Here is a 56159-nt window from a genome sequence, read left to right as displayed (position 1 = left end):
CGACGATCCCAATGATCCGTTTTCAATGGTGCGGCTGGACGGTGACGAATTGTCGGCCGAGCCATCGCGGCTGGTCGATGAAGCGATGACGGTACCGCTGTTCGGCGGCCGCCGCGCCATCCGCGTGCGTGCAGGCTCGCGCAGTTTTGCTGGCGGTATCGACACGCTGGCAGAGATGTCGCTCAAGGATTGCCGCATCGTGATCGAGGCCGGCGAGCTCCGGCCGGAGTCGCCGCTGCGCAAGGCCTGCGAGCGCGCCAAGACCGCGGTCGCGATCGCTTGCTATCCCGACACCGAACGCGACCTTGCCAAGCTGATCGATGATGAATTGCGGCCCTCCAACCTGCGCATCGCGCCCGACGCCCGCGCCGTGCTGACCGCACTGCTCGGCGGCGACCGGCAGGCCTCGCGCAACGAACTTCGAAAACTCGCGCTCTATGCCCATGGCCAGGGCGAGGTGTCGATCGACGACGTGATGGCGGTAGTCGCTGACGCCTCCGAGCTGAAGCTCGATCCGATCGTCGACGGCGCGTTTGCTGGAAAGCCTGATCTGGTCGAAAGCGAATTCGCCAAAGCGATGATCGCCGGCACCTATCCCGGCGTGATCATTTCGGCAGCCCAACGCCAGGCCGCATGGCTGCACAAATCGGCGCTAGCGGTAGCCGAAGGCACGCCGGTCTCGAATTTGCTGGAGAGCGGGTATCCGCGGCTGCATTTTTCGCGCAAGGGCGCGGTTGAAGTCGCGCTACGGAATTTCAGCGCCGCGCGGCTGGTCGCGATCATCGACCAGCTCGCGACCGCCGCATTCGACATGCGCAAGCAGGCCACGCTGGCGGCTGCGATCGCGCAACGAACGCTGTTGTCGATCGCGGCGAATGCGAAGCGGCGGGGGTAGCATGTCCGGCGAGAAACAAGACGTCGTGACGCTTTGGCGGCCGGTTGGCCCACGCGAGCTGGAATTGATCCAGGAGAGCGGCATGCGCGCTTTTCCGCCGCGGCTTCCGGAACAGCCGATCTTCTATCCTGTGCTGTCGGAAGAGTACGCCGTGAAGATTGCCCGCGATTGGAATGTACCGGCCAGCGGCTCCGGCTATGTCACTCGGTTTGAGGTGCGGCGGAATTTCCTGGACAATTACCGGGTGCAAGCCGCCGGTGGCTCCGCACATCTGGAGTACTGGATTCCCGCAGAGGAAATGATTGCGTTCAACGAGGCCATCGTGGGCGAGATCGAGGTCATCGCTGAATTTCGTTGAGGTGCGTGCGGTGCTTCTCATTCCACCGTCATTGCGAGCGAAGCGAAGCAATCCATGCCTCAACTCGGGGATAGATGGATTGCTTCGTCGCTATCGCTCCTCGCAATGACGTGGAGAAGGCCTCAAATCCCCTTCGCCAGCCGCCGCATCACTTCATCCAGCTGCTCGAGGTTGCGGTAGCTGATCTGGACGCTGCCGCCGGGATCGCGGTGGTTGACGGTGACGGCCAGCCCAAGCGCGTCGCTGACGCGTTTCTCCAACGCGATCGTATCGGGGTCCTTGGTCTTGCCGCCGCTGCGGGCCTTCTGCGGCTTGCGTTCCGGCACGCCCTCTTCATGCGCCAGCGCTTCGGCCTGGCGGACGTTGAGGCCTTCGGCGACGATACGCTTTGCGGAGGCAAGCGGATCCGGTACGCTGATCAACGCGCGGGCGTGACCGGCCGATAGCTCGCCCGTGGAGATGAGGGCCTGCACCTCTGGCGGCAGTTTCGTCAGCCGCATCATGTTGGCGACATGGCTGCGGCTCTTGCCGACTTCCTTGGCGATCTCTTCCTGGCTGCGTTTGAATTCTTCCGCGAGCGCGTGATAGCCCTGCGCCTCTTCCATCGCATTGAGGTCTTCGCGCTGCACGTTTTCGATGATCATGATCTCGAGCGCGTCGCTGTCGCTGACCTCGATCGGCACGATCGGCACTTCATGCAGCCCGGCCAGCTGCGAGGCGCGCCAGCGGCGTTCGCCGGCGATGATCTCATAGCGATCGGTGGCGCCCTTGACCGGACGCACCACGATCGGCTGGATCACGCCATGCTGCTTGACGGAAGCAGCGAGCTCGCCGAGTTCGGCGTCGGCAAACGTCCGGCGCGGGTTGCGCGGATTTGCCTTTAGAAATTCGATCGGCACCTTGCGCTGATTGCGCGGACGTTCGACATGCGCGGCCTCGCCGCCGACATCGCCGATCAGACTTGCAAGACCGCGGCCCAGTCGCGAACGCGCTTCGTCGGCCATCGTCAGCTCCCTTGGATTCACGCAGCATACTCCGAAATTAGAAACTGTTTTTCTTGTAGGATGGGTAGAGCGTAGCGAACCCATCAAGCTCGTCGTGGTGCGATGGGTTTCGCTGCGCTCTACCCATCCTACGATTTCGCGCTAATGCGTTCGCAGCTCACGCTCACGCTGGATCACTTCCGTCGCAAGCTTGAGATACGCATCGCTGCCGACGCATTTGAGATCGTAAACCAGCACCGGCTTGCCATAGGACGGCGCCTCGGAGATGCGCACGTTGCGCGGGATCATGGTGTTGTAGACCTTGGCGCCCATGAACTGCCGCACGTCGGCGACGACCTGGTTGGACAAATTGTTGCGCGAGTCGAACATGGTCAGCACGATGCCGTGGATCGACAGATTCGGATTCAACGTCGAGCGCACCTGCTCCACGGTCTGCAGCAATTGCGACAGACCTTCGAGCGCGAAGAATTCGCATTGCAGCGGCACCAGGATCGCGTCGGATGCCGCCATCGCATTGACGGTGAGAAGGTTGAGCGACGGCGGGCAGTCGATCAGCACATAGGTGTAATCGGATCCGGGCGCTGCATCGTTGTTCAGCGCGGCGATGGCGTCGCGCAGGCGGAAGGCGCGGCCGGGCGTCGTTCCCAGCTCCAGTTCGAGACCCGACAGATCCATGGTGGAAGCGGCGATATGCAGACGCGGCACGGCGGTCACAACGACAGCTTCGCGCAGCGGGGCTTCGCCGATCAGCACATCGTAGGTTGAACAGTTGCGGTCGCGGCGATCGATGCCGAGGCCGGTGGAGGCGTTGCCCTGGGGATCAAGGTCGACGATCAACACGCGTTCGCCAATCGCAGCGAGTGCCGTGCCAAGATTGATCGCGGTGGTAGTCTTGCCGACGCCACCTTTCTGGTTGGCGAGCGACAATATGCGCGGATGGGCTGCCGGAGCAGGCGCTTTATCTTCTTGATATATTTGATCAATCTCGGTCATACCCGGTGCCCATCGCGGAAGTTTTGCGTCGCTCGATGCGGTCGAGTTCGACGATCCAGCCTTGTCCGCCCGTGCGGCTGGAATGAAGTTGCGGCTCAATATTCCAATATTTAGTGGCTTCGGTCAATTCAGCCTCTACATCTTGGCCCTTCAGAAATAACGCTTTTGCGCCCTTTCCTACCAGCGGTTCCGCGAAACCGATGAGCTGATGTAACGGAGCCAGCGCCCGCGCAGTGACGCAATCGACAGGCCCGGCGATTCTATCCACGATATCCCCGATGTCAGCGAGATGCACGGTCCCGGCCGCCGAGGTCACACGAATTGCTTCGCGCAGGAACGCGGCTTTCTTGGCGTTGCGTTCGACCAATTGAATATTGGCGCCCGGTGTTTCCGCCAAAGCGCAGGCCAGCACCACGCCGGGAAAGCCGCCGCCGCTGCCGAGATCGACCCACCTCGTTGCAGTGGGAGCCAAGCTCAGCAGCTGCAGCGAGTCGGCGATATGGCGGGTCCAGAGATGTGGAAGTGTCGACGGCGCCACCAGGTTTGTTTTGGCCTGCCATTCCCGGAGCAGATCGACATAGCGATCCAGCCGCGCCTCTGTTTCACGTGAAACAGGGGTGAGGGCGAGGGCGGCGGCTTTGTCGGAGGTCATTATCAATTTCGGCCGTTTGAGCTTTGGCGATTCGCCTGGGGCCCGTCCCACCCAAAACTGTCATTGCGAGCGAAGCGAAGCAATCCATCTGTCCGCGCAAAAGGAAGAATGGATTTCGTCGCAAGGGCTCCTCGCAACGACGATTGCAGCCGGCTTCGAGCGGACCTCCCCGTTTCACGTGAAACGTTTTAAGCCGTCGCCTTCGAGGTCTTCCGCCGGGCTTCACGCCGAAGATAAGCCGCCAGGATACCAAGCGCGGCCGGCGTCAAGCCATCCAGCCGCCCCGCCTGCCCCACGCTTCGCGGCCGCGCCGCCTCGAGCTTTGAGCGCGCTTCATTGGAGAGGCCGGGCACATCGGAATAACCGATGTCGGTCAGAACCAGGCCCTCATCGCGCCGGAAGGCGTCGACGTCAGCGGTCTGGCGCTTCAGATAGACGTCATATTTGGCATCGATCTCGAGGTGGACTGCGATCGATGGGTCAATGGCTGATAGCTCGGGCCAGATACCCTGCAGCGCGGACCATTCAATCTCCGGATAGGCAAGGAGCTCAAATGCCGAGCGGCGGTGACCGTCCCGGTTCAGCGCCAGGCCGTGCTTGCCGGCTTCAGTGGGAGTGATCGTCAAGGACTTCGCCAGCGACTTCGCGGCTTCGAGCGCCGCCATCTTGGCCCCGTGGCGCTGCGAACGCGCCTGCCCTACGCAACCCAGTGCGATCCCCTTGTCGGTCAGCCGCTGGTCGGCATTGTCGGCCCGCAGCGTCAGGCGATACTCCGCCCGCGAGGTGAACATACGATAGGGTTCTGATATCCCGCGGGTAACGAGATCATCGATCATCACGCCGACATAGCCGTCGGCGCGGTCGAAAACGATCGCCTCGCCGCCGCTGGCGGACAGTGCCGCATTCAGCCCCGCGACAATTCCCTGTGCGGCGGCCTCTTCATACCCGGTGGTGCCGTTGATCTGCCCGGCCAGAAACAGTCCCGGCAACCGCTTGGCCTGGAGTGTCGGCTCCAACTCCCGCGGGTCGACATGGTCGTATTCGATGGCATAGCCGGGCCGGACCATCTTGACCCGCTCGAGACCGGGAATGGTCGAAAGGATCGCGAGCTGCACCTCTTCCGGAAGCGAGGTCGAGATGCCGTTGGGATAGACGGTGGTGTCTTCCAGGCCTTCCGGCTCCAGGAAGATCTGATGGCCGTCGCGGTCGCCGAAGCGGACGATCTTGTCTTCGATCGAGGGGCAATAGCGCGGACCGCTGCTCTTGATCTGGCCGGAATACATCGGCGAGCGATGAACATTGGCCCGGATCACCTCATGGGTCGCCGGCGTGGTGCGGGTGATCCCGCATTCGATCTGTCGAGCCGTAATGCGGTCGGTCATGACCGAGAACGGCTCCGGCGGATCGTCGCCGGGCTGCATTTCGACGGCGGACCAGTCGATGGTCGTGCCATCCAGCCGCGGCGGCGTACCAGTCTTGAGACGGCCAAGCATAAAGCCGGCACGTTCGAACGAAGCGGAAAGCCTCATCGCCGGCGCCTCGCCGACCCGCCCGGCCGGCCAGTTCTTTTCGCCGAGATGGATCAGACCACGGAGGAAGGTCCCGGTGGTGATGACGACGGCACCACAGCTCAGTTCGCGGCCATCGCCCAGACGAATGCCGGTGACGCGACCGTTGGAAACGATCAGTTCGTCCGCCTCGCCTTCGATCACGCTCAAATTGGCGGTCTCGATGATCGCCGCCTGCATCGCGGCCGCATACAGTTCGCGGTCGGCCTGGGCCCGCGGTCCCCGAACAGCGGGACCTTTGCGACGGTTCAGCATCCGAAACTGGATGCCCCCGGCATCAGCGACCCGGCCCATCAGACCATCGAGGGCATCGACTTCACGAACCAGATGCCCCTTGCCCAGACCACCGATGGCGGGATTGCAGGACATCGCGCCGACGGTCGCAAAGCTGTGGGTCACCAACGCCGTCGTTGCACCCATCCGGGCGGCCGCGCTCGCGGCCTCGCAGCCGGCATGGCCGCCGCCGATGACGATGACGTCCAAGGAATCGGAGCGCGAAATCATGGCGGAGTTCTATCGCGGAGTCAGAAATCGCGGAAGCGGGAAGTTGCGGGAAACTGAAAGGAATGGATCTGTTTCACGTGAAACAGCGGGTTCCATTAGCGCCTTGGGTAAGCGTTTCACGTGAAACAGATTAGCCATGAAATGAATGAAATACTATAATAAAGAAACATTACTTTCCTACACAGAATTCCCGGAAGATCACGTCGAGTATGTCCTCGACATCGACGCGCCCCAGTAGCCGCCCAAGCGAATGCGCGGCGACGCGAAGCTCCTCGGCTGCCAGTTCCTCGCCCTCCCCGACCACATCAATGCTGCGCTGCAATGAAATCGCTGTCTGCTGCAGCAACTGCCGCTGCCGGGTCCGGCTGATCAACCCGCCCTCGCTGGCCCCAAAATAATCCTGCGCGAATTGGACCAGGGCCGCGATCAACTCGGGAAGCCCGTCCCCGCCCCTGGCCGAAATCGCAAATTCGCCCCGGTCCGGCACCTCGGCCAATGGCCGACCGGCCGGATCCAGGTCGATCTTGTTGCGCACGCGCCAGACCGGCGCGGTGCCTGCGTGATCAATTCTCGCGCCTACCCGGTCGGCAAGCCACAGCACAAGATCGGCTTCCGCGGCGCGAGCCCGCGCGCGACGCACACCCTCCTGCTCCACCGGATCGTCGGTCTCGCGAATGCCGGCAGTGTCGATGACGGTCACCGGATAACCGTCGAGATCGAGCTGCACTTCGATGACGTCACGCGTGGTGCCGGCGTGTGGCGATACGATCGCCACCTCGCGCCGCGCCAGCTGATTCATCAAGGTCGACTTGCCGACATTCGGGGGACCCGCGATCGCCACCACGAGACCATCGCGCAGGCGTTCACTTTGACCCTGTGCCGCAAGGACTTCTTCGATTTCAATTAAGAGCTTCTTGATCTTCACCAGCGCCGGCGCGATCAATTCCGCGGGCACATCGCCCTCATCCGAAAAATCGATTCCGGCTTCGATCAGCGCTGATGCCTCGATGATGCGCGCGCGCCAGTCGCGCGCTCTGTCGCCGAGCAGGCCCTTGAGCTGGCGCAGCGCCTGGCGCCGTTGCCGGTCGGTGTCGGCGTGAATGAGGTCGTCGAGGCCCTCGGCCTCGGTGAGATCGAGCTTGCCGTTCTCGAACGCGCGCCGCGTGAATTCACCGGGTTCGGCGGGGCGCATATTTTCCTGGGCAGCCAGCGCCGCAAAGATCGAGGCCAGCACTGCCCGCCCACCATGGACGTGAAACTCGGCGACGTCTTCGCCGGTGGCGCTGGCCGGCCCGGGGAACCAGAGTACGACCGCATCGTCCAATGGCAGACCGCCGGCGTCGCGGAGCAGCATGCGGGTCGCCGCCCGCGCCGGCGGGATTCTGCCACCCAGCGCGACCAGCGCCGGACCGGCTCCCGGTCCCGACACGCGCACAATCGCGATCGCGCTCGGCGCACGGCCCGACGACAGCGCAAAAATGGTCTGATCCCGCGGATGCATCGCCTATTTGTGCAGGAGTGCTTGAAAAGGCAACGCAATTTGAGCTGTGGGTCGGCCTCCCGATCAAAACGGGGAACACCCCGCCGAGAGCCAATTTGCTGCATCATTTGCGCAGCAATTTTTGCTGCAAAAATCGATGGCTTGGCCGGGTTTCGTAGCTCACCGCATCTAACCCGAGCAATATCAAATACTTAAGTGCAGTCCGGTTCCAAGAAGCTCACCGAACCATGTGCACCTTTGCTGCAGCAAATTGCTGCAGCAACGCAGGCAATGAAAAGGGCGCCCCTCGACACAAGGCGCCCTTCCCCAACCTCGCCTGATGGATCAGGTGTTCATCGAATCGAAGAATTCCGAGTTGTTCTTGGTGTTGCGGAGCTTGTCGAGCAGGAAGTCGATCGCATCCATGGTGCCCATCGGATTGAGGATTCGGCGCAGCACGTACATTTTCTTGAGCAGCTGCGGATCGGTGATGAGCTCCTCCTTGCGGGTGCCGGAGCGCGAGATGTCGATCGCCGGGAAGGTCCGCTTGTCCGAGACCTTGCGGTCCAGGATCAGTTCGGAGTTACCGGTGCCCTTGAACTCTTCGAAGATGACTTCGTCCATTCGGCTGCCGGTGTCGACCAGCGCGGTCGCGATGATGGTGAGCGAACCGCCCTCCTCGATGTTACGGGCAGCACCGAAGAAGCGCTTCGGCCGCTGCAACGCGTTGGCGTCGACACCGCCGGTCAGCACCTTGCCGGATGACGGCACCACGGTGTTGTAGGCGCGGCCCAGACGCGTGATCGAGTCGAGCAGGATCACGACGTCGCGGCCGTGTTCAACGAGGCGCTTGGCCTTCTCGATCACCATCTCGGCGACCTGAACGTGCCGCACCGCCGGCTCGTCGAAGGTCGATGAGACGACCTCGCCCTTCACCGAACGCTGCATGTCCGTGACTTCTTCCGGACGTTCGTCGATCAGCAGCACGATCAGATAGCATTCAGGATGATTGGCGGTGATCGAGTGCGCGATGTTCTGCATCAGCACCGTCTTGCCGGTGCGCGGCGGCGCCACGATCAGGGCGCGCTGGCCTTTGCCGATCGGGGCGACGATGTCGATAACCCTTGCAGAAAGGTCTTTTCGCGTCGGATCTTCGAGTTCGAGGCGGAAGCGCTGGTCTGGAAACAGCGGCGTCAGATTGTCGAAATTGACCTTGTGCTTGGACTTTTCCGGGTCTTCGAAATTGAGTGTGTTGACCTTGAGCAGCGCGAAATAGCGTTCGCCTTCTTTCGGGCTGCGGATATGGCCCTCGATGGTGTCGCCGGTGCGAAGCCCGAAGCGGCGGATCTGCGAGGGCGAGACGTAGATATCGTCCGGGCCGGGCAGATAGTTCGCATCTGGCGAACGCAGGAAGCCGAAGCCGTCGGAGAGAACCTCAACGACACCCTCGCCGATAATGTCGGTTTCCTGGATCGCGAGCTGCTTGAGGATGGCGAACATCAGCTCCTGCTTGCGCATGGTGCTGGCATTTTCGACCCCGTTCTCTTCCGCGAACGAGACGAGCTCGGCCGGCGTTTTTGCTTTGAGGTCTTGGAGTTTCATTTCCCGCATTGGGGTGGTCCTGTGGAGAATAACTGGAGGAGGGGTGCTAGGCTTATAGGAAAAGCGGACACGAAAAACGGAAGGTCCGCAGGTCTAAGCGAGGAAAGTGCCGGTGAGGCTTCAAACCTGATGCGGTGGCCGGCTCAACGAGGAGACCGGAACGCAACCACATCCGCCTGCGTGGGGTGGGATTTGGGTAATATAGAAAATCGCCCGGCGCTCCGCAAGCAGGCCTGAAGTGCTCCTCGCGCCAAAAACGCCGCCTAGAACGGCTTGACCACGACCAGAATAACGATCCCGACCATCAGAACAGTCGGTACCTCATTGATAATACGATAGAATCTCTGGCTTCGCGCATTCCTGTCGGCGGCGAAATCCTTCACCCAGCGCGAAAAAAAGCCGTGGACGCCCGACAGCACGATCACCAGCGCGAACTTGGCGTGAAACCAGCCGGACATGTACCAATGCCCGCTCCAGGCCAGATACAGCCCGGCCAGCCAGGTGATCATCATCGCCGGATTGATGATCGCCTTCAGCAGCCGGCGTTCCATCACCTTGAAAGTCTCGGATTGCTTCGATCCGACCTCGGCCTCGCAATGATAGACGAACAGCCGCGGCAGGTAGAGCATGCCGGCCATCCAGGAGATGACCGCAATCACATGCAGTGCCTTGATCCACGGGTAGGCCGGGATCGTGATCCATTCGTACATCGTGCGTCGCCTCGTCCTCATCGCCGCTTGGAACGTTCAGACGCTCTCAGCATTGCCTGAAAAGCTTCCGCCAGCGTGGGACGGAGACATATCCTCATGCACCGCTTCTCTAAACTAATATTTTTAGAATCTTAGGTTTGAGTCTAAGTAGCGGTGAATTGGACTCACAACAAACCGTCCCGTAGTTCTCCCGGCTTGTTCACATCCATCACCCTTTCCGCAAGAGAATTGGATCGTTCAAATAACGCCCCTTGCATCAAGCGCTTGCGCCAACTTATCGGCAGCTTATGCAGAGACAAATCCACATATTCTCACTATCGTTCGGATCAGGGATCTGACTTATCCTTTTGGGGGCCCTGTGTAGAAAAAGCCGGGTTATCCCCGAGAGGACGATCCAGGGCCAAATCTCTGGGATAAGGTCCACAGGGATTCACAGAATACACAGGGGTTTTGGTGCCCACGACCGGCAATTATTTTCACCTTCATCTGGTCTCCGATTCGACCGGCGAGACGCTGATCACCGTGGCGCGCGCGGTCGCCGCGCAGTACGCCAACGTCACCGCGGTCGAACATGTCTATCCCTTGGTGCGCAGCCAGAAGCAGCTCGACCGCGTGCTCGATGAGATCGAGGAGGCGCCGGGCATCGTGCTTTTCACGCTGCTGGAAAAGGATCTGGTTGGCCGGCTCGAGACCAAGTGCAAGGACATCAACATCCCGAGCCTGTCGATCATCGGCCCGGTGATGCAATTGTTCGAAGCCTATCTCGGTGCGGCCACCACGGGGCGCGTCGGCGCCCAGCACGTGCTCAATGCCGAATATTTCAAGCGGATCGACGCGCTGAACTACACGATGATCCATGACGACGGCCAGCATGTGGAAGGCCTCGAAGACGCCGACATCGTATTGGTCGGCGTATCCCGTACGTCAAAGACACCGACCTCGATCTATCTCGCCAACCGCGGCATCCGCACCGCGAATGTCCCGCTGGTGCCGGGCATTCCGGCGCCGCATCAGCTGGAAACGCTGAAGAAGCCGCTGGTGGTCAGCCTCCATGCAACGCCGGAGCGCCTGATTCAGGTTCGGCAAAACCGGCTCCTGAGCATGGGCGCGGATTCCGGCAACGACGATTATATCGATCGCCAATCCGTCACCGATGAAGTGGCGTACGCACGGCGGCTCAGTGCCAAGTTCGGCTGGGCGCAGCTCGATGTGACGCGGCGGTCAATCGAGGAAACCGCGGCCGCAATCTTGAAACTTTTCACCGACCGGCAGCGGCAACGGCTTCCGGAATGAAACCAGAGCGTGTTCCAGCGAAGTGGACCCCGGTTCGCGTCAAGAAAACGCGTCAAAACAACGATCAACGGCTATGAGCATCTGGCTTGGAAAAGACCCGCTAGTCCTGGCTTCGCAGAGCCGCGCGCGGCAGCTGCTGCTGGCCAACGCCGGCATCGCCCTTGAAGCTGTTCCGGCCGATATCGATGAGCGCGCCGTGCAGAAGGGCTCCGGGCTAACGGCGCCCGGTGAAATCGCAAAACTGCTGGCGCGGGAAAAGGCGCTGTGGGTCTCGCAGCAAAAACCCGACCGCTACGTCGTTGGCGCAGACCAAACGCTGGCGCTTGGGGACCGGTTGTTCAGCAAGCCCGCCGGGCGTGCCGCAGCTACGGAGCAACTGGGTTTGCTCGCAGGCAAGCGCCACGAATTGCATTCGGCATTTGCTGTTGCCCGTGACGGTAAGATATTGTCCGCACATGTTAGTGTTGCACACATGATCATGCGATCTCTCAGCAAGGGCGAGATCGAGGCCTATCTGGACCAGGCCGGACAAGCGGTGACGACCAGCGTCGGCGCCTATCAGCTGGAAGGGCTCGGGGTGCATTTGTTCGAGCGCATCGAAGGCGATCATTTTACCATCCTCGGCCTGCCGCTGCTGCCGCTGTTCGCATTTTTGCGCAGCGAGCGGTTGCTTGGCGTCTGAGTTTCAAACAATGGCGACCTGAATGCTGATCCTTGGACTGACCGGCTCGATTGGAATGGGAAAATCCACCACCGCAAAATTGTTCGCGGAGGCGGGGGTTCCCGTTTACGACGCCGATGCCGAGGTCCACAAAATCTATGAGGGTGAGGCTGCGCCCGCGATCGAAGCGGCGTTTGCCGGCACCACAGTCGACGGCAAGGTGGATCGGGCGCGGCTCTCCGCCCAGGTGGTGCACAATCCCGTCGCCATGAAGCAGCTCGAGCAGATCGTTCATCCGATGCTCGGCGCGTCGCGAAAAAAATTCTTTGAAGATGCGGAAGCGGCGGGCAAGCCGGTGGTGCTGTTGGATATCCCGCTGCTGTATGAGACTGGCGGCGAGAAGCGCGTCGATGCGGTCGTGGTGGTCACGACCACGCCCGAAATCCAGCGCCAGCGCGTGTTGGCGCGGGGCACGATGGACGAGGCGCGGTTCGACGCCATTCTGGCGCGGCAGCTACCGGACGCCGAAAAACGCAAGCGCGCCGATTTCGTGGTGGATACTTCGGATGGTCTCGACCCCGTACGCGCCCGGATCAAGGACATTCTGGCCGAGGTTGTTAAGATGCCGCAGCGGCGGACCTGATTCGCTGACTTTCCGGGCCCTGAAGTAAATCCATGCGTGAAATCGTTCTCGATACTGAAACCACCGGGCTTGATCCGCTGCGCGGCGACCGGCTGGTCGAGATCGGCTGCATCGAAATCTACAACCGCATGCCGACAGGGCAAACGTTTCACCGCTACATCAATCCCGAGCGCGACATGCCGGCCGAAGCGTTCGCCGTGCACGGCCTCTCCGCCGAGTTCCTGTCCAGCAAGCCGCTGTTCACGGAAGTGGTCGAGGAGTTCCTGGAATTCATCGCCGATGCGCCGCTGGTGATCCACAACGCGTCGTTCGACATCTCCTTCATCAATGCCGAACTCGACCGCATCAAGCGCCAGGTGATTTCGCGCGACCGGCTGGTCGATACGCTGCTGCTGGCGCGCCGCAAGCATCCGGGCGTCTCGAATCGGCTCGACGATCTCTGCTCGCGTTATTCGATCGACAATTCCCGCCGTACCAAGCACGGGGCTCTGCTAGACGCCGAGCTGCTGGCCGAGGTCTATATCGACCTGATCGGAGCACGGCAGTCGCAGCTGATCCTGGCCTCGGAGACCCGCGAGTCGCGGGCGGAGCGGACCGGCGATATGCCGCGCCGGCAGCGCGAGACGCCGCTCGCACCCCGAATCACCGATGCTGACCGCGAGGCGCACCGGGCCTTTGTCGCCACGCTGGGCGACAAGGCGATCTGGAACGAGTTTCTGGGAGCTGCTTGAAACGCTGCAGCGGCGTTTAGCCGCTGAGCGCCCCTGTTAGCTGGGCTTTGCGCCCGAGGCAGCCTGCTCTGCCGCCTGCCGCTCCATGTTCTGGCGATACAGGCCGACGAAATCGACGGGATCGAGCATCAGCGGGGGGAACCCGCCGTCCCGCACCGAGGTGGCAATGATTTCGCGCGCAAACGGGAACAACAGCCGCGGGCATTCGATCATGACCAGCGGGTGCAGGTTTTCCTTCGGCACATTGACGATGCGGAACACCCCCGCATAGGCGAGGTCGAACGAAAACATGAGCTTGCCGGCATTTTCCGCCTTGCCCTCGATCGAAAGCGTCACCTCGAACTCGCTCTCGGAGAGATTATTGGCGCCGACATTGATCTGGATATTGATGGCCGGCTGCTGCTGCTGAGGCGCCAGCGATCCTGGGGCGTTCGGATTCTCGAACGACAGGTCCTTGGTATACTGCGCCAATACGTTGAGCTGGGCAGGGGCCTGCTCTGCGGGCGCGCCGTTACCGTTGGTCATGAAACTCTCCTAAAAACGCTGGCGAGCGGAGCCCGGGTTTCTGTCTGAATTCGCTCGGCGGGCGGAAATGCCTTTGCCGGGCGAGTGGCTATCATAGCCCCGCCTTATTCCACAAGGACGACGGGCTGAAGGCGGGTCCGGCCAACCGCCATTTGTGACAGATATGGCTAATAGCGCGCGGCCGGCCTCCCAGCGAGCCCCTTTGGGGTCATCCTAAATAATTGAATATGCGTGATTTCCGGAAATGATCGGATTTCCCCTCGCGGCCAAAACGCGCTACAATTCACCCGCGCCAAAACGCGCCATTGGCCGGGCAAAGTTTCATGCCTACATGCTGCAGTCTCGATTGAAGATGTAATCTCTGCCGTTCCCGGGGTCATGAGGGAACCCTCGACCGCCGGACCCGTTGCCGGCGTTAGAACCAGAAAGCGAATACGACGTGGATATTTACACTATCATCTTCCTGGCGCTGGCCGTCTTCATCTTCCTGCGCCTGCGCAGCGTCCTCGGACAGCGCACCGGGAGCGAACGGCCGCCCTATGATCGCGCCGCGCCGAACGTGGTGCAGCGTACGCAGGACAACAACGTCGTGCCGATGCCCGGTGCCGTGATCGATCAGACGCCGTTGGCGCCGGCCGCGGACGTTGCGCCGGCGACCGACCGCTGGAAGGGCATCGCGGAAGCCGGCACGCCGCTGGCGCAAGGCCTCGACGCGCTTGTCGCGCAGGATTCCTCATTCGATCCCCGTCACTTCCTCTCCGGCGCCCGCAGCGCCTACGAGATGATCGTGCTGGCGTTTGCCAATGGCGACCGCCGCGCGCTCAAGGATCTGTTGTCGAGCGAGGTCTATGAGAGTTTCGACGCGGTGATCAAGGATCGCGAGAAGCACGAGCAGAAAACCGAAACGCGGTTTGTTTCGATCGACAAGGCCGAACTGGTGGGTGCGGAAGCACGCGACAAGGCGGCGCAGCTGACGGTGCGGTTCGTGTCGCAGATGATCTCGGTCACCCGCGACAAGACCGGTGCCATTGTCGATGGAACGCCGGATAAGGTCGCCGATATCACCGATGTCTGGACATTTGCCCGCGACACGAGTTCCCGCGATCCGAACTGGAAGTTGGTTGGCACCGGAAGCGCCAGCTAGCGAGCACAGCCTTGTAAGGTCTCTTGCAAGGTTGGCGCTGGCTGCGATCGCTATCGCGTTGCCACTGGCTCCCCTGGACGCATCTGCCGCGCGTCGGGCGCGGTCGCATTCACATCCGCCCCCGCATCCGATATCCGAGCGTCACCTTCCTTATCCGCAGCTGGATTTGCCGTTCCAGATCACCAACACCCAATATGCGCCGGTCGCCTGGTCCGACATCACCGGCTGGCGCGAAGACGATCATCTCGCCGCCTACAAGACCTTTCGCGACAGCTGCAAGCCGATAGCAGCGCAAACCAAACCACCATCCGAACCGAAAGCAATTGGTACCTCGCTGCGCGATCCCTGCCGCGTCGCCAGGGGCCTTGAGCTAACCGACGGCGCCAGGGCGAAAGCGTTCTTCGAGGAGCATTTTCTGCCCTTGCGGATATCGCGGCTCGGCGAGCCCGAGGGCTTTGTCACCGGCTATTACGAGCCCATCGTCGACGGCTCGCGGACGGAGAACGAGGTCTACAAAGTGCCGGTCTATCGCCGGCCGTCCAATCTGTTCGTTCGCGGCGTCACGCAGAGCTCGGTCGGTTTGCCCAACGGGGGCAAGGTGTTTCGCAAGATTGGCCGCCGCAAGCTGGTGCCCTATTACGATCGCGCCGAGATCGAGGACGGAGCGATCGAGGGCCGTGGCCTCGAAATCTGCTTTCTGAAGGACCAGACCGATCTGCTGTTCTCGCAGATCCAGGGATCGGCGCGGGTCAGCCTCGATGATGGCTCGACCGTTCGCATCAATTACGATGCGCATAATGGTTATCCCTATACCCCGGTCGGCCGCATCCTGATCGAACGCAACATCATCCCCAGGGATCAGATGTCGATGCAGAAGATCCGGGAGTGGATGACGGCAAACCCCGATGGCGCCAACGAATTGCGACGCCAGAACCGGTCCTACGTGTTTTTCCGCGAGGTAAACCTCTCCGACAAGGACGAAGCGGTCGGCGCCCAGGGTGTGCCGCTGACGCCCGGCCGCTCGATCGCGGTTGATAAGGCGCTGCATGTCTACGGCACGCCATTCTTCATCGAGGGCGAGTTGCCGATCGACACCGAAACGTCCAAGACGCCGTTTCGCCGGCTGATGATCGCGCAGGATACGGGCTCGGCGATCGTCGGACCCGCCCGTGCCGATCTCTATCTCGGCGCCGGGGCCGATGCCGGCAAGGTGGCAGGCCGCTTCCGCCATCCTATGCGTTTTGTCATGCTGTTGCCGAAGAGCCTCGATCCCTCCGCGCGGGGCCGCAAGCTGCCGGTGCCGGACGAACGGCCGTCGGAGAAAATCGCAAAGCTGTTTCCGCAGGTTGATCCAATGAAGGATCCCAAGAACGCTGCTCCCGCCACTCCCGCTGCAACGCCGCCCGCGACCGCACCCACATCCGCCGCGCAGGCCGCCGTGGTAAAACCGGTGCCGTTGCCGGCGGCCCGGCCCGATGTCAAACCGGTTTCCGAACCGCGGCACCGCCACATCCGCCGTTTCCGCCACCACCGTCAATGAAACGCCGGACGTCGAGCTCGATCCCCGAAATACCAATGCCGCCGCGGCGCAAGCGCAGCCTCAGCGAAGAGGAGCGTGCGCTGTGGGAAAGCGTGGCCAAGCAGGTCAAGCCGCTGCGCAAGCGGCACCGCACCGTGAAGCCGCCGGCCGCATCGCCGGAGGCGGAAGCCAGTACCGCTGCCAAGCCTGTTGCGTCACCAAAGGCGACGCCTTCGCCACGAATCATTCCTCCGTCCCGGCCGGAGCCGCCACCGCTGGCGCCGATCGGGCGCCGTGAACGCTCACAGCTTTCGCGTGGCCGGAAAGAGATTGACGCCCGGCTCGATTTGCACGGCATGACGCAGATCCGCGCGCACCGCGTGCTGCTTACCTTCCTGCAGCGCGCACACAGCGATGGCCTCACCTTCGTGCTCATCATCACCGGCAAGGGCAAAGTGGGCGGCTCAGAGGCCGAGCGCGGCGTGTTGCGCCGTCAGGTGCCGCAATGGTTGGGTTTGCCGGAATTCCGCTCGCTGGTGGTCGGCTTCGAGGAGGCCCATATCGGCCACGGCGGCGAGGGCGCGCTGTATGTGCGGGTACGAAGGGTTCGCTAGAACGGCCGTACGATCCCGACGCGCGGGATCAGCGTGACGATCCAGCCGAAGACCATGGTCTTCCGATCATCGGTCGATATCGGCGTCACCTCGCGCGAGGCGGGCAGGGCCTTTACCGCGTGCAGGAGCAGGAACAGGCACACCGCCCAGTTCGAAATCCAGCGCGAATAATCGAACACCATCGCAAACATCACGAGATAGAAGAGGCTGATGACGGCGATCACCGCCTTGACGATGTGGCGATGGCGTTCGACGGATAGCGCAGCGATCAGTTCTGCAAAATATCGCCATAGCGGCGTGTGCAGCCAGATCAGCAGCGCGAAGATCGGAAAGCCGAGCAGATTATGCGGCAGGCGTTGCCAGGTGTCGGCAACTTCCGTCGACAACGGCTGATACCAGATATAGGCAAAACTCAGCAGGTTACTGCGGCTGGGATCGGCCATCCGGCCCTTTAGATAAGCGACGAAATCTGCTTCGGACACCGCCATCGTCCCGTAGAATTGCGCGACGAAGAAAAGGATGCCGGTGGCGGCAAGCGCGGCGAAGCCCGCGATCACGCCGGTGCGGCTCAGCGGTTGCACCAGATAATAACGCAGCACCACGATGGCCGCGATGGTCGGCACATACATCAGGAGATGAATATGGTGAATCAGCACGAGGATCATCGAGAACAGCGTGGCGAGCAGCACATAGAACAGCGAGCGCGCCGGAATCAGTAAGAGGCAGATCGCAAACAGGCATCCGTAGATGTCGAAATGCCCGAGCGTGTGCATGAAATTCTTCAGGAAGAACGGTGAGCCTACCATGAACACGAACAACGGCAGATGCGCGTCGTCGAAACCGAACGTCCGCCTGAACAGTCGCACGAACAGGCCCGCCGTGATGAGCCAGACCGCGCCACTGATCGCGAACACCAGCCACACCGGGATCTTCGAAGTGAACAGCGCCACGATCGCGCCGATCAGCGCGCGCTTGGTGAAGCCGAAATGATAGTCGACCAGCAGATGAATGTAGGGGACGAAGGGCGGCAGCGCGATCTTGTGCAGGAATACCCCGACAAACACGGCGACATTGACGGCAAGCATCAAGCGCCAGGGGGTTTGCCAGACCCGCAAATTTATCGTCATCGTCGTCCCGGCCTTGAGCTCAGATGCGCAGTGTGCATCGGGGGGACCCATACGCCGCGGCCGTCGTTGCCTAGCACAAGGGTTGATGGCTTCGTTCAACAATAGACGACCGGGGTTATGGGTCCCGGCTCAAGGCCGGGACGACAATCTTTGATACTACAAAATAAACCGGCTCAAATCCGCGTTCTTGGCGAGATCGCCGACATGCTTCTGCACGTAGTCGGCATCGACCTTGATGGTCTCGCCGTGGCGGTCCGGGGCGGCAAAGGAAATCTCGTCGAGCACGCGCTCCATCACCGTCTGCAGGCGCCGCGCGCCGATATTCTCCACGGTGGAGTTGACGGCGACCGCGACATCCGCCAGCGCGTCGATCGCTCCGTCGGTGATGTCGAGCGTGACGCCTTCGGTCTGCATCAGCGCGATATATTGCTTGATCAGCGATGCCTCCGGCTCGGTCAGGATGCGGCGCATGTCGTCGCGCGTCAGCGCTTCCAGCTCGACACGGATCGGCAACCGGCCCTGCAACTCGGGCAACAGGTCTGACGGTTTTGCGATATGGAACGCGCCGGACGCGATGAACAGGATATGGTCGGTTTTGACCGCGCCGTGCTTGGTCGAGACGGTGGTGCCTTCGATCAGCGGCAGCAGGTCGCGCTGCACGCCTTCGCGCGAGACATCGCCGCCGGTGCGGCCGTCGCGCACGCAGATCTTGTCGATCTCGTCGAGGAACACGATGCCATTGTTCTCGACCGCGTTGATCGCTTCCAGCACCAGCTGGTCGCTGTCGAGCAGTTTGTCGGATTCTTCGTTCACGAGCGTCTCGTGCGAGTTTTCGACCGTCAGGCGGCGGGTCTTGGTCCGTCCGCCCATCTTGCCGAAGATATCGCCGATCGAAATCGCACCCAGCTGGGCGCCGGGCATGCCCGGAATTTCGAACATCGGCATGCCGCCGGATGACGACGTCTCGATCTCGATTTCCTTGTCGTTGAGTTCGCCGGCGCGCAGCTTCTTGCGGAAGGAATCGCGGGTGGCGGGACTGGAAGCCGGCCCGACCAGTGCGTCGAGCACGCGCTCCTCGGCCGCGAGTTGGGCGCGGGCCTGCACGTCTTTGCGTTTGCGCTCGCGGGTCTGGGAGATCGCGACCTCGACGAGATCACGGATGATCTGCTCGACGTCGCGGCCGACATAACCGACCTCGGTAAACTTCGTGGCTTCGACCTTGATGAAGGGGGCGCCGGCCAATTTCGCCAGCCGTCGCGCGATCTCGGTCTTGCCGACGCCGGTTGGCCCGATCATCAAGATGTTTTTCGGCAGCACCTCCTCGCGCAGATTGCTGGTGAGCTGCAGCCGCCGCCAGCGGTTGCGCAGCGCAATCGAGACGGCGCGCTTGGCGTCGGCCTGGCCGACGATGAAGCGGTCGAGTTCGGAGACGATTTCACGGGGGGAAAAGTCGGTCATTGGCTTTAGCTAGGGTGAAATTTCGTTCGCGGCAAGGCGGCCTAGATAATCGGCGGGCCGGCCTGCCACTGCTTTATCGCTTCAAGGGGGTAGAGCAGCATGATGATGTTCAGCGCCAGATTGTCCCGAATGTGCAGCGCCAACACGATTTCGAACACCAGGGCCAGCGCCACGGTGGCCGCGACCGGGAGTTTTTTCGCCAGCAGGAAGCCGCCGATCATGGCGAAACTGTCGGAGATCGAATTGACGATGGTGTCGCCGTAATAATCCAGCGAGATGGTGGCGGCACGATAGCGGTCGATGATCAAATTTGAATTCTCGACCAGTTCCCAGGCGCCCTCGACCAGCATCGCGAGGATCAGCCGGCCGGGCCAGGCCAGCCGCGGAAACACGAGATGGGCCGCGCCATAAAACAGGAAGCCGTGCAGGATATGCGACAGCGTGTACCAGTCGGCGATGTGCTGCGAATTTTCCGAGCTCTGCACCACGCCGTGCCAGAGTTTGACGTAGCCGCAGGCGCAGATCGGCAGGCGGCCCATCGCATAGAGGATCAAGGCTTGCAGCACCAGGATGACGGCGGCCATCAACAGCCAGCGCCCGGCCGTAACACTGTTGGCGAAGGGAGGCCGTGCGGCGGCGCTGTCTGTAGTCATAGGTTGCGGACCATCAGCAGAGCCTCGCCGTCGGGGGTATCGACCAAGCGATCTCTAACGAATCCCGCCTTCTCATAGGCCCGTATGGCGCGACCATTCGTTGGCTTGGGATCGAGCACGACGCGAGGCGTGTCATTCCTCAGCAGCCCTTCAATGAAGGCGCTGATGAATGCAGACCCGTGGCCCCGCCCCATCATATCGGCTTCGCCGATAAACTGGTCGATCCCCCGTGTGCCGAACGGCTGCTGACCAAAGCCGCTATCCCAGTCGCTCATTCGATAGCATTGCAGATAGCCGAACGGCTGGCCATCCAGCGTCACGATGAATTGCGCCACATCAGGATGATCCAGGTCGCCACTGACGAACTCGAAGGTCTCGGGATCATGCCACCATTCGGCGACATGGGGTTCCAGAAGCCAACGCTGAATCAGCGGCAGATCGGCCGTGGTCATCGGGCGGAAGACATAAGGCGGAGCCATGACCGGCCACTCTCCCTAAAGGGTCTCGATCGTCACGTTGCGGTTGGTGTAGACGCAGATATCGGCGGCAATATCCAGCCCGCGGCGAACGATGGCCTCGGCATCCTTGTCGGTATCAATCAGCGCACGGGCGGCGGCCAGCGCATAATTGCCGCCTGAGCCGATCGCCATCACGCCGGCCTCCGGCTCCAGCACGTCGCCAGTGCCGGTCAGCACTAGCGAGACGTCCTTGTCGGCGACGATCATCATCGCTTCCAGGCGGCGCAGATAGCGGTCGGTGCGCCAGTCCTTGGCGAGTTCGACCGCGGCGCGGGTCAATTGACCCGGATACTGCTCCAGCTTGCTCTCCAGCCGCTCGAACAGGGTGAAAGCATCAGCGGTGGCGCCGGCAAAGCCGCCGATAACGTCGCCCTTGCCGAGTTTGCGGACCTTCTTGGCGTTGGATTTGATCACGGTCTGGCCGATCGAGACCTGGCCGTCGCCGCCGATCACCACCTTGCCGCCCTTGCGGACCGTTAAAATGGTGGTGCCGTGCCAGACCGACGGCTCGTTTGGGGATGCTTGCATGAAATACCTCGTGTCCGACCAGATTTAGGGGTTCGAGCGCACCGTTACAATCGGCCGGATTTGGTCACTATAGGGGGAAGTTGAGCCTTTTAAGCACGATCCCGCAGTGGCGAAGGCGACTTCGGCCTGTTAAAAGGGCCGCGTTTTCGGCCGGGAAGAGGCAAAGGAAAGCACATTTCATGCGCACAGCGACCATCAAGCGCAAGACCAAGGAGACCGACATCGAGGTGGCGGTAAACCTCGATGGCACGGGCGTGTCCAAGGTTTCGACCGGTATCGGCTTCTTCGACCATATGCTCGACCTCCTGGCCCGGCATTCGCGCATCGACATCACAGTCAAGGCGGATGGCGATCTCCATGTCGACCATCACCACACCACCGAGGACGTCGGCATCGCGCTGGGTCAGGCCGTCAAGCAGGCGCTCGGCACCATGGCCGGGATCACCCGCTATGCCTCGATCCACATGCCGATGGATGAGACGCTGACGCGCGTCGTGATCGACATTTCGGGCCGGCCGGTGCTGGTGTTCAAGGCCGATTTTCCGCGCGACAAGATCGGCGAATTCGACACCGAGCTGGTTCGCGAATGGTTCAACGCGTTCACGACCAACGCCGGCGTGACTTTGCACGTCGAAACCATATATGGCGAGAACAGCCATCATATCGCCGAATCCTGCTTCAAGGGTTTGGCCCGGGCGCTTCGGACGGCGGTTGCCATCGACCCAAAAACCGCAGGCGAAGTGCCATCCACCAAGGGTCAGCTCGGCGGCTGATTTTGGACCATGATCTGGACCCGGGGCCCCGCTGGCGAAAGTGGGCACCGGTTTCCCCGAAACGGTCCATGCTTGAACTAAAAGGCTGATCGGACTGACCAATCAGCTCGATCTGGTTCGCGGCGGAGAGTGACGATGCCGGTCTATACAGTGCATGCCCCGGTCAATGGCGGCGCCGATCTGGCGTCGACCGACAGGTTTATTTTCGTCCGCGACGGCTTCCATTTCTGGGCCGCGGTGGCGAGCCTGCCGTGGCTTGTCTGGCATCGTCTGTGGCTGGCGCTGATCGGCTGGATCGCGCTGACAGTTGCGATTGCATTCGGCCTGAGGGCGCTTGGCGCCGGCGGTGGTACCATCCTGTTCGCCAATTTCCTGGTTGCGGTTCTGATGGGCTTTGAAGCGGCCAGCCTGCGGCGCTGGACGTTCTCGCGGCGCAAATGGCGGCAGCTCGATATCGTGGTGGCCGATGACGAGGAAGCCGCCGAGCAGCGCTTCTTCGATCGCTGGACCGCAAGGCAGCGCGGTCTCACCAACGACCAATGGGCGGTTGAGCGCGGCGGACCGCCGCCGACCCGCAACATTCCGGGCCAGCCATTTTCAAAACCGCCGCCGATGCCGCAAGGCGGCATCATCGGCCTGTTTCCCGAGCCGGGAGGATTGCGATGAGCGTTGCGATCATCGATTACGGCTCGGGCAATCTGCACTCGGCGGCTAAGGCGTTCGAGCGCGCCGCGCGCAGCATGGAAAGTTCGCCGAAGATCATGGTGACGCGCGATCCCGAAGCGGTATTCCGCGCCGATCGCATCGTGTTGCCCGGCGTCGGTGCCTTCGCCGATTGCCGCAGGGGCCTCGATGCCGTCGACGGCATGCTCGAGGCAATGACGGAAGCCGTGCGTTCCAAGGCGCGGCCGTTCTTCGGCATCTGCGTCGGCATGCAGCTGATGGCGACGCGCGGCAAGGAGCATGTCACCACCGACGGCTTCAACTGGATCGCGGGCGACGTCGAAAAAATTACGCCGCGCGAGGAGAACTTGAAGATTCCCCACATGGGCTGGAACACACTCGACATGGTGCGCGAGCACCCGGTGCTGGAGCGCCTGCCGCTCGGGCCGAAGGGCCGCCACGCCTATTTCGTGCACTCCTATCACCTCAACGCCTCGCATGAAGCGGATGTGCTGCTGCGCGCCGAATATGGCGGGCCGGTAACGGCGATGGTCGGCAAGGACACCGCGATCGGTACGCAATTCCACCCGGAAAAGAGCCAGCGTTTCGGGCTGGGTCTGATCTCGAACTTTTTGAAATGGAAGCCGTGATCCTTTTTCCCGCTGTCGATTTGAAAAACGGCCAGTGCGTGCGCCTCGAACAGGGCGACATGGCGCGGGCGACCGTGTTCAACCTCGATCCCGCGGCGCAGGCGCGCGCCTTTGCCGATCAGGGCTTTGAATATCTGCATGTCGTCGATCTCGACGGCGCCTTTGCCGGCAAGCCGATGAATGCGCTCGCCGTCGAAGGCATGCTCAAGGCGGTTACGATGCCGGTGCAGCTCGGCGGCGGCATTCGCGACCTCAAGACCATCGAGGCCTGGCTCGACAAGGGCATTGCGCGGGTGATCATCGGCACCGCGGCGGTGCGCGATCCGGAACTGGTGAAGAGCGCCGCGAAGAAATTCCCCGGCCGGGTTGCGGTCGGTCTCGACGCCCGCGACGGCAAGGTCGCGGTCGAAGGCTGGGCCGAGACCTCGCAGGTGACCGTGCTCGAAATCGCGCAACGGTTCGAGGACGCCGGCGTCGCCGCGATCATCTTTACGGACATCGCGCGCGACGGCCTGCTCAAGGGCCTTAACCTCGACGCGACGATTGCGCTGGCCGAGAGCATCTCGATTCCCGTCATCGCCTCCGGCGGCTTTGCTTCCATCGAGGACGTCAAGGCGCTGCTGGAGCCGCGCGCCAAAAAGCTGGCGGGCGCGATTGCCGGCCGTGCGCTCTATGACGGCCGGCTCGATCCCGCAGCCGCATTGGCGCTGATCCGCAACGCGCGCAGCGCGGCGTAGGGAGACTACAATGTTCAAGGTCCGCGTGATCCCCTGCCTCGACGTCAAGGACGGCCGCGTGGTCAAGGGCGTCAACTTCGTCGATCTGCGCGACGCCGGCGATCCCGTGGAAGCGGCGATTGCGTATGACGCCGCCGGCGCCGACGAGCTCTGCTTCCTCGACATCACCGCCACCCACGAGAACCGCGGCACCATGCTCGACGTTGTCAGGCGGACGGCGGAGGCCTGCTTCATGCCGCTGACGGTCGGCGGCGGGGTGCGGACGATTGACGACATCAAGACGCTGCTGCGATCCGGCGCCGACAAGGTCTCGATCAACAGCGCCGCAGTTAGCAACCGCGAATTCGTCAAGCAGGGCGCCGAGAAGTTCGGCGAACAGTGCATCGTGGTCGCGATCGACGCCAAGCGGGTCAAACGCGCCGGCGGCTCGGACCGCTGGGAGATTTTCACCCATGGCGGGCGCAATTCGACCGGGATCGACGCCATCGAATATGCCCAGGAAGTGGTCTCGCTCGGCGCCGGCGAAATCCTGCTGACCTCGATGGACCGGGACGGCACAAGGCAGGGCTTCGACCTGCCGCTGACACAGGCCATCGCCGACAGTGTTCCCGTACCGGTAATTGCGTCCGGCGGCGTCGGCAATCTCGACCACCTCGTGGACGGCATCCGCCAGGGCCACGCCACCGCGGTGCTGGCGGCCTCGATATTCCACTTCGGCGAATTTACCATTCGCCAAGCCAAGGAGCACATGGTGCGCGCCGGGCTGCCGATGCGGCTCGATCCCTGACGACTCCCCGTCACAAAAGTGCTAAGTCCGTGATCGGGATGGCGCGGGCCTTCAGCCGGCGCACGTGTTGAGTTCAGTCGATGCCACGTTTCACCATTCATGATCTGGCCGCCACCATCGATGCCCGGGCCGCATCGGGGGGAGAGGCGTCCTACACCCGCAAGTTGCTCGACAAGGGCGCGGAGCACTGCGCCAAGAAGCTGGGCGAGGAAGCGGTCGAGACCGTGATCGCCGCGGTCGAGAACGATCGCGACCACCTGATCGCCGAAAGCGCCGATTTGCTGTTTCATCTGCTGGTGCTGCTCAAAGCGCGCGGCGTGACGCTGGAAGAAGTCGAGACCGCACTCGGGCAACGTACCAACCAGTCCGGGCTGGAAGAAAAAGCCGCGCGCAAGCGCGATTGAGCAAGAGGCGACGCCATGGATATTCGGGCGACGGACCAGCAATACAACCCCTACCGGATCTTCACCCGCGAGCAGTGGGCGCGATTGCGCGACGACACGCCGATGACGCTGGAGCCGGGCGAGTTCGAACGGCTGCGTTCGCTGCACGACCGCCTCGATTTGCAGGAGGTCGAGGACATCTTCCTGCCGCTGTCGCGGCTGCTGTCGATCTATGTCGATGCGACCTTGCGGCTCTACCAGGCGCAGCGTCAGTTCCTCGGCATCCGCGACCGCAAGGTGCCCTATATCATCGGCGTTGCCGGCTCGGTGGCGGTCGGCAAATCCACCACCGCGCGCGTGCTGCAGGCGCTCTTGGCGCGCTGGTCGCCGCGGCCCAAGGTCGAAATGGTGACGACCGACGGCTTTCTGTTTCCGAACGCCGTGCTCGAGCGGCAGGGCCTGATGCAGAAGAAGGGCTTTCCCGAGAGCTACGACCTGCCGATGCTGCTGTCGTTCCTGAGCGACATCAAGGCCGGCCGGCGGCCGGTGCGCGCGCCGGTCTATTCGCATTTGACCTACGACATCGTTCCCAACCAGTGGATCGAGGTCGACCGCCCCGACATCCTGATCGTCGAGGGCGTCAACGTGTTGCAGACCGGCCGCCTGCCGCGTGACGGCAAGGCGGTTCCTGTGGTCTCCGACTTTTTCGACTTCTCGGTTTATATCGACGCCGACGAAGCGGTGCTGCGCCAATGGTATGTGCGGCGCTTCCTCGCGCTGCGCGACACGGCGTTTACCGATCCGCGGTCTTACTTCCATCGTTACGCGCCGCTCTCCGACGAGGAGGCGACGGCAACGGCGCTGGCGATCTGGGAACGTACCAACCTTGCCAATCTCGAAGACAACATCTTGCCGACCCGGCCGCGCGCGACGCTGATTCTCAAGAAGGGCGCCGATCACGTCGTCGAGACGGTGGCGCTGCGGCGGCTGTAGCTAGCTTCGTAGGATGGGTTGAGCCCTTGCGAAACCCATCAGCGTCGTCGCCAGTCATTGATGGGTTTCGCGAAGAGCTCAACCCATCCTACGATTGATATCACGCCGCGATGTGCCGCGACGCTGCCAGCCCTGCGATCGCCTCCGCCAGTTTCTCGCGGTCGAGCGGCTTGATCAGGAAACCATCCATTCCGGCTTCGAAACAGGCGTAACGATCTTCCACCAGCGTGTTGGCGGTCAGCGCCAGGATCGGCGTCCGGCGGCCGGGCAGGCCGGATTCCAGCGTGCGCATCCGCTTGGTGGTTTCGATGCCGTTGAGCTGCGGCATCTGGATGTCCATCAGCACCAGATCATAGCCCGCGCCGGCTGACTTGGCCGACAGCCAGGATTCCAGCGCCTCTTCGCCATTGGTGGTGATGACGGCCTGGTGCCCCAGCCGGCTCAGCAAGGAGCGCATCAACAGCGCGTTGATCTCATTGTCTTCCGCGACCAGGATCGAAAGCCCCTTGCTCGCCGGCGCCGGCGTCGGGGCAGGCTCGTCGAGGCCGGTCATGGCATCGCTGACGACGCTGGGCGCCGAGATCTCCGGCGTCGCCGTCAGGCGCGCCGCGAGCGAGGCGGCGCGGAGCGGCTTGACCAGATAGCCGGTGAAGGGGGATGCCGCTGATGGTTGCAGCTCCTGCCGCGTGGCCGGCGTGAACATCACGATGCGCTGGGTGGCGTGCAGCCGTGCGGCCTCGCCGAACGCTTCGATGGCTTTGGTGCCGAGCGCGTGATCGATCAGGATGGCGTGCCAGAGCCGCTCCGGCAACAGCGCCTGGGCGACGTCGGCGTCGGAAACCATGCAGGTCTGGCCGCGCCAGCGCTGCAGCCGCCGCGCGGTCAACGAGGCCTCGATGCTTTGCGGCGACACCAGCATGATCGACTGGCCGGTCAGGTCGGGTGCGGCAAACGTCTTGGGCGTGCCGGAATCGGAGGCCGGCAGCGGGATCGTCACCTCGAACGTCGAACCTGACCCGGGCTTGCTCTCCAGCGTGATGCGACCGCCCATCCGCTTGACGATGCGGTCGCTGATGCTGAGGCCCAATCCGGTGCCGCCATAGCTGCGCGCGATGCGGTCGTCGGCCTGCTCGAATTCGCGGAAGATGCGGTCCTGCGCCTCGGGAGCGATGCCGATGCCGGTGTCGCGCAACACAAAACTGATTTCACCCGGACGGATGCCGGGCTCGACAATCAACGCGACGCCGCCGGTCGCGGTGAACTTGATGGCGTTGCCGGCGAGATTGAGCAGCACCTGGCGCAGCCGCGCCGCGTCGCCAACCACTTCCATCGGCAGGCGCTCGTCGATATAGGCGGCGATCTCGAGCTTGCGGGCCTGCGCGCGCGGCGCCAGCAATTCGGTAATGCCCTCGATCAGCTCCGGCAGCGCGAAGGCGCGATGTTCGAGGTCGATCTTGCCGGCCTCGATCTTGGAATAGTCCAGCAGCTCCTCGATCAGCGACAGCAGCGCGTCGCCGGAGGTCTTCACCGCCTTGACGTAGGTGGTCTGTTCCGGCGTCAGCGGCGTATCCAGCAGCAGCCCGCTCATGCCGATGATGCCGTTCAGCGGCGTGCGGATCTCGTGGCTCGCCATGGCGAGGAAGCGCGACTTGGTGCGGCTGGCGGCATCGGCCTGATCGCGGGCCTCGGCCAGCGCGCGCTCGCTCTCGGTGCGGTTGGTGACGTCGCGGCCGACGCTCTGCATTTCGGAAGGCCCGCCGGCATCGTTGCGCACCAGCGCTTCACGCCAGGCGATCCATCGTGGCCCCTCGGGACCGGCGATCTTCTGGTCATGGATACGCGTCCCGTTCCACTCCAGCACGCTGTCGCCCTGTTCCAGAATTTCGAGCGTGGCGGTGCTGCCGATCAGGGCCTCGCGCGGCGCTTGCGCCAGTTCGCAATAGGCATCGTTGACGAAGGTGATGCGGCCGTCGGTGTCGCGCAGGATGATCAAATCGCCCTGCGATTCGAACAGGCGGCGGGTGCGCTGCTCGGCCTCCTGCAGTTCCCAGTTGCGGTCCGCCATCGCTTCATTGTGCAGGGCGACCTTGTGCATCTTCTTGCGCAGGAAGCGAAACCGGGCGCTCTGGGCGGCCAGGGCGACGCAGGCGATCGCGAACAGGAAACTGATGCCGATCGCAAAGGTGTGCGGATTGTAGCCGGATATTTCCGAGCGGCTTGCGGTAATGAAGCCGTAGGCGCCGCCAAAGGTGGCGGAAAAGACGATGAACGAGCGGAGGGTGAAGCTGACCCAGGGATACCGGCGGCCAAAGCGGCGGAAGTATAGTTTGATCCGGTAAGTCCGCCCCATCGTCAGTTACCCTGAGATTGTTTGCTCGAATTGAGGCGGCTCGATTCGCCCGGTGCGTCCCGAGAGACGATGCGTCGCCGATCTTGAAAAGTGCTTGAGGCTGGCTGCCTTTCGCGGGTGCGATAAGAACAGGGTTGATGAAGTGTTAACTCACAGCGAGGCGGCCACGACGCGAGGCTGTGCGCCGCGGGCGCTGACGATGAGAGCGGCGGCATCGCGCACCGAAAAGCTCTTCGAGCGCACGAAGATGCGGTAATCGGCGGGTCCCTCCGTCGAGAGATAGATGACGGGTTCGGACGGCGACGGCGAACTGGAAATCGCGACCAGCTGCGGCGGCGAATGGCTTTCGCAGGCCCCACGCTCGGTGCTGTCGACGTCGTCAATGACGGTAAAGTCCGCCGCTTCCGCGCTGTCGGAGATCTGGACGCGGACGGTGGCGCGGCCGGGATCATGAGTGAAACTGACGTGACGTTCGGCCTGCCAGGACAGCGCCGCGATCTGGACCGAAGCGCCCGCAACCTCGATGCAGGGGCGCGGACCGGTCGAAAACTCGCCGCGGGCGAACAGGGCGACGACGGCCAGCGGAACCACCGAGGCCAGAACCTTGAAACGCAACATGACACTACCCACTCAGCACAAACCCGCGACAGGGAGCTTATGGTTGGCAGAGGGTAAAGAAAACTCGTTACTACGGGGTTTATGAGGCGCGGTGTCGTCCTCCGCGAAAGCCCAGTACGCCGCGGCTTATCGGTTCAATCATCGTCGTCTCTGGGATACTGGATCACCCGCATGCGCGGGTGATGACAACTGAATATGTGTTCGCGATCTCGCGACGCATTGCGCCCGAGCTTTGTAAATTCGTTCCGCCCCCAGAATTAAGAGGGCGCAGGGAATGCCGGATGCGCGCTGCACCCGCGGTCCCGTGTGCAATTTGCACAGAAAAATGCGCACACGAGCATACAGGGCAGCGGAGAACATCCGACATTCCCTGCGCAGTGGCTTTACGGCTTATGCCGTGCTCTCCCCGGAGACGAGTTCTTGATTGACTCCGTCACTGCCGTTTCCGCTTGCGCTTCTCCGACAGCTTGACACCAGCAACGGGTGCCAGGACCACACGGTTTTGCCGTACGCTCGATCCACGCCATCGTCAGACGTGAGCCCAGCGTCCACCGCAACCCGCCCAACGTCCGTGACGACGGCCGACGCCCTTCTGACCAGGGCGGGATGGCGATAGATGCGCACTGATTTGGGCCGGCCGACAACAGAAATATTTTTGATTTACAGAAATTTTCTACTTGACATGATTTCTGAAACTCAGAACTGATTTGCCCGTCGGGTCAATTTGTCGCGACAAGATTAGAAAGCGGCCCGCCGGGACGGCTTGCGTGGTGCCAGAGTGACGACTTGGCGACTGCGGGTCCGGCACAGTCCTAAGGCAACAACCGCAGTTGAATTGTTTCGGCTTTCTGACTCCCGAGTGCAAGAGGTGATCGTTCGATCTTGTAGGATGGGTGGAGCCAACGGGTCGCGCCAATGCGCGCCCGATGACAGGCTCCGCAATACCCATCAATGGCTGGCGACGAAGCTGGTGGGTATCGCTGCGCTCCACCCACCCTACGACTCACGCCGCGCGCCGCGCATCGTCGGCCAAGGCGCGATACGACAACGCTTCCGCCAGATGCAGCCGGCCGATCTTTTCCGCGCCGTCGAGATCGGCCAGCGTGCGGGCGACGCGCAGCACGCGATGATAGCCGCGCGCGGTCAGCTTCATGGTCTCGGCGGCGTCGCGCAGCAGCTTTTGTCCCTGCGCATCCGGCTGCGCTATGGTTTCCAGGAGCGACGCCGGCGCTTCGGCATTGGTGCGGACATGCGGCATGCCGGCGGCGGCGTAACGCGCGAGCTGAACGTCGCGCGCGGCGGCGACACGGGCGGCGACTTCGGCGGAGCCTTCGCTCGGCGGCGGCAGGATCAGGTCGGCCGCGGTCACCGCCGGCACTTCGATGCGCAGGTCGATGCGGTCCATCATCGGCCCCGAAATACGCACCTGATAATCCGACGTGCAGCGGTCGATCCGGCCGCGCTTGCAGGAATAACCGGGCTCATAGGCATGGCCGCAGCGGCACGGGTTCATCGCTGCGACCAGCATGAAGCGCGCCGGATAGGTGACGCGGTGATTGGCCCTGGACACCGCGACCTCGCCGTTTTCCAGCGGTTGGCGCAGCGAATCCAGAACGCGCGGATCGAACTCCGGCAATTCGTCGAGGAACAGCACGCCCTGATGCGCCAGCGAGATCTCGCCGGGTTTGGCGCGCATGCCGCCGCCGGTCAGCGCGGCCATGCTGGCGGAATGATGTGGCGCCCGGAACGGCCGCCGCGCCGTCAATGCGCCGTCGCGGATTTCGCCGGCGACCGAGGCGATCATCGAGACTTCCAAAAGTTCGGACGGCGACAGCGGCGGCAGGATCGAGGGCAGCCGCGCCGCCAGCATCGACTTGCCGGCGCCTGGCGAGCCGATCATCAGGAGATGATGTCCGCCGGCCGCCGCGATCTCCAGCGCGCGTTTTGCGCTTTCCTGGCCCTTGATGTCGCGCAAGTCGAGCAGCGTTTCCTCGCGCTCGTGGACTTTCGGCTGCGGCCGCGACAGCAACTGCGAGCCCTTAAAATGGTTGGCGATCTGGATCAGCGATTTCGCCGCGATGATCTGGATGTCCGTACTCGCCCAGGCGGCTTCCGTTCCGCACGCTGCGGGGCAGATCAGGCCTTCATCGCGCGAATTGGCGCCGATCGCCGCCGGCAGCACGCCCGCGACCGGCGCGATTGATCCGTCGAGCCCGAGTTCGCCGAGCACGGTAAAACCTGAGAGCGCGTCCGGCGGAATCGCTCCGATGGCAGCCATCAGGCCGAGCGCGATCGGGAGGTCGTAATGGCTGCCTTCCTTGGGCACGTCGGCGGGGGCGAGGTTGACGGTGATCCGCCGCGCCGGCAGCGCCAGCCCCGAGGCGATCAGCGCCGAACGTACCCGCTCGCGCGCCTCGGAAACCGCCTTGTCGGGCAGGCCGACGATCGCAAACGCCGGCAGCCCGGGCGCGACCTGCACCTGCACGTCGACCGCGCGGGCCTCGATCCCCTCAAAAGCGACGGTAGAAACGCGTTGGACCATGCTGACCCCATGCTTCTACCGAGGGTAGCGGAACCAGGTGAGATGTGCAAGAACATTGCGGGAACAACAGGGATCGTGGAGCTCGCCGTTTTGCGGCAAACTCTCGTTTTGGTGATGTGTATTTATATGCATTCTTTGCTGGATTCTTTGACGTTCGGGTGTGTATAAATACACCATGAAGTCGCAAGACATCATAAAAGCCCTGATGTCGGATGGTTGGACGCAGGTCGCCAAGAAGGGCAGCCACGCCCAGTTCAAGCATCCGACAAAGCCGGCCGCGTGACAGTCCCGCACCCAAAGAAAGACATCCCTATTGGGACACTAGGAGCATCGGGAAGCAGGCCAACCTAAAGCTTACTTGAATACCTGAGTTCGAATGTGACTAGAGCCGAGCGGCTCTACCTTGAGAGCCAGTGCTCACCCTGCAGGAGCAGATCAATGCGGCAGTTCATTGCCCTCATCCATAAGGATGCTGATAGCGATTACGGCGTATCGTTCCCCGACCTTCCAGGCGTCATCAGCGCTGGGAGCACGCTAGACGAAGCGCGAACTATGGCGGCTGAAGCGCTCGCCTTTCATCTTGAGGGCCTGGCAGAGGATGGCGAAGCTGTACCTGAGCCCTCTTCGCTGGAAGAGATAATGGCCAACCGGGAAAATAAGGACGGCGTAGCTGTTCTAATCCAAGCGCCAGCCGCGAACGTGAAAAGCGTGCGCATCAACATTACACTGCCAGCGGACGTGCTTGAGCAAATTGACCAGTACGCGGAACGAGAAGGATTCACACGGTCGGGATTTCTAGCCCAGGCCGCAAAGAAAGTGATGGCTGCATAATTGCCAGGGAGGCGGCACACGTGACAGGCCCCCGTGGCTCTGAAGGAAAGCCGCCCCTCAATTCAGCTTACTCGCCGCAACCACGGCCACATTCGCCGCCGGCTGCTCCAGCATCTTCAGCGCGGCATCGAGGCCGTTGCGCAAATTGACGGCGGCGTTCTGGCTGCAGCGCAGGCGGCCCGAGGAGATGAATTTTACCTCGGTCGAACCATCAGTCTTGGGAATGAGAATTCGGGTGGCGAGTTCGATCTCGACCGAGCCGTTCATGGTGCCGTAGGCGCCGACGATGTCGAAATAAACCAGCGGGGCGGCGGCGCCGCTGTCCTCATAGATTAGGTCGCCCGGTTTGGGGTTCGGTTGGTCGGTCAATGGGCTCTCCTAGATAGCGTCAGGGTCAGGATTCACTGAACCTTGCTTACGCCAGTCTGGGGTCGATCCCTAGTGCCGGGTTCAGCCCGGCGGTATTCGGGGCCAGCACGGCCGGCCCCGAATAATTGCAGCTTAAAGATTCATCACCATCGCCGACGGATAGTAATGGAAGCCTTCGGTGGTCTTGCCGATGTGGCCAAAGCCGGGCCAGGCGAAGTGATAGGACATGACCGGGGTCTTGTTGGCCGCGATCATGTCGAGCAGTTTCACGCGCGTGTCCGCCGCCTGCTTCGGATCCGAGTCGTAGGAGAACTGCATCCGCGGCTTCTCCAGCAGCAGTATCGGGTGGTGGGTGAGGTCGCCGAGGAAGGCAAAGGATTTGCCTTTCGACGTCACCATGAAGATGGTGTGGCCGACGGTGTGGCCGGGCGCCGCGATCGCGGTCACGCCGGGCAGGAATTCCTGGTTGTCCTTGATGAAGACGATGCGGTCGCGCACCGGCATCAGATTTTTGCGGGCGTGAATCACGAAATCCTTCAGCGGACTGCCGAGCTTGCCTTCATCGGTCCAGAAATCGAAATCGCTCTGGGTGATGTAGACCTGCGCGTTGGGGAACAGCGGCTTGTCGTCGGCGCCGACCAGGCCGCCGATGTGGTCGATATGAGCGTGCGAGCACACCACGGCGTCGATATCGCCGGGCTTGATGCCGGCTTCCGCCATGCTCTTCTGCTGGCGGCCCGTGGTCGGCCCGAACGCTTTCGAAGTGCCCATGCCGGTGTCGAACAGGATCAGCTTGTCGCCGGTGTTCACGATTGGCGAGTTCTGCTCGAGCACGACATTTTCGGGATCGAGGAAGTTGTCGGTCAGCATCTTCTTCACCTCTTCGTCGGAGACGCCGACGAAGGTGCCCTTTGGCGGGCCGAGCGGCAGCGGGCCGTCGGAGACCACGGTTACCTCGGCGTCACCGAGAACGAAGCGATGCCAGTAGGGCGTCTGCGTGCCGAGCTTCGGCGCTTTCGCCAGCGCGCTGCCGCCGAGCATGGTTGAGGCACCAAGCCCTGCGCCGAGGGCAAGCAGGGACCGTCGCGATACGTCCATCGTCATGGGTCTTCCTCCATTGTTTTTATAGAATTTGGATTTGTCGCCCGGACAGATTCATCCGCGGCGACAGGCTGCTCCCGCGCCTCGAAATTGGCAAGTAGGATTAGACGCCTGCCAGGCGTGCAGGCGAAGCGTGCCGGCGCACAACCGCGCGAAGAAAATTATTTCTTGGCTCGCTTCGCCTCAATGGTGTCCCAAACCATTGCTGCGACATCCGGGCCGTCGAGCCGGGCGATGGCGCGGATGCCGGTGGGCGAGGTGACGTTGATCTCGGTGAGGTTGCCGTCGATCACGTCGATGCCGACCAGCAGCAGGCCGCGTTCGCGGAGATGCGGGCCTAGCGTGTCGCAGATCTCGCGCTCGCGCGGCGAGAGGTCGGTGGCCTGGGCGGCGCCGCCGCGCACCATGTTGGAGCGCAGATCGTCGGCGGCCGGCACGCGGTTGACGGCGCCGGCGAATTCGCCGTCGACCAGGATGATGCGCTTGTCGCCGTGTTTGACCTCGGGGAGAAAACGCTGGATCACCCAGGGCTCCCGGAAGGTGACCGAGAACATGTCGAACAGCGAACCGAAATTCATGTCCTGCGGCATCACGCGAAACACCGCGGCGCCGCCATGGCCGTGCAACGGTTTCATGACGACGGCGCCGTGCTCGTCGCGGAACGAATTGATCTCATTGATGTCGCGCGAGATCAGCGTCGGCGGCATCAGCTGCGGAAAGTTCAGCACGAACAGTTTTTCCGGCGCGTTGCGCACGCTGGCAGGATCGTTGACGACCAGCGTCTTGGGATGGATGCGCTCCAGCAGATGCGTCGAGGTGATGTAGGCGAGGTCGAACGGCGGATCCTGCCGGAGAAGTATGACGTCGAAAGCGTTGAGCGCCGTGCGGTGGGGTTCGCCGAGGGTAAAGTGATTGCCGGGCTCGTCGCGCACGGTCAGCACCTGCACCGGCGCCACCAGTTCCTCGCCGCGCAGCGAGAGCTGGTCCGGCGTGTAATAGGAAATCGCGTGGCCGCGCTTCTGCGCTTCCAGCAATAGAGCAAAGGTCGAATCGCCGCGGATGTTGATACGCGCGATGGGGTCCATCTGGACGGCGACATTCAATTTCATGGGGCAGGTCCGGGTCTCTGGAGGGGTCTATTTACACGCTGGCGTCGAATGCCGCTAACAGATGGCGTGGCAAGCGCCGCGGCGCAATCAGGATGGCGTCGAATCGCAGCTCGAATTCGGCATGTTCGGGATGCGCCATCAGCCAGGCCTGCGCGGCATCGATGATGCGGGCCTGTTGGCGCGGCGTCACCGCATAGGCGGCGTCATCGAGCCGGGCTCGGGCCTTGACCTCGATGAAGGCGATCAGATTGCGCTTTTTGGCGACGAGATCGATCTCGCCATAGGGGGTTTTGAAGCGCTTGGCGAGAATGCGGTAGCCCTTGGCCATCAGGAACGCGGCGGCGCGGGTCTCGGCCGAAAGCCCGGTCTGGAACGCGGCGACCCGCTCGGGCGCTGCGAGTTTTGTGGACGGGTCGGGCGGCGTGGCGCCGTCAGTCTTCGCCATCGCCGTCTCCATCTCGAATTTCTTTGGCAAGCTCGAGCGCGCGGGCATAGACCTCGCGGCGCGGGTGGCCGGACAGCTCAACGGCATGCGCGACCGCATCCTTGACGCTGCCCTGGGCAAGCGACGACCGCAGAAGGTCGTCGAGGTCGGACTCGGTCATGACAAGCGCATCCGCCCGGGGTGGGCCGACCACCAATACGAATTCGCCCCGCGTCTCCAGCGTGTCGGCGGCCTCTGCCAACTTCCCGATGGGGGCGCGCGAAATCTCTTCATGCAGTTTTGTCAGTTCGCGGCAGATCGCGGCGTCGCGCTCGGCCATGATCCCGGCGAGATCGCCCAGCGTATCGGCGATGCGGTTGCCGGATTCGAACATCACCAGCGTGGCGTCGATCCGGGCAAGTTCTGACAAGCGCGTGCGGCGCGCCTGCTGCTTGGCGGGCAAAAATCCCTCGAAGAAAAACCGGTCGGTGGGCAATGCTGCGACCGATAGTGCCGTCAGCACCGAGGAGGCGCCCGGTACCGCGATCACGGCATGGCCGGCGGCGCAGACCTCGCGCACCAGCTTGAAGCCGGGATCGGAGATCAGGGGTGTGCCGGCGTCCGAGACCAGCGCGATCGAGGCGCCCTGCGCCAGCTTTTCCAGGATTTTTGGGCGCGCCAGCGCGGCATTGTGCTCGTGATACTGCTTGAGCAAGCCTGAGATCGCGTAGCGCTCGGTCAGGCGGCGGGTGATGCGGGTGTCCTCGCAGGCGATGATGTCGACGCCGGCCAGGGTTTCAAGTGCACGCAACGTGATGTCGCCGAGGTGGCCGATCGGGGTGGCCACCAGATAGAGCCCGGGAACCGGCTTTGGGGCGGTCAGGACATGGCCGCCGATCGAAAAAGTGCGGTCCCTAGAACCTGGTTCGGCTTCAGGCCCGTAGTTGGAGCTGGTTTTTGCGCGCATAATGCCAATCTAGAGCGTTTTCAAGCGAAGTGGATACCGGTTCGCGTCAAGAAAACGCGTCGATACAAAGACCGGGTGTTCCGGTTCTGATAAGATCAGAACCGGAACACAGTGGGAGTAGCGCCAGCGCCACAGCGCGGTGGCAAGGTTGGTGCTACGCATCACGGGAGGGGGCAGGTATCCGCAACCGGCGGCGGGGCCGCGGGATCATAATCCTTTTGTTTTGGTTAACTAATCGCCGACAATATGCCTGAATCCGCCCGCCTTTATTCCGGAGGTTGGAGCCTTAGGGTTCAGGTCCTTTGAGGTTCAAGTCCTTGCGGTTCAAGTCCTGGCCGATCAAGGTCGGTCAAGAGAAGAGATAAGATGGTGGGCCCGCTCAATCGCAAACCTCAATCGTCGGGCGCAACCCGGCGGACGGCGGTCGGCCTTATTCTCGGCGCGCCGCTGCTGGGCGCCTGCTCCAGCGTGCAGCAGAGTTTTGGCCAGTTTTCCAACCCGTTCTCCTCGCCGCAACCCGAGGCCGGGCCCGCCGGCCCGCAGCAGCAGCCGCTCGCGGTCGGCACCGGGCAGGTCAAGGTCGGCGTGATCCTGCCGCTCTCGGCCGCCGGCAATGCCGGCGTCGCCGCGCAGTCGATGAAGAATGCCGCCGAGATGGCGCTGGCCGAGTTCCAGAATCCCAACATCCAGCTTCTGATCAAGGACGACGGCGGCAGCCCGCAAGGCGCCAGCCAGGCAACCCAGCAGGCGCTCGGTGAAGGCGCGGAGATCATCCTCGGCCCGCTGTTTGCGCAGTCGGTTCCCGCGGTCGCGCAGCAGACGCGCGCGAAGGGCGTGTCCGTGATTGCGTTCTCGACCGATTCGAGCGTGGCCGGACGCGGCGTCTATCTGCTCAGCTTCCTGCCGGAGTCCGACGTCAACCGCATCGTCGATTACTCGGCCGGCATCGGCAAGAAATCCTTTGCGGCGCTGTTGCCTGACAACGCCTATGGCAATGTGGTGGAGGCCGCCTTCAAGCAGGCGGCGGCGCGCAAGGGCCGCATCGTCGCATTCGAAAAATATGGCGCGGACCGCTCGGCCGCCGTGCGCACCGTCTCGCAGTCGCTCGGCCAGGCCGACGCGCTGTTCATGGCCGATGACGGCGATTCGGTGGTGGCGACGGCCGACGCGCTCACCGCGGCAGGCGTGAATTTGCGCAACATCCAGTTGCTCGGCACCGGCCTGTGGGACAATCCGCGGGTGTTCGGTAGCCCGGCGCTGCAGGGCGGTCTCTACGCGGCGCCGGATCCGTCGGGTTTTCGAAGTTTCGCCGGCCGCTACCGCACCAAATATGGCGGCGAGCCGGTGCGCACCGCGACGCTGGCCTATGACGCGGTCGCGCTGGTCGCCGCATTGTCGCGTACGCAGGGCGCGCAGCGCTTTGCCGCGGAAACGCTCACCAACCCGTCGGGCTTTGCCGGCATCGACGGGCTGTTCCGCTTCCGCTCCGACGGCACCAACGAGCGCGGGCTTGCGGTCATGAAGGTGGGCCAGGGCGGCAGCACGCCGGTTGCGGGCTCGCCGAAGAGTTTTGGCGCGTAATTACTAGCTCGGTTTCGCGTTCGCGAATTCCGCCTCGTAACGGCGGCGGTTGCTCCAATAGATATTGGCGAACAGCGCGGCTTCCTGGCGGTAGGGGATGTGATCTTCGGCGTCCTGACCGGCCTGCGCCTCGATCCAGGCCGCGTGCTCCGCGATCGCGCCCGCCCGATCGCCGCGCAACGCCCTGATCTGGAAATCGAACATGCGGCTTTCGATCTCCAGATAGCGATCGTACCAGCAGGTTGACCATTGGCGGTTCTGCAGCGCGAAGCGGCGGATCCAGCGCTCCGTCAAATCCATCTCATGTTCGGGTTTTGAAAACATCACGTCGCGCCGCGCTTCCTGCAGCGTTTCGATCGCAACGGGCTTGTTCCTGGCCCACAGCGTCTGCATCGCGGGATCGGACAAATAGCGGTCGGCATAGATCGGATGCGCAAAGGCCTGTTCGCGCAGATGCGGCAGTTCGAAATAGATCCGGATCTCCGAACAGACGCTGGCTTTTAGTTCATTGTCTTCCATCTTGCGGTGGAAGGCGTCGAAACCGATGCCGGGAAAGTAGGGCATGAACGCCGCGTGGAACATCTCGTGCAGGCGGTAGAGGTCCTCGATCGCGGGATTGCCGTAAGCGCGGTTCATGGTGACGCCCCACCAGGAGCAGAAATGCGCGCGCTCCAATCGGTCGTCGGTGGAGTCGCAGAACAGTCGCGGCAGGCTGGCGAACTGCTCGACGATGTCGTGAATGAATCCGCCTTCGGCGTGCGAGGCTCGGATCGGCGCGCTGCGCCACAGACCGTGCACGTGGCGGTGAATCTCCTTTGCATGCGTCAGGGCGACCAGGTTTTTCACGGTGCGCCTCCAGGAGCGGCGATCGGCCCGGCGGTTCCGATCATCTCGGCCATCGTTGGCGTCAGACACAGCCGCAAACGTGCATTGGGATCGCCGGCCGGGCGGCGCAGGAAATCCGCCAGCGCAGGATCGGTGGCATTTGCTTCTGCTTGGGCCAGCACGCTGACGTCGCAGGGGGTCAGCGTCAGCCCGAGACGTCGGCCGATCTGAATTGCCGCCTCCCGCTGAACGTTTCTGTAGCGGCGCGGCAGCTCGAACACGTCGTGACGCTCGAGCAGCGCCATGCCGAGCTGCAGCGAGGTGAGATTCTTGAACCATTGATTGCCGAACAGGCTCGGCATCGCGTTCCGGCACAGCATGCCGCCGATGCGGTCGTAATAGACTCCGAACGGTTTTGACAGGCTGAAGGCCAGCGCCTGCACCGCCGGACTGTCGGCGGCAATTTTTGCGGCAGGCGCTTCGGCGATCGAGCCGACATAGGTGACGTCGAGCAGCACGCGGGGCTTTTCGGCGGCGGCGAGCAGCGCCAGAAAATCATTGGCGTGCGGCCAGACATTGCCGTCGATCGCCGATGGCTGGCTCAGGCAGAACAGTGCGTCTGTGGGCAGCGTGCGCGCGACGGCCTGCCAATGGCTGCGCGGATGTTCGATCACGGCAATGCCGCAGGCTTCGGCATAGGCCTTGTAGCCTTCATACTCGCCGGCGAAGACATGCACTTCCGGATTGAATTTTTCGACGCGGGCGCGGTTGCCGTAGGCGGTGATGACGTGAAACAGCGCTTCACTGCCGCCGGCGGTCGGATAACGCCAGGGAAACCCGGCCGCATCGATCGCGACCACGGGGGTCGCCCACGCCATCCAGCGCTTGATGAAGGCTTCATGCGAGGCGAACTGCTTGCCGGTCCAGGCGTCGCGGAATTGTTCGAGATGATGGCGCCGCGCAGCGTCGGGGCCGGCGACGGCATTGCCGAGAATGAAATTTTTCGCGGCTTCGGTCTCTGATGTGACCAGCGCATAAACCGTCTTGCTCGCGCCGGCGCTTTTGACGCGGCGGTCGAGTTCAGGATCATGGATCGGCGGGGTGATGGTCCGGTCGTTCACGATCGTCATGCAAATGGCGGTTGGGGATAATCTCTCGGTGCAATCTATCACAGCCCGGCGAGCGGCGTCCAAAACCCTGGCTTATCAAACGTTTACTCGGCGAGATTGGTGACGACGTCCCGGCTCTCTCCACACGTCGTCCCGGCTCAAGGCCGGGACGACAGAAAGAAAAATTACGCCGCCAGATCGGCGACAACCGCATCGAGCACCGGGAAACCTGCCTGCGTCACCCGCAGCCTTCCATCGGCGTCGACGGTGATCGCGCCTTCTTCGCGCAGCACGGCGATCCGGCCGGGATCGAGGGTGCGGCCCGACAGCGCGGCGTAGCGCTTGGGATCGATGCCTTCCGCAAGCCGCAACCCCATCAGCAAAAATTCGTCGGCGCGTTCTTCCGAGTTGAGGACGTCGTCGGTGATGAAGCCATGGCCGTTGGTCTCGACCCGCATCAGCCAGGCTTCGGGACGTTTCTCGGTCGCGATCGCGTGCCTTTCGCCGTCGATGTCGAGGCGGCCATGGGCGCCCGGACCGATGCCGGCGTATTCCTCGCCGCGCCAATAGACGAGATTATGTTTGCACTCCGCGCCCGGCCGCGCGTGGTTGGAAATCTCATAGGAAGGAAGACCCTGCGCGGCGCAAACATCCTGCGTCACGTCATACAGCGCGCGGGCGACGGCCTCATCCGGCGTCTTCAATTTGCCTGCGGCATGCAGTCCGAAAAACGGCGTGCCCTCCTCGATGGTGAGCTGGTAGAGCGACAGATGTTCGGCGGCTTCCGAAATCGCCAGCTTCAGTTCATCGGCCCACATCTGCGGCGTCTGGTCGGGGCGGGCGTAGATCAGGTCGAACGAGTAACGGTCGAAGGATTGCCGCGCGATCGCCACCGCATCCAGCGCCTCGCGCGCGCTGTGCAGGCGGCCCAATGCCTTCAATGATACGTCATCCAGCGCCTGCACGCCGAGCGACACGCGGTTGACGCCGGCTGTGCGATAGCCGCGAAACCGCGTCGCCTCGACGCTGGTCGGGTTGGCTTCCAGCGTCACTTCGACGTCACCAGCGACGCGCCAATGTTTGCCGATCGCATCCAGGATCGCGCCCACGGTCTGCGGTTGCATCAGCGACGGCGTGCCGCCACCGAGGAAGATCGAGGTGACCTCGCGGCCCGGCGCGCGCTCGGCGGACGTTTCGATCTCGCGCGCAAAGGCGCTGACGAACCGCGCCTCGTCGATCGGGGCGTGCCGGACATGGCTGTTGAAATCGCAATACGGGCATTTCGACAGGCAGAATGGCCAGTGCACATAAACGCCGAAAGCCGCTTTGCCGGTCTTGAGGATCTCGGGGCGCTCGAAGCTAGCCAAGGCAGATCTCCGCCAGTTTGACGAAGGCGCGGGCGCGGTGCGACAGGCCGAGCCCCAGCGGCGGCAGGCCGTGCTTCTCGATGCTGGCCATCTCGCCGAAGGTGCGGCCGTGCCCATCGGGCAGGAACGACGGATCGTAACCGAAACCCTCGGTGCCGCGCGGCGGCCACACCAAGGTTCCATCGATCCGCGCCTCGACCTCTTCGAGGTGGCCGTCAGGCCAGGCGACGCACAGCGCGGACACGAAATGCGCCTTGCGTTTGTCTGGCGTTTTGGCGCCGCGCTCCTGCAACAGGCGTTCGACCCGCGTCATCGCCGCCAGAAAATCCGCAGGTTTGCCGGCCCAGCGTGCCGAATAGATTCCGGGTGCGCCGTCCAGCGCATCGACCACGAGGCCGGAATCGTCGGCGAAGGCCGGAAGCTGCGCGGCTTTCGCGGCCGCGATCGCCTTGATCGCCGCATTCGCCCGAAACGTCTCGCCGGTTTCCTCGGGCTCATCGAGGCCGAGCTCGCCGGCCGAGATCGCCTCGACGCCATGCGGCGCCAGCAATTCGCGCATCTCGGCAAGCTTGCCAAGATTGTGGGTCGCGATCACCAGGCGGCCTGTGATTCGACGGTGCATGATCAATCAGACTACGCGACGGCCATCTTTTGCAAGTCCACCAGACGCGCGACGCCCTTGCGCGCCAGCGCCATCAGCGCCAGGAACTCGTCCTGCGAGAACGGCGTCTTTTCGGCGGTGCCCTGCACCTCGATGATGCGGCCGTCGCCCGTCATGACGAAATTGGCGTCGGTATCGGCCTCGGAATCCTCGGCATAATCGAGGTCGAGCACCGGCGTACCCTGATAGATGCCGCAGGAGATCGCCGCGACATTGTCGCGGAGCACATTGGCTTTCAACATGTTGCGGCTCTTCATCCAGGAGATGCAGTCGGCCAGCGCCACCCATGCGCCCGTTATCGAGGCGGTGCGGGTGCCGCCATCGGCCTGGATCACGTCGCAATCGACCGTGATCTGACGCTCGCCGAGCGCTTCGAGGTCGACAGCCGCGCGCAAGGAGCGCCCGATCAGGCGCTGGATTTCGACGGTGCGGCCGCCCTGTTTGCCGGCCGCGGCCTCGCGGCGGGTGCGTTCCAGCGTGGCGCGGGGCAGCATGCCGTATTCGGCGGTGACCCAGCCGCGGCCCTGACCCTTGAGCCAGGGCGGCAGGCGTTCTTCCAGCGTAGCCGTGACCAGCACATGGGTATCGCCGAATTTCACCATGCAGGAACCTTCGGCGTATTTGACGACGCCGCGTTCCAGCGACACGGGACGCAGCTCATCGGGCGCACGGCGGCTTGGCCGCATGGGGAATCCTCCGGAAAATCAAGTAAAAGCGGTTCGCGGTGCTTGTAGGAGGGGGAGCGGGCAGCGGCAAGGCCTTTGCCACGCCAAAACCGTCTGAATACTCGATCGGCTTCGCCCATCTGTGCGCTCAGAGACTTTCCCGTGGTCGGAATCCCCGCCCGCAGGAGCTGCTCACGAGATGGCATCATGGGAACTTGCCGGGTCCGTTCGCGTTTGCGTGTGAGGCTGACCAAAATGTCTAATGCGTCTACAGCCCCGGCCCTTCCACCACCCGGCAAGGCCCGGGGGGATTCCGTTACGTCTCGCGAACTGAATATTGTGAAAGTTGCCGCCGCCCTGGTGTCGGCCGCAGTCCTGCTTGCCGGCCTGTATTACGGCCGCGAAATCCTCATACCGCTCGCGATCGCCTTCCTGATCACGTTCGCACTGAATCCGCCGGTCACCTGGTTTGTCCGACTAGGCTTGCCGAGACTGCTCGCGACGAGTCTGGTCATGGTGACCGTCGTGTGCGCTTTGGTAGGACTGGGCGTCGTTCTCGGCGCCCAGGTCCGTTCGATCGCGGTCGAATTGCCGGCCTATCAATCGACGATACTGACGAAGCTGTCGGATCTGCGCCAGAATCTCAAAGCACCGGGAATGTTCGACGGTGTGCTGACAACCGTCGAACGCTTGCAGAAGGAGGTGCAGTCAAAGGACGATAAACCCGCGGACGGGCCCGTCCCGCAGCGCGTCGAAATCGTCCCCACGCCGCAAACGCCGTTCGAGCAGGCATTTGCCTGGCTTGTGCGGTCAGCGGAGCCTCTGGCCACCGCCGGCATCATCCTGATCTTCGTCTTTCTGGCGCTGCTTGATATTGGCGACCTTCGCGACCGGTTTCTGCGCCTGTTGGGTGGGAACTTTCATCGTTCGACCGATGCGATTCAGGAGGCTGGCGCGCGTATCAGCAGATATCTCCTGATGCAGTTACTCGTAAATATCAGCTACGGCGTGCCGCTAGCGGCCGGCCTCTGGTTCATCGGTGTACCAGGCGCCCTGCTGTGGGGCGCCGTGGGCGCGGTCATGCGCTTCGTCCCCTATCTCGGCCCGCTGATTGCTGCGATCTTTCCGATCGCGCTCGCCTTTGCCGTCGACAGCGGCTGGAGCATGCTACTCTGGACCGTTGCGCTGATCGTCATCCTCGAGTTGATCAGCAACAACATCGTCGAGCCGCTGCTATATGGATCCAGCACCGGCTTGTCGGCGATATCGCTCATCGCCTCGGCGATATTGTGGACAGCGCTTTGGGGGCCCGTGGGGCTGATCCTCTCTACCCCTCTCACGGTTTGTCTGCTGGTCCTCGGGCGCAATCTGCCGCAGTTCCGCTTCCTCAACACCATGCTCGGCTCGGCGCCTGCACTGGATGTTCCGGCCCGCATCTATCAGCGGCTGATTGCAAATGATGCCGACGAAGCTGTCGAGATCGCAAGCGCCGAGATCGAAAAATCTTCGGTCATATCATTCTACGACGCAATCGGCATTGAGGTCCTTCGTCTGGCAAGCGAGGAGTATCTCCAGAACGCAAGCGCCGAGCACCGCCTGCGCCTGGCAAGCGGAATGGACACGCTGCTCGACGATCTGAGAGACGAATACCCCTCCTCCCTGAGTCCGGAGGCAAAGCCCAGGGTCCTGTGCATCGGAGGGAAATGGGAAATCGATGCCCTCGGCGGCGAGATGCTGGCCCATGCGCTCGCTTTCGAAGGGATCGCCGCAGCTTCCCAACCCGCTGCAAGCGTCAATGCCGACTATCTGGCCAAGCTCGATCTGAAGGGCGCGGACATTGTATGCCTCAGTTATTTTGCGCCGGATCCAGCGATCCCCGCTCGCCACGCCTGCCGGCGGCTGCGAAGACGATGGCCGGATGTGCGCATCGTTCTAGCGCTATGGAACGCGCCGCCGGAACTGTTGACCGACGAATCTCTTGAAACGCTCAAAGCCGATGCCGCCGTGACTTCGGTTGAGGAGGCGGTTCGCCGTATTCACCGCATCGTCGATCCTGAAGAGGCCAAGGCAGCCCAACAGGCCGCCGTGCCTGACAATGACGCAGAGCGTGTCGACGCGCTGAAAGCGACCGGGGTGTTGGAAGGGGACAAGCGCGAAGCCCTGGATGCACTCGCCAAGCGAGCGGCCGACGTGTTCAACACCAGCGTTGCCGTGATCACCACCATCGACAAGGAGCGCGAATACTTCGTCGGACAAAGTGGAAAATTGCCAGCTGCGATCACCGACGATGCAGGAACGCTGCTGCCGATGGACCGCGAACACGCGATCTGCAACTACGTTGTAGCCAACGACGGGACGTTGGTGATTTCGGATATCGAGCGCGATCCGCGCTTTGCCGATAACGAGACGATCAAGCAATGGGACATGCGCTTCTACGCCGGGGCGCCGCTACGCGCAGCGGACGGTCTGGTAATCGGAGCGCTATGCATTCTCGACTCCGAACCCCGCACCCTGGAAGAAAACGAGGTCGCATTGCTTGAAACGATGGCCGGCGATGTCGTAGCCACCATTACAACGAGTGACGCCGACGAGGAAGCGTCGGTGAAACCGGCACCCGCTGCCTCATCGGCGACGGTCGGGCAGGAGGTGCCCCAGTAGCCTGAGCAGCGCCAATCGAGCGGAACACGCTGTTCCAATCCCCAAAAGCCTCCAGAACCAAACGGTCCATAACACCCAAGACCGCCTCCCAAATGCGTGCTTGTCACCGGGCCTCCGGATAGACAGATTAGAGGCTTAGCGAGGGAGTAACTGGTGGCCCACCACGATCCGATTGGCCTGATTGCGCCGAATGCCGGGCTGGCCCAGCTCAATGAGCGTTCGCGCGACATTTTTCGTCAAATCGTCGAGAGTTACCTCGCCACCGGCGAGCCGGTCGGCTCGCGCAACATCTCGCGCCTGATCGCGATGCCGCTGTCGCCGGCCTCGGTGCGCAACGTGATGTCGGACCTCGAACAGCTCGGCCTGATCTACGCGCCGCATACCTCCGCCGGGCGGCTGCCCACGGAACTCGGCCTGCGCTTCTTTGTCGACGCCTTGATGCAGGTCGGCGACCTCACCGAAGACGAGCGGCAGTCGATCCAGACCCAGCTTGCCTCCGTCGGCCGCGCGCAGTCGGTCGAGGCGGCGCTCGGCGAAGCCCTGACGCGGCTGTCGGGCCTGACCCGCGCCGCCGCGGTGGTGCTGACAGCGAAATCCAATTCGCGGCTGAAGCACATCGAATTCGTGCGGCTGGAGCCGGAACGCGCGCTGGTGGTGCTGGTCAGCGAAGACGGCCAGGTCGAAAACCGCGTGCTGACCCTGCCGCCCGGCGTTCCCTCGTCGGCGCTGACGGAAGCCAGCAATTTCCTCAATTCCCGCATTCGCGGCCGCACCCTTGCCGAATCGCGCCTCGAACTCGAAACCGCGCTGACGCAAAGCCGCGCCGAACTCGATCAGCTGACGCAGAAGATCATCGCGGCCGGCATCGCGAGCTGGTCCGGCGGCGAAAGCGAGGACCGCCAATTGATCGTGCGCGGCCACGCCAATCTGCTCGAGGATCTGCATGCGCTGGAGGATCTCGAGCGCGTGAAATCGCTGTTCGACGATCTCGAGACCAAGCGCGGCGTCATCGATCTGCTCGGTCGCGCCGAACGCGCCGAGGGCGTGCGGATCTTCATCGGGTCGGAGAACAAGCTGTTCTCACTGTCCGGTTCCTCCACCATCATCGCGCCCTATAGCGACGCCGCGGGCCGCATCGTCGGGGTGCTCGGCGTGATCGGTCCGACGCGGCTCAACTATGCAAGGGTGATTCCGACGGTGGACTATGCCGCGCGCATCGTCAGCCGGATGCTGGGTGGTTGATCCGGCCCGAAAAAAGCTCCGCTTTGTTGTTTTGACGCCTTTCCTGGCGCGAACCGGGGCCCGCCCCGGATCAGGTCCGGTGCAGGTATCGCTCGAAAACGCCATGGAACGCTTGATTTTCGCCCGCTAAAGCACGATATCCCGGGCAGCAAATCCCCATTTACCCGAACGGTTCTTTTGAGAAGGCAGACTTATGACCGATCCCAACCGGCCGAATGATGACGCGGCGGCGCCGAGCGAGCCCGTGGTCTCAAAGCCCTACATCATGCCCGACGATCCCGAAGAAGGATCGGTCGAGGCGTTGACGAAGGAAGCGGCTGAAGCGCGCGACAAGATGCTGCGCACGCTGGCGGAGATGGAAAATCTGCGCAAACGCACCGCCAAGGAAGTTGCCGATGCGCGGGCTTACGGAATCACCGGCTTCGCGCGCGACATTCTCGACATCGCCGACAATCTGCAACGTGCGCTGGATGCGGTTCCCGCTGAAATGAAGGAATCGGCCGACCCGGCGCTGAAGGCGTTCATCGAAGGCGTCGAGCTGACCGAACGGTCGCTGCTCAACACGCTGGAGAAAAACGGCGTCAAGAAATTCGATCCGTCCGGCGAGAAGTTCAATCCGAACTTCCAGCAGGCGATGTACGAAGTCCCTGACACGTCGGTGCCGGCGGGCACCGTGGTGCAGGTGGTGCAGGCCGGCTTCATGATCGGCGAGCGCGTGCTGCGCCCGGCGCTGGTCGGCGTGTCCAAGGGCGGCGCCAAGGCGGCGCCCGCCGCCGACATCACGACCTGAGGCGAAAGAGTCGATCCGACTTACGCATCCATCGGCTTCTCGTGCGCCTTCGGCCAGTAGGTGCCAAAGCTCCAGAGATTGCCTTCCGGATCCCGGCAGGCGAAATCGCGGCTGCCGTAGTCGGTGTTGTGCAGTTCCATTTCGATCTTGGCGCCTGATGCCTTGACCTTTGCGCACAACGCGTCGGGGTCCTCGACGGCGACATAAAGCGCGTCGGTGCGCCGGCCAGAGATGTCGCCGACCAACTTGCCGTACTCATCGTCGCGGGCCTGACCGAGCATCAGCAGCGAAGCGCCGCAGGCAAGTTGCGCGTGCTGCACCACGCCGTCGCTGCGGTAGACGACATGCTCGGTGAAACCCAGCACATCCTTGAGCCAGCGGATCATCGCATCGGCATCCCTGCAGCGCATCGTCGGATAGATGCGCTGCGCGTCGTTGGCATTGGTCATGGACAAACTCCGTACCTTTTGGCTTCACCGTGTCAGTATGCTGATACGGCGTGGCGTAGGCTTGAAGATTTGTTACCAGTCCGAAAACGCTTCGTTCGGGCGCGTCAGCCGGCTGTCGATCAGCGCCAGCCGCTTCGCCCAGGCCGTCGGCGTCTCGCCCGCCAGTTCGCCGAATTCGCGGACCAGATGGGCCTGGTCGGCAAAGCCGCTCTCGGCGGCAATCCCGGCCCAGCCCGGAGCCGTCCCGCTGCGCGCCAGCCGGCAGGCCCGGTGAAAGCGCATCATGCGCGCGATTGATTTGGGCGCGAGGCCAAGCTCGGATCGAAAACGCTCGACCAGATGTTTGCGGCTCCAGCCGATTTCACCGGCCAGCGCCGCAATCCGCGCGCCGCCCGCGGTCAGCGCCAGCCGACGCCAGGCGAACGCGATCTCTGGCGACGGCAGATGATTGGCGCGGCCGGCGATGAAGTCTTCGAGCAGGTCGAAGCGGTGCTGCCAGCACGCCGTCGCGCCCAGCCGCTCGCGCAATTGCCGGCCCTCGCGGCCGAGCACGTCCGACATATCGACCATTCGCGCGACGAGGTCGACCACGCCCCCGCCGAAGAAGCGATAGGCGCCGAGCGGGGTAAAATCCACCTGCACGCATTCGGCGCCGCCATCGGACTCGATATGAACAGGCCCGGCATAGAGGCCCGCGGCGAAGCTCGGCTGGCGGTCGGCCGCATCGGGCTTTCGGCCGAGCGCGATCAGGAACGGGCTGCCGAGGCTGATGATCAGCGGCACGATCAGGTGCGCGGCTTCACGCTGCGAAAATCGGCCAAGCGCGGTCTCGCGGTAGCCCGTCATTCCCGTGATCAGGCCGGCCGTGCGCTGTGAGGGTGCACGGCGGATCATTTCGAACGCGAGCGGTGCGCCTAAATCCGACATTGTGCTCTCTCGCGAGAGAACGCTCTACTTTAAGCGGCGATATCGCTGGACTGGATGCGCTTGACGCCGGCTGCGCTCATATCGGCCCAGGCTTTCGCGAGCGAGCCCTGGGTGTCGATGCCGCGGCAAGCGTCTTCGACGACATAAGTCTCAAAGTCGGCCTTGCGGGCGTCGAGCGCGCTCCATGCCACGCAGAAGTCAGTGGCGAGACCAGCGAGAAACACGCGTTCCACCTTGCGGGCCTTCAAATAGGCGGCAAGCCCCGTCGTGGTCTTGCCGTCGGCTTCGGTGAAGGCCGAATAGCTGTCGACGTCCTTGTTGGAGCCCTTGCGGATGACGAGGCCGGCATGGGGGATCGAGAGATCCTTTGACAGCGCGGCGCCCTCGGTGCCCTGCACGCAGTGATCGGGCCACAGCACCTGCTTGCCGTAGGGCAGGTCGATCGTCTCGAACGGCTTCTTGCCGGAATGCGTGGTGGCAAACGAGACGTGGCCTGATGTGTGCCAGTCCTGCGTCAGCACGACGTTGGCAAAGCTCTTGGCGATGCGGTTGATGACGGGAACGACCTGGTCGCCATCTTTCACCGCAAGGCTGCCGCCCGGCAGGAAGCAGTTCTGAACGTCGATCACCAGCAACGCCGACGCATTGTCGGGCTTGATCGACGCGGCCAAAGAGGTACTTGGTCCAAGGGCCACAATTGTCGTAGCGCCGAGACTCGTCATAAGCAGCCTGCGATTCAGCATGTGCGCCTCCCACGTAGCGAACCCGACGGCGAGAAGCTTAGTTCTATCCGTATACGAACGTAAGCCCGAAATTTAGGGCTTGCTAGCGCAAATTGGTTGCTTGCGAGCTGTTATCCAAGAGTGTCTCACTTGGCGCTCGCGCTATGAAGGAAAGCAGCCCATTCCTCTCGCGCCGTGATGCGGAGGATTCCGGGACGAAGAGCCCCGGCCGGCAGTTTCAGTTTCTGACTTGCCGACGTAGCGGGCTCGTTCAACCTGATTGATCCGAAGAGGTCATTAAGCGTGGGTGTGCATCGCTCGCGAAAAATCTCTTCCGCATCGTTTGTTGCCCTGATGCCGAGGGCATAGACTTCGGCGGCATTTGACCGGACGCAGGCCCGAAAATCCGACAAGTACTGCTGCAATGCTGCATCGTCATCGGCTTGCTGTCCGAATGATGGGCCGGCCGTGAGCGAAATTGCGACCGCAATCGCAATGATTGCTTTGTTCGTCATAGCCACTGGCCTCGATTTGCGAGCTATCGGGCATCATCAGCGCGGGCGAATTCCGTCACGCACGGCGCGGAAACGCGTGAACGCGGTGGTCCAACCCTCGCGCGGCGAACTGCCGATGATGCGCAGCGAATTCTGGCCGCCGAATCGCAACCATTGCACGATCGTCACCGGCGTATTGTCCTTGCCGCTGGTGGCTTCGATGCGGGTTTCGTATCCGGGCTGGCCGTCGATGCGGACCGCCTCCGACATCGTGATCCGCCCGTCGCGTACGCCGGGAATCGTCGTCGCCATTTGCTGGGCGAAACGTCCGCGGTCGTCGGGCTGCGCCGGCGCGGATCCGACCAGGCCGACGATCATGAAGGGCGCGGTTTCAAAACCGCTTTTTTCGTCGCCGTCGGCAATGATCAGGGCTGCGCCCGGCGCCAGCGTGCGGACCGTCTTGAAATTGCTGAGCTCGGCCATCCTGAACGGCATCAGGCCGAGCTGCTCATCGACCGGAACTTCGTTTCGGATCACGGCGGAAGCGAACATCTGGCGTATGGCGTCGTCGGTGTAGATCCGGGAGGCATTCTCCGGCACCTGCACGGCGACGTAGCCGGAGAAGGTCGGACCCGGCACGATCATCGAGTAGCGCCGGACATTGGTGGCGCCGTCCTTGGCGTTCTCAGCGGTGTAATAGGCGAGCCCCGCCGCCGTCTCGATGCTCTCCGGCTTGATGCCGCCGGTGCCGCCGGGGTTTGCCTTGAAAGCATTGGCGACCTCGCCATAGGCCTCGGCGGGCAGGTCCGCCACCAGCACCTTGACGCCCTGATCCTCGGTCTCGAAGCCGACGAATGATCTGGCTTTGGCCAGGCCGACCAGCGGCGTCATGCCGACCCGCGCACCCGGCGGAAAGACCGGGTCGGCGGCGAACGCAGCGCAGGTCGCGGCGATGGTAAGGGCAAACGCAGCGAGGTATCGAACAGGCTTCATGAAGGGTCTACCGGGTTTACTTTGAGGCGGCTCAATGGTCGGCCAGCGCAGCCCTCAAGGGTTCGAGGGCGTGGGTTCAGTCAGCCCGCTTTTAGCGGTTTTGATGTCCCTGCAACAGGGCAGGGCGGGCGTCCGTTCCCTCGTCACGTCCCGAAACACCGGAATTTTAGCGCGATATGGCAGCTAGCCAAACGTTTTCGGGCGGTTTCGGCGGCGTGCCGGACCGCCGGTCAGGTCCGCGCAGCGGCCAAATACCGCGCTGGCCGCGATCACGAACTGGGCTGATTTTCGGACGTGGTGATGAGTGCGCGCTCACCTCCTTGCCGATTTGTTAACACGGCTGGCGGCCTGAACCAGGACTGAACCTTGACCTGCCCTGAGCTGACACAATCTTTCAAACGTCAGCATTTTCAGGCCCTAAGGTTGCGTTCGGTCCTTGCGGGCAGGACCCCCCCTCCTATATGAGGCTCACCGTCGCAATATCGCGAGTAATTGATCGTTGGGGGTTCGGTTAGGTGCGCCGTCCAGGGCCCAGCCAACCTGCCGCAAAAAGAAGGATATGAGGACCATGGGAAAGGTCATTGGGATCGATCTCGGCACCACCAATTCGTGCGTCGCCGTAATGGATGGCAAGACAGCTAAAGTCATCGAGAACGCAGAGGGTATGCGCACGACGCCGTCGATCGTCGCTTTCAGCGATGATGGCGAGCGCCTCGTCGGCCAGCCTGCCAAGCGTCAGGCGGTGACCAATCCCGAGCGCACCTTCTTCGCGGTCAAGCGCCTCGTCGGCCGCCGCTATGACGACCCGATGGTCGAGAAGGACAAGAAGCTCGTCCCCTATAAAATCGTCAAGGCATCGAACGGCGACGCCTGGGTCGAAGCCGACAGCAAGACCTACTCACCCTCGCAGGTCTCCGCCTTCATCCTGCAGAAGATGAAAGAGACCGCGGAAGCCCATCTCGGCCAGAAGGTCGAGCAGGCCGTCATCACGGTTCCCGCCTATTTCAACGACGCGCAACGTCAGGCCACCAAGGACGCCGGCAAGATCGCCGGCCTTGAAGTGCTGCGCATCATCAACGAGCCGACCGCGGCCGCGCTCGCCTACGGCCTCGACAAGACCAAGGCCGGCACCATTGCGGTGTACGACCTCGGCGGCGGCACCTTCGACGTCTCGATTCTCGAGATCGGCGACGGCGTGTTCGAGGTGAAGTCCACCAACGGCGACACGTTCCTCGGCGGTGAAGACTTCGACATGCGGCTCGTCAGCTATCTGGCCGATGAGTTCCAGAAGGAGCAGGGCATCAACCTGCGCAACGACAAGCTTGCCTTGCAGCGCCTGAAAGAGGCCGCCGAAAAGGCCAAGATCGAATTGTCCTCGACCACGCAGACCGAAATCAACCTGCCGTTCATCACGGCCGATCAGACCGGTCCGAAGCATCTGACGATGAAGCTGACCCGCTCGAAGTTCGAGGCGCTGGTCGACGACCTCGTCCAGAAGACCATCGAGCCGTGCCGCAAGGCGCTGAAGGATGCGGGCCTCACCGCCGCCGAGATCGGCGAAGTGGTGCTGGTCGGCGGCATGACGCGCATGCCGAAGGTTCAGGAGGTGGTGAAGCAGCTGTTCGGCAAGGAGCCGCACAAGGGCGTCAACCCGGACGAAGTCGTCGCCATCGGCGCGGCGATCCAGGCCGGCGTGCTGCAGGGCGACGTCAAGGACGTGCTGCTGCTCGACGTGACCCCGCTGTCGCTGGGCATCGAGACGCTGGGCGGCGTGTTCACCCGCATCATCGATCGCAACACCACGATCCCGACCAAGAAGAGCCAAGTGTTCTCGACCGCCGAGGACAACCAGAGCGCTGTCACCATCCGCGTCTTCCAGGGCGAGCGTGAAATGGCGGCCGACAACAAGGTGCTCGGCCAGTTCGACCTGATGGGCATTCCGCCGTCGCCGCGCGGCATGCCGCAGATCGAGGTGACGTTCGACATCGACGCCAACGGCATCGTCAACGTTTCGGCCAAGGACAAGGCCACCGGCAAGGAACAGCAGATCCGGATTCAGGCCTCCGGCGGCCTGTCGGACGCCGACATCCAGAAGATGGTCAAGGACGCCGAGGCCAATGCGGCCGAGGACAAGAAGCGCCGCGAGGCGGTCGACGCCAAGAACCATGCCGACAGCCTGGTGCATTCCACCGAGAAGGCGCTGGCCGAACACGGTTCGAAGGTCGAGGAGAGCGAGCGCCGTTCCATCGAGGACGCCGTCAGCGACCTCAAGGAAGCGCTGAAGGGCGACGACGCCGAGGCGATCAAGGCCAAGACCAACACGCTGGCGCAGGCTTCGATGAAGCTCGGCGAGGCCATGTACAAGCAGCAGGCCGAAGCCGACGCCAAGAAGGATGCGGCCAAGGATGACGTCGTCGACGCGGAGTTCACCGAGGTCGACGACGACAAGAACAACAAGAAGTCGGCATAAGCGGGCTTTCGATCATGACCCTCACACCAAAGAGCGCCGGCTGCGTCTCGATGGGTGAGGGTCATTTTTCGTTAAGCGCAAGGCGGCATCCTCAAAAATGCACCCTTGCGGCATGAAGACGAAATTCGGACGGATCTGACGGATGTCCACCAAGCGCTGCTATTATGAAACCCTTGAAGTCGAACGGAGCGCGGACGATTCCAAGCTCAAGGCCGCCTTCCGCAAGCTCGCGATGAAATGGCATCCGGACAAGAATCCGGGCGATGCTTCCAGCGAAGTGAAGTTCAAGGAAATCAACGAAGCCTATGAGGTCCTGAAAGACGGCGACAAACGCGCCGCCTATGACCGCTACGGCCACGCGGCGTTCGAGCAGGGCATGGGTGGCGGCGGGCCCGGATTCGGCGCCGGCTTCGCCTCTTCATTCTCGGATATTTTCGAGGATCTGTTCGGCATGGCCGGACAACGCGGGCGCGGTGGCGGCGGCCGCGAGCGCGGCGCCGACCTGCGCTACAATATGGAAATCACGCTGGAGGAAGCCTTCCTCGGCAAGACCGCCCAAATCGAGATTCCGGTTTCGGTCACTTGCGAGTCCTGCTCCGGCACCGGCGCCAAGGCCGGCACCAAGCCGAAGACCTGTTCGCTATGCGGCGGGCAGGGAAGGGTGCGGCAAGCCCAGGGCTTCTTCACGCTGGAACGAACCTGTCCGGGCTGTCAGGGCCGCGGCCAGATGATTGAAGACCCCTGTCCCTCCTGCGCGGGCTCGGGCCGGGTGACGCGCGACCGGACCCTGTCGGTCAACATTCCGCAAGGCGTCGAAGACGGCACCCGCATTCGCCTCGCCGGCGAGGGCGAGGCCGGCGTCCGCGGCGGACCGCCCGGCGATCTCTATATTTTCCTGTCGCTGGCAACCCACGAATTCTTCCAGCGCGACGGCGCCGACCTGCATTGCCGGGTCCCGATCTCGATGGTGGCGGCCGCCCTTGGCGGCGAATTCGAGGTGCCGACCATCGACAAGGGCAAGACCAAGGTGAAGGTGCCGTCGGGAACACAGTCCGGCCGGCGATTCCGCATCGCATCAAAAGGCATGCCGGTGCTCCGTTCGCGCCAGACCGGCGACATGTATGTCCAGGTGATGGTCGAAACGCCGCAGAATCTGACCAAGAAGCAGCAGGAATTGCTGGCCGAGTTCGAAAAGCTGTCGTCGGGTGCGACCCAGCCGGAAGCGGCGGGTTTCTTCACTAAGGTCAAGGACTTCTTCGGTAGCCGCGCTGCCCCGCAGTAAGCCTTTTGCTTGACCATAAGAGCTGCGACCTATACCTCTTTATGACCGTTTTCTGACATAACCGCCCGTTCGCGGTCCCCGCCTGGTAGCGACATGCCTCTGCAATCGTCCGTGCGTGCGTTGAAGAAGCCTCTCCGTCTTGACGACGAGGTGCGCTTTCTCCGTTCATGGATCGAAAAGCCGCTGCACATGGGCGCGGTGATGCCGTCCAGCAAGCTGCTCGCACGCACCATGGCGCAATATGTCGACGTCGATTCGAAAGGACCGGTCGTCGAACTTGGCCCCGGCACCGGCGCGATCACCAACGCGCTGATCGAACATGGCGTCGATCAGAAGCGTCTCGTGCTGGTTGAATACAATCCGGGCTTCTGCGCGCTGCTGCGCGACCGTTACCCGCACGCGAAGGTGGTGCAGGGCGACGCCTACAAACTTCGCGACTCGCTGTTGAAGGTTCTCGACGTGCCGGCCTCGGCCGTGGTCTCCGGCCTGCCGCTGGTCACAAAGCCGATGCTGACGCGCCTCAAACTGATCCGCGACGCCTTTACGGCGCTCGCACCCGGGGCGCCCTTCGTGCAGTTCACCTATTCGGTTGCGCCGCCGATCCCGAAATCGCTGCCTGGTGTGTCCACAGAAGCTTCCGAGCGGATCTGGATGAACCTTCCGCCCGCCCGGGTCTGGGTGTATCGCAAGGGCTGATACCGCGCGTATTCCGCAAAAGCGGAAGCCGGTTTTGCGCATAGAATACGCGCCAAATATTAGTTAAGAGCATTTTCGACGAAAATGCTCGCCCGCGTCTGCGCGGCGGGTTTGGCCCGAACCGCGATTTATAAAATATGTCCGCGCTGAAAATCCTCGTGATCCCGGGATCGCTTCGCACAGGCTCGCACAATGCGAGGCTGGCGGCCGCGGCCAGCCGTGAGCTGGCGCTATCCGGCGCCGAAGTGACGCGTATTTCGCTGTCGGATTTTCCGTTGCCGATCTATGACGGCGACCTGCAGGCGAAGTCCGGCGTGCCGAAGCACGCGGTCAATCTGAAGCGCATGATATCAGCCCATCATGGCGTCCTGATCGTGACGCCGGAATATAATTCGTCGGTGCCCGCGCTGGTGAAAAACACCATCGACTGGATCAGCCGGGTGCAGGACCCGCACGAAACCCGCGGCCAGGTGTTTCGCGGCGCCGTGTTTGCGATCGCATCGGCCTCGGGCGGGCGGCTCGGCGGCACGCGCGCGCTGGCGGCGCTGCGCCTCATTCTGTCGGCCTGCCACGCCAGCGTGGTTCCGAACCAGCTCGCATTGTCGTTCGCGGAGCAGGCCTATGACGAGATGGACCGTCTGAAACATCCTGCCGATTTCGAGGCGCTGCAAGCGCTGGTGCGGCAGCTGATCGACCATTCCCAACGCATGATGTGAGGTGACATGCAGCCTGCCAGTATCGCTCCGAAAGA

The 56159-nt window shown here is 62.9% G+C and carries 57 protein-coding genes and 1 pseudogene (2 of these 58 cut by a window edge); 27 read left to right on the top strand and 31 right to left on the bottom strand.

Annotated elements, in window-relative coordinates:
- A protein-coding gene (holA, locus tag JQ574_RS09095; protein ID WP_212207604.1) for a DNA polymerase III subunit delta crosses the window boundary here: on the top strand, window positions 1–895 show its 3' portion. The gene continues 134 nt to the left of window position 1, outside the view; the window shows 895 of its 1029 coding nt (coding positions 135–1029); its start codon lies off the left edge, out of view; its stop codon occupies window positions 893–895.
- 1 nt (window position 896) lies between these two features.
- Window positions 897–1253 (top strand): ADP-ribosylation/crystallin J1, encoded by a 357-nt coding sequence (locus JQ574_RS09090; protein ID WP_212207603.1) that lies wholly within the window; start codon window positions 897–899, stop codon window positions 1251–1253.
- Window positions 1254–1375: 122 nt separating this feature from the next.
- Here JQ574_RS09090 and JQ574_RS09085 read toward each other — a convergent pair whose 3' ends face one another.
- The 7 genes from JQ574_RS09085 to hemJ form a co-directional block, all read right to left on the bottom strand.
- On the bottom strand, window positions 1376–2257 hold the full coding sequence (locus tag JQ574_RS09085) for a ParB/RepB/Spo0J family partition protein (protein WP_212207602.1): 882 nt from the start codon (window positions 2255–2257) through the stop codon (window positions 1376–1378).
- A gap of 141 nt (window positions 2258–2398) precedes the next feature.
- Complete coding sequence (locus tag JQ574_RS09080; protein WP_212207601.1) at window positions 2399–3250, bottom strand: ParA family protein; 852 nt, start codon at window positions 3248–3250, stop codon at window positions 2399–2401.
- Window positions 3237–3902 carry a 16S rRNA (guanine(527)-N(7))-methyltransferase RsmG gene (gene rsmG, locus JQ574_RS09075; protein ID WP_212207600.1) on the bottom strand — a complete coding sequence of 222 codons (666 nt, stop codon included), beginning with the start codon at window positions 3900–3902 and terminating at the stop codon, window positions 3237–3239. The genes JQ574_RS09080 and rsmG overlap by 14 nt, the downstream gene beginning before the upstream one ends.
- 188 nt (window positions 3903–4090) lie before the next feature.
- Window positions 4091–5974 carry a tRNA uridine-5-carboxymethylaminomethyl(34) synthesis enzyme MnmG gene (mnmG, locus tag JQ574_RS09070; protein WP_212383451.1) on the bottom strand — a complete coding sequence of 628 codons (1884 nt, stop codon included), beginning with the start codon at window positions 5972–5974 and terminating at the stop codon, window positions 4091–4093.
- A 169-nt stretch (window positions 5975–6143) separates the two neighbouring features.
- Entirely contained in the window at window positions 6144–7475 is a 1332-nt protein-coding gene (gene mnmE, locus JQ574_RS09065; protein ID WP_212383450.1) for a tRNA uridine-5-carboxymethylaminomethyl(34) synthesis GTPase MnmE, read from the bottom strand.
- Between the two features lie 324 nt (window positions 7476–7799).
- Window positions 7800–9065, bottom strand: coding sequence for a transcription termination factor Rho (gene rho, locus JQ574_RS09060; RefSeq protein WP_074821153.1), 1266 nt, complete (start codon window positions 9063–9065; stop codon window positions 7800–7802).
- Window positions 9066–9319: 254 nt separating this feature from the next.
- The gene (hemJ, locus tag JQ574_RS09055) at window positions 9320–9766 is read right to left on the bottom strand and encodes a protoporphyrinogen oxidase HemJ (RefSeq protein WP_212207597.1); all 447 of its coding nucleotides are present in this window, start codon (window positions 9764–9766) and stop codon (window positions 9320–9322) included.
- 453 nt (window positions 9767–10219) lie between these two features.
- Between hemJ and JQ574_RS09050 the strand changes: the two genes are divergently transcribed.
- The 4 genes from JQ574_RS09050 to dnaQ all read left to right on the top strand — a co-directional run bounded on the left by JQ574_RS09050 (window position 10220) and on the right by dnaQ (window position 13094).
- Window positions 10220–11059, top strand: coding sequence for a pyruvate, water dikinase regulatory protein (locus JQ574_RS09050; protein ID WP_212207596.1), 840 nt, complete (start codon window positions 10220–10222; stop codon window positions 11057–11059).
- A gap of 73 nt (window positions 11060–11132) precedes the next feature.
- Window positions 11133–11741: a Maf family protein gene (locus JQ574_RS09045; RefSeq protein ID WP_212207595.1), complete on the top strand. Its 609-nt coding sequence runs from the start codon at window positions 11133–11135 to the stop codon at window positions 11739–11741.
- 22 nt (window positions 11742–11763) lie between these two features.
- Complete coding sequence (gene coaE / locus JQ574_RS09040) at window positions 11764–12363, top strand: dephospho-CoA kinase (RefSeq protein ID WP_212207594.1); 600 nt, start codon at window positions 11764–11766, stop codon at window positions 12361–12363.
- 32 nt (window positions 12364–12395) lie between these two features.
- Window positions 12396–13094: a DNA polymerase III subunit epsilon gene (dnaQ, locus tag JQ574_RS09035; RefSeq protein WP_212207593.1), complete on the top strand. Its 699-nt coding sequence runs from the start codon at window positions 12396–12398 to the stop codon at window positions 13092–13094.
- Between the two features lie 36 nt (window positions 13095–13130).
- Here the strand turns inward: dnaQ and secB are convergent, their stop codons facing one another.
- Entirely contained in the window at window positions 13131–13619 is a 489-nt protein-coding gene (gene secB / locus JQ574_RS09030) for a protein-export chaperone SecB (protein ID WP_212207592.1), read from the bottom strand.
- A gap of 439 nt (window positions 13620–14058) precedes the next feature.
- Between secB and JQ574_RS09025 the strand changes: the two genes are divergently transcribed.
- The 3 genes from JQ574_RS09025 to JQ574_RS09015 all read left to right on the top strand — a co-directional run bounded on the left by JQ574_RS09025 (window position 14059) and on the right by JQ574_RS09015 (window position 16896).
- Complete coding sequence (locus JQ574_RS09025; RefSeq protein WP_212207591.1) at window positions 14059–14763, top strand: Tim44/TimA family putative adaptor protein; 705 nt, start codon at window positions 14059–14061, stop codon at window positions 14761–14763.
- A 166-nt stretch (window positions 14764–14929) separates the two neighbouring features.
- The gene (locus JQ574_RS09020; protein ID WP_409363382.1) at window positions 14930–16303 is read left to right on the top strand and encodes a murein transglycosylase A; all 1374 of its coding nucleotides are present in this window, start codon (window positions 14930–14932) and stop codon (window positions 16301–16303) included.
- The gene (locus JQ574_RS09015; RefSeq protein WP_212207589.1) at window positions 16300–16896 is read left to right on the top strand and encodes a Smr/MutS family protein; all 597 of its coding nucleotides are present in this window, start codon (window positions 16300–16302) and stop codon (window positions 16894–16896) included. Before JQ574_RS09020 ends, JQ574_RS09015 begins: the two co-directional genes overlap by 4 nt.
- Here JQ574_RS09015 and JQ574_RS09010 read toward each other — a convergent pair.
- The 5 genes from JQ574_RS09010 to hslV form a co-directional block, all read right to left on the bottom strand.
- Window positions 16893–18017 (bottom strand): hypothetical protein, encoded by a 1125-nt coding sequence (locus JQ574_RS09010; protein ID WP_212207622.1) that lies wholly within the window; start codon window positions 18015–18017, stop codon window positions 16893–16895. The two genes, JQ574_RS09015 and JQ574_RS09010, sit on opposite strands and share 4 nt — an antisense overlap.
- A 162-nt stretch (window positions 18018–18179) precedes the next feature.
- On the bottom strand, window positions 18180–19481 hold the full coding sequence (hslU, locus tag JQ574_RS09005; RefSeq protein WP_212383449.1) for an ATP-dependent protease ATPase subunit HslU: 1302 nt from the start codon (window positions 19479–19481) through the stop codon (window positions 18180–18182).
- Between the two features lie 41 nt (window positions 19482–19522).
- Window positions 19523–20134 carry a DUF2585 domain-containing protein gene (locus JQ574_RS09000; RefSeq protein WP_212207587.1) on the bottom strand — a complete coding sequence of 204 codons (612 nt, stop codon included), beginning with the start codon at window positions 20132–20134 and terminating at the stop codon, window positions 19523–19525.
- Window positions 20131–20613 carry a GNAT family N-acetyltransferase gene (locus JQ574_RS08995; protein WP_212207586.1) on the bottom strand — a complete coding sequence of 161 codons (483 nt, stop codon included), beginning with the start codon at window positions 20611–20613 and terminating at the stop codon, window positions 20131–20133. The genes JQ574_RS09000 and JQ574_RS08995 overlap by 4 nt, the downstream gene beginning before the upstream one ends.
- 15 nt (window positions 20614–20628) lie before the next feature.
- A complete protein-coding gene (gene hslV, locus JQ574_RS08990) occupies window positions 20629–21180 on the bottom strand; it encodes an ATP-dependent protease subunit HslV (RefSeq protein WP_212207585.1) in 552 nt (183 codons plus the stop codon).
- Window positions 21181–21359: 179 nt separating this feature from the next.
- Here hslV and hisB point away from each other — a divergent pair, with 179 nt between their 5' ends.
- The 7 genes from hisB (at window position 21360) to coaA (ending at window position 26166) form a co-directional block, all read left to right on the top strand.
- Complete coding sequence (gene hisB, locus JQ574_RS08985) at window positions 21360–21953, top strand: imidazoleglycerol-phosphate dehydratase HisB (RefSeq protein ID WP_212207584.1); 594 nt, start codon at window positions 21360–21362, stop codon at window positions 21951–21953.
- Between the two features lie 135 nt (window positions 21954–22088).
- Window positions 22089–22619: a DUF2628 domain-containing protein gene (locus JQ574_RS08980; protein ID WP_212207583.1), complete on the top strand. Its 531-nt coding sequence runs from the start codon at window positions 22089–22091 to the stop codon at window positions 22617–22619.
- Window positions 22616–23266: an imidazole glycerol phosphate synthase subunit HisH gene (hisH, locus tag JQ574_RS08975; RefSeq protein WP_212207582.1), complete on the top strand. Its 651-nt coding sequence runs from the start codon at window positions 22616–22618 to the stop codon at window positions 23264–23266. The genes JQ574_RS08980 and hisH overlap by 4 nt, the downstream gene beginning before the upstream one ends.
- Window positions 23254–24003: a 1-(5-phosphoribosyl)-5-[(5-phosphoribosylamino)methylideneamino]imidazole-4-carboxamide isomerase gene (gene hisA, locus JQ574_RS08970; protein ID WP_212207581.1), complete on the top strand. Its 750-nt coding sequence runs from the start codon at window positions 23254–23256 to the stop codon at window positions 24001–24003. The genes hisH and hisA overlap by 13 nt, the downstream gene beginning before the upstream one ends.
- Window positions 24004–24013: 10 nt before the next feature.
- Window positions 24014–24790 (top strand): imidazole glycerol phosphate synthase subunit HisF, encoded by a 777-nt coding sequence (gene hisF, locus JQ574_RS08965; RefSeq protein ID WP_212207580.1) that lies wholly within the window; start codon window positions 24014–24016, stop codon window positions 24788–24790.
- A gap of 80 nt (window positions 24791–24870) precedes the next feature.
- On the top strand, window positions 24871–25194 hold the full coding sequence (locus tag JQ574_RS08960) for a phosphoribosyl-ATP diphosphatase (protein ID WP_192736143.1): 324 nt from the start codon (window positions 24871–24873) through the stop codon (window positions 25192–25194).
- A 15-nt stretch (window positions 25195–25209) separates the two neighbouring features.
- On the top strand, window positions 25210–26166 hold the full coding sequence (coaA, locus tag JQ574_RS08955) for a type I pantothenate kinase (RefSeq protein WP_192736144.1): 957 nt from the start codon (window positions 25210–25212) through the stop codon (window positions 26164–26166).
- 100 nt (window positions 26167–26266) lie between these two features.
- On the opposite strand, the gene JQ574_RS08950 is transcribed toward coaA, so the two are convergent.
- From JQ574_RS08950 to JQ574_RS08940, 3 genes are all read right to left on the bottom strand, one after another.
- Window positions 26267–28516, bottom strand: a complete 2250-nt coding sequence (locus JQ574_RS08950) for an ATP-binding protein (protein ID WP_212207579.1) — start codon at window positions 28514–28516, stop codon at window positions 26267–26269.
- 150 nt (window positions 28517–28666) lie between these two features.
- Complete coding sequence (locus JQ574_RS08945; protein ID WP_212207578.1) at window positions 28667–29134, bottom strand: hypothetical protein; 468 nt, start codon at window positions 29132–29134, stop codon at window positions 28667–28669.
- Between the two features lie 1003 nt (window positions 29135–30137).
- Window positions 30138–31676: a YifB family Mg chelatase-like AAA ATPase gene (locus JQ574_RS08940; RefSeq protein ID WP_212207577.1), complete on the bottom strand. Its 1539-nt coding sequence runs from the start codon at window positions 31674–31676 to the stop codon at window positions 30138–30140.
- A gap of 175 nt (window positions 31677–31851) precedes the next feature.
- Here JQ574_RS08940 and JQ574_RS08935 point away from each other — a divergent pair.
- Both JQ574_RS08935 and JQ574_RS08930 read left to right on the top strand, forming a co-directional pair.
- Window positions 31852–32038, top strand: a pseudogene (locus JQ574_RS08935) (type II toxin-antitoxin system HicA family toxin).
- A gap of 76 nt (window positions 32039–32114) precedes the next feature.
- Window positions 32115–32507 (top strand): type II toxin-antitoxin system HicB family antitoxin, encoded by a 393-nt coding sequence (locus JQ574_RS08930; RefSeq protein ID WP_212207576.1) that lies wholly within the window; start codon window positions 32115–32117, stop codon window positions 32505–32507.
- Window positions 32508–32564: 57 nt separating this feature from the next.
- On the opposite strand, the gene JQ574_RS08925 is transcribed toward JQ574_RS08930, so the two are convergent.
- From JQ574_RS08925 to rsmI, 5 genes are all read right to left on the bottom strand, one after another.
- Window positions 32565–32876 carry a hypothetical protein gene (locus JQ574_RS08925; RefSeq protein WP_249119214.1) on the bottom strand — a complete coding sequence of 104 codons (312 nt, stop codon included), beginning with the start codon at window positions 32874–32876 and terminating at the stop codon, window positions 32565–32567.
- Window positions 32877–33008: 132 nt separating this feature from the next.
- A complete protein-coding gene (locus tag JQ574_RS08920; protein ID WP_212207575.1) occupies window positions 33009–33980 on the bottom strand; it encodes an MBL fold metallo-hydrolase in 972 nt (323 codons plus the stop codon).
- Window positions 33981–34138: 158 nt separating this feature from the next.
- The gene (gene gshB / locus JQ574_RS08915) at window positions 34139–35086 is read right to left on the bottom strand and encodes a glutathione synthase (protein WP_212207574.1); all 948 of its coding nucleotides are present in this window, start codon (window positions 35084–35086) and stop codon (window positions 34139–34141) included.
- Between the two features lie 31 nt (window positions 35087–35117).
- Window positions 35118–35531 (bottom strand): YraN family protein, encoded by a 414-nt coding sequence (locus JQ574_RS08910; protein WP_212207573.1) that lies wholly within the window; start codon window positions 35529–35531, stop codon window positions 35118–35120.
- On the bottom strand, window positions 35518–36477 hold the full coding sequence (gene rsmI / locus JQ574_RS08905) for a 16S rRNA (cytidine(1402)-2'-O)-methyltransferase (protein ID WP_212207572.1): 960 nt from the start codon (window positions 36475–36477) through the stop codon (window positions 35518–35520). The genes JQ574_RS08910 and rsmI overlap by 14 nt, the downstream gene beginning before the upstream one ends.
- Window positions 36478–36843: 366 nt before the next feature.
- Between rsmI and JQ574_RS08900 the strand changes: the two genes are divergently transcribed.
- Window positions 36844–38058, top strand: a complete 1215-nt coding sequence (locus JQ574_RS08900) for a penicillin-binding protein activator (RefSeq protein WP_212207571.1) — start codon at window positions 36844–36846, stop codon at window positions 38056–38058.
- Between the two features lie 3 nt (window positions 38059–38061).
- On the opposite strand, the gene JQ574_RS08895 is transcribed toward JQ574_RS08900, so the two are convergent.
- The 5 genes from JQ574_RS08895 to rph all read right to left on the bottom strand — a co-directional run bounded on the left by JQ574_RS08895 (window position 38062) and on the right by rph (window position 42706).
- The gene (locus JQ574_RS08895; protein WP_212207570.1) at window positions 38062–38904 is read right to left on the bottom strand and encodes a hypothetical protein; all 843 of its coding nucleotides are present in this window, start codon (window positions 38902–38904) and stop codon (window positions 38062–38064) included.
- Window positions 38901–40013 (bottom strand): aminotransferase class I/II-fold pyridoxal phosphate-dependent enzyme, encoded by a 1113-nt coding sequence (locus JQ574_RS08890; protein ID WP_212207569.1) that lies wholly within the window; start codon window positions 40011–40013, stop codon window positions 38901–38903. Before JQ574_RS08890 ends, JQ574_RS08895 begins: the two co-directional genes overlap by 4 nt.
- Before the next feature lie 164 nt (window positions 40014–40177).
- The gene (gene hemW, locus JQ574_RS08885) at window positions 40178–41359 is read right to left on the bottom strand and encodes a radical SAM family heme chaperone HemW (protein WP_249119213.1); all 1182 of its coding nucleotides are present in this window, start codon (window positions 41357–41359) and stop codon (window positions 40178–40180) included.
- Window positions 41352–41981: an RdgB/HAM1 family non-canonical purine NTP pyrophosphatase gene (gene rdgB, locus JQ574_RS08880; protein WP_212207568.1), complete on the bottom strand. Its 630-nt coding sequence runs from the start codon at window positions 41979–41981 to the stop codon at window positions 41352–41354. The genes hemW and rdgB overlap by 8 nt, the downstream gene beginning before the upstream one ends.
- Window positions 41982–41992: 11 nt before the next feature.
- Window positions 41993–42706, bottom strand: a complete 714-nt coding sequence (gene rph / locus JQ574_RS08875) for a ribonuclease PH (protein ID WP_212207567.1) — start codon at window positions 42704–42706, stop codon at window positions 41993–41995.
- 318 nt (window positions 42707–43024) lie between these two features.
- Between rph and JQ574_RS08870 the strand changes: the two genes are divergently transcribed.
- The 3 genes from JQ574_RS08870 (at window position 43025) to grpE (ending at window position 47375) form a co-directional block, all read left to right on the top strand.
- Complete coding sequence (locus JQ574_RS08870; RefSeq protein ID WP_312014690.1) at window positions 43025–45343, top strand: AI-2E family transporter; 2319 nt, start codon at window positions 43025–43027, stop codon at window positions 45341–45343.
- A 153-nt stretch (window positions 45344–45496) separates the two neighbouring features.
- On the top strand, window positions 45497–46585 hold the full coding sequence (hrcA, locus tag JQ574_RS08865) for a heat-inducible transcriptional repressor HrcA (RefSeq protein ID WP_192736160.1): 1089 nt from the start codon (window positions 45497–45499) through the stop codon (window positions 46583–46585).
- Window positions 46586–46778: 193 nt separating this feature from the next.
- Window positions 46779–47375, top strand: a complete 597-nt coding sequence (gene grpE / locus JQ574_RS08860) for a nucleotide exchange factor GrpE (protein ID WP_212207565.1) — start codon at window positions 46779–46781, stop codon at window positions 47373–47375.
- Window positions 47376–47395: 20 nt separating this feature from the next.
- Here grpE and JQ574_RS08855 read toward each other — a convergent pair whose 3' ends face one another.
- The 5 genes from JQ574_RS08855 to JQ574_RS08835 all read right to left on the bottom strand — a co-directional run bounded on the left by JQ574_RS08855 (window position 47396) and on the right by JQ574_RS08835 (window position 50960).
- Entirely contained in the window at window positions 47396–47824 is a 429-nt protein-coding gene (locus JQ574_RS08855; protein WP_212207564.1) for a VOC family protein, read from the bottom strand.
- Between the two features lie 72 nt (window positions 47825–47896).
- Entirely contained in the window at window positions 47897–48751 is an 855-nt protein-coding gene (locus JQ574_RS08850; RefSeq protein ID WP_212207563.1) for an AraC family transcriptional regulator, read from the bottom strand.
- A 29-nt stretch (window positions 48752–48780) separates the two neighbouring features.
- Window positions 48781–49494, bottom strand: a complete 714-nt coding sequence (pncA, locus tag JQ574_RS08845; protein ID WP_212207562.1) for a bifunctional nicotinamidase/pyrazinamidase — start codon at window positions 49492–49494, stop codon at window positions 48781–48783.
- Window positions 49495–49619: 125 nt separating this feature from the next.
- Complete coding sequence (locus JQ574_RS08840; protein WP_212207561.1) at window positions 49620–49988, bottom strand: hypothetical protein; 369 nt, start codon at window positions 49986–49988, stop codon at window positions 49620–49622.
- Window positions 49989–50024: 36 nt separating this feature from the next.
- Window positions 50025–50960, bottom strand: a complete 936-nt coding sequence (locus JQ574_RS08835) for a hypothetical protein (RefSeq protein ID WP_212207560.1) — start codon at window positions 50958–50960, stop codon at window positions 50025–50027.
- 568 nt (window positions 50961–51528) lie between these two features.
- Here JQ574_RS08835 and dnaK point away from each other — a divergent pair.
- The 5 genes from dnaK to pyrF all read left to right on the top strand — a co-directional run.
- A complete protein-coding gene (gene dnaK, locus JQ574_RS08830; RefSeq protein WP_212207559.1) occupies window positions 51529–53430 on the top strand; it encodes a molecular chaperone DnaK in 1902 nt (633 codons plus the stop codon).
- A gap of 142 nt (window positions 53431–53572) precedes the next feature.
- Window positions 53573–54712, top strand: a complete 1140-nt coding sequence (dnaJ, locus tag JQ574_RS08825) for a molecular chaperone DnaJ (RefSeq protein ID WP_212207558.1) — start codon at window positions 53573–53575, stop codon at window positions 54710–54712.
- A 93-nt stretch (window positions 54713–54805) separates the two neighbouring features.
- A complete protein-coding gene (locus JQ574_RS08820; RefSeq protein ID WP_192736168.1) occupies window positions 54806–55408 on the top strand; it encodes a class I SAM-dependent methyltransferase in 603 nt (200 codons plus the stop codon).
- Between the two features lie 137 nt (window positions 55409–55545).
- Entirely contained in the window at window positions 55546–56124 is a 579-nt protein-coding gene (locus tag JQ574_RS08815; RefSeq protein WP_212207557.1) for an NADPH-dependent FMN reductase, read from the top strand.
- A 6-nt stretch (window positions 56125–56130) separates the two neighbouring features.
- Window positions 56131–56159: the 5' portion of an orotidine-5'-phosphate decarboxylase gene (gene pyrF, locus JQ574_RS08810; RefSeq protein WP_212207556.1), read on the top strand. Its footprint extends 682 nt past the window's final position; 29 of the gene's 711 nt are visible here — the first part of the coding sequence; the start codon lies at window positions 56131–56133; its stop codon lies off the right edge, out of view.

Source organism: Bradyrhizobium sp. AUGA SZCCT0158 (assembly GCF_018130065.1).
GTDB lineage: Bacteria > Pseudomonadota > Alphaproteobacteria > Rhizobiales > Xanthobacteraceae > Bradyrhizobium.
Note: the sequence above shows the minus strand (reverse complement) of the source record. Positions and strands in the feature narration are given on the sequence as shown.

Coding starts and splice junctions, on each gene's coding strand:
- JQ574_RS09090 (WP_212207603.1), top strand. CDS start 897: ATGTCCGGCGAGAAACAAGACGTCGTGACGCTTTGGCGGCCGGTTGGC.
- JQ574_RS09085 (WP_212207602.1), bottom strand. CDS start 2,257: ATGGCCGACGAAGCGCGTTCGCGACTGGGCCGCGGTCTTGCAAGTCTG.
- JQ574_RS09080 (WP_212207601.1), bottom strand. CDS start 3,250: ATGACCGAGATTGATCAAATATATCAAGAAGATAAAGCGCCTGCTCCG.
- rsmG (WP_212207600.1), bottom strand. CDS start 3,902: ATGACCTCCGACAAAGCCGCCGCCCTCGCCCTCACCCCTGTTTCACGT.
- mnmG (WP_212383451.1), bottom strand. CDS start 5,974: ATGATTTCGCGCTCCGATTCCTTGGACGTCATCGTCATCGGCGGCGGC.
- mnmE (WP_212383450.1), bottom strand. CDS start 7,475: ATGCATCCGCGGGATCAGACCATTTTTGCGCTGTCGTCGGGCCGTGCG.
- rho (WP_074821153.1), bottom strand. CDS start 9,065: ATGCGGGAAATGAAACTCCAAGACCTCAAAGCAAAAACGCCGGCCGAG.
- hemJ (WP_212207597.1), bottom strand. CDS start 9,766: ATGTACGAATGGATCACGATCCCGGCCTACCCGTGGATCAAGGCACTG.
- JQ574_RS09045 (WP_212207595.1), top strand. CDS start 11,133: ATGAGCATCTGGCTTGGAAAAGACCCGCTAGTCCTGGCTTCGCAGAGC.
- coaE (WP_212207594.1), top strand. CDS start 11,764: ATGCTGATCCTTGGACTGACCGGCTCGATTGGAATGGGAAAATCCACC.
- dnaQ (WP_212207593.1), top strand. CDS start 12,396: ATGCGTGAAATCGTTCTCGATACTGAAACCACCGGGCTTGATCCGCTG.
- secB (WP_212207592.1), bottom strand. CDS start 13,619: ATGACCAACGGTAACGGCGCGCCCGCAGAGCAGGCCCCTGCCCAGCTC.
- JQ574_RS09015 (WP_212207589.1), top strand. CDS start 16,300: ATGAAACGCCGGACGTCGAGCTCGATCCCCGAAATACCAATGCCGCCG.
- hslU (WP_212383449.1), bottom strand. CDS start 19,481: ATGACCGACTTTTCCCCCCGTGAAATCGTCTCCGAACTCGACCGCTTC.
- JQ574_RS09000 (WP_212207587.1), bottom strand. CDS start 20,134: ATGACTACAGACAGCGCCGCCGCACGGCCTCCCTTCGCCAACAGTGTT.
- JQ574_RS08995 (WP_212207586.1), bottom strand. CDS start 20,613: ATGGCTCCGCCTTATGTCTTCCGCCCGATGACCACGGCCGATCTGCCG.
- hslV (WP_212207585.1), bottom strand. CDS start 21,180: ATGCAAGCATCCCCAAACGAGCCGTCGGTCTGGCACGGCACCACCATT.
- hisB (WP_212207584.1), top strand. CDS start 21,360: ATGCGCACAGCGACCATCAAGCGCAAGACCAAGGAGACCGACATCGAG.
- JQ574_RS08980 (WP_212207583.1), top strand. CDS start 22,089: ATGCCGGTCTATACAGTGCATGCCCCGGTCAATGGCGGCGCCGATCTG.
- hisH (WP_212207582.1), top strand. CDS start 22,616: ATGAGCGTTGCGATCATCGATTACGGCTCGGGCAATCTGCACTCGGCG.
- hisA (WP_212207581.1), top strand. CDS start 23,254: ATGGAAGCCGTGATCCTTTTTCCCGCTGTCGATTTGAAAAACGGCCAG.
- hisF (WP_212207580.1), top strand. CDS start 24,014: ATGTTCAAGGTCCGCGTGATCCCCTGCCTCGACGTCAAGGACGGCCGC.
- JQ574_RS08960 (WP_192736143.1), top strand. CDS start 24,871: ATGCCACGTTTCACCATTCATGATCTGGCCGCCACCATCGATGCCCGG.
- coaA (WP_192736144.1), top strand. CDS start 25,210: ATGGATATTCGGGCGACGGACCAGCAATACAACCCCTACCGGATCTTC.
- JQ574_RS08950 (WP_212207579.1), bottom strand. CDS start 28,516: ATGGGGCGGACTTACCGGATCAAACTATACTTCCGCCGCTTTGGCCGC.
- JQ574_RS08945 (WP_212207578.1), bottom strand. CDS start 29,134: ATGTTGCGTTTCAAGGTTCTGGCCTCGGTGGTTCCGCTGGCCGTCGTC.
- JQ574_RS08940 (WP_212207577.1), bottom strand. CDS start 31,676: ATGGTCCAACGCGTTTCTACCGTCGCTTTTGAGGGGATCGAGGCCCGC.
- JQ574_RS08930 (WP_212207576.1), top strand. CDS start 32,115: ATGCGGCAGTTCATTGCCCTCATCCATAAGGATGCTGATAGCGATTAC.
- JQ574_RS08920 (WP_212207575.1), bottom strand. CDS start 33,980: ATGACGATGGACGTATCGCGACGGTCCCTGCTTGCCCTCGGCGCAGGG.
- gshB (WP_212207574.1), bottom strand. CDS start 35,086: ATGAAATTGAATGTCGCCGTCCAGATGGACCCCATCGCGCGTATCAAC.
- JQ574_RS08910 (WP_212207573.1), bottom strand. CDS start 35,531: ATGGCGAAGACTGACGGCGCCACGCCGCCCGACCCGTCCACAAAACTC.
- rsmI (WP_212207572.1), bottom strand. CDS start 36,477: ATGCGCGCAAAAACCAGCTCCAACTACGGGCCTGAAGCCGAACCAGGT.
- JQ574_RS08900 (WP_212207571.1), top strand. CDS start 36,844: ATGGTGGGCCCGCTCAATCGCAAACCTCAATCGTCGGGCGCAACCCGG.
- JQ574_RS08890 (WP_212207569.1), bottom strand. CDS start 40,013: ATGACGATCGTGAACGACCGGACCATCACCCCGCCGATCCATGATCCT.
- rdgB (WP_212207568.1), bottom strand. CDS start 41,981: ATGCACCGTCGAATCACAGGCCGCCTGGTGATCGCGACCCACAATCTT.
- rph (WP_212207567.1), bottom strand. CDS start 42,706: ATGCGGCCAAGCCGCCGTGCGCCCGATGAGCTGCGTCCCGTGTCGCTG.
- grpE (WP_212207565.1), top strand. CDS start 46,779: ATGACCGATCCCAACCGGCCGAATGATGACGCGGCGGCGCCGAGCGAG.
- JQ574_RS08855 (WP_212207564.1), bottom strand. CDS start 47,824: ATGACCAATGCCAACGACGCGCAGCGCATCTATCCGACGATGCGCTGC.
- JQ574_RS08850 (WP_212207563.1), bottom strand. CDS start 48,751: ATGTCGGATTTAGGCGCACCGCTCGCGTTCGAAATGATCCGCCGTGCA.
- pncA (WP_212207562.1), bottom strand. CDS start 49,494: ATGCTGAATCGCAGGCTGCTTATGACGAGTCTCGGCGCTACGACAATT.
- JQ574_RS08840 (WP_212207561.1), bottom strand. CDS start 49,988: ATGACGAACAAAGCAATCATTGCGATTGCGGTCGCAATTTCGCTCACG.
- JQ574_RS08835 (WP_212207560.1), bottom strand. CDS start 50,960: ATGAAGCCTGTTCGATACCTCGCTGCGTTTGCCCTTACCATCGCCGCG.
- dnaK (WP_212207559.1), top strand. CDS start 51,529: ATGGGAAAGGTCATTGGGATCGATCTCGGCACCACCAATTCGTGCGTC.
- dnaJ (WP_212207558.1), top strand. CDS start 53,573: ATGTCCACCAAGCGCTGCTATTATGAAACCCTTGAAGTCGAACGGAGC.
- JQ574_RS08820 (WP_192736168.1), top strand. CDS start 54,806: ATGCCTCTGCAATCGTCCGTGCGTGCGTTGAAGAAGCCTCTCCGTCTT.
- JQ574_RS08815 (WP_212207557.1), top strand. CDS start 55,546: ATGTCCGCGCTGAAAATCCTCGTGATCCCGGGATCGCTTCGCACAGGC.